The sequence below is a fragment of the Neorhizobium galegae genome, assembly GCF_017877135.1.
In the GTDB taxonomy this organism is placed as follows: Bacteria; Pseudomonadota; Alphaproteobacteria; order Rhizobiales; family Rhizobiaceae; genus Neorhizobium; species Neorhizobium galegae_A.
This window is the reverse complement of record NZ_JAGIPH010000011.1, coordinates 1-57,671: the sequence shown is the minus strand read 5'-3', so window position 1 is coordinate 57,671 and position 57,671 is coordinate 1. Positions and strand designations below refer to the sequence as shown.

Genomic DNA, 57,671 nt, shown 5'->3' with positions numbered 1-57,671 from the left:
GCTGGACTGTCCGATGAAGCCGCCAACATTGGATTTTCCAGACACGTTACCTGTTGCATAGCTATTGGTGATGACGCCTGACCCGATGCCGGCAAGTCCGCCGGCAGACTGGCCATTGCTGGTGACATTGCCCGTCGCATAAGACTGAAGGACCAGGCCACCCACGAAGCCGACCAGACCTCCCGTGCCGAAGCTACCGCTGACATCGCCGGTCGCATGGGAATTACTGATCACCGGCGACCCGCTGCTTCCACCGACCAATCCACCGTGGTAGCTTGAAGTGCCCGTCACTTTAGCGGAGGAATGAGAACCGGTTATCGTTGCAGAGTTGAGGCCTGCCAGTCCACCCACATTCGAAGCTCCCGATACCGAGCCTGCGGATGATGAGTTTGCGATGGTGCCCGAATTGGAGCCGACGAGCCCGCCAAGCTCCGATGCGTAGGTCACGCCCGGCCCGGCGATGACGGATCCGGAAAATGACGAACCCTGTATGATGTTCTGGTTGTTGCCCACCAGTCCGCCAACACTCGCCTTGCCGGCGACGGTCTGAGTGGAACTGATAGAGCTGATTGAACCATAGTTGTAGCCAGCCAGGCTGCCGACATTATCACCTGTCGATGTTACGCTTCCACCGGACAGATCGAGATCGCGAACGGCTCCGCCAGCACCGATCGTGCTGAACAGGCCGACATAACTCTTGGTGCTGTTGATCGTGAGGCTGGAGATCGTATTGCCCAGGCCGGCAAAGACCCCCGTAAACCCATTCGTGCCGGTTGAGATAAGAGAATCGTTGAAGGTCCGGTCGGAAAGATCGAGGTCGTTAGCGAGTGCATATCGACCGGAAAGGCCGAGATAGTTTACTGAGTCGAGGTCGAGGAACGTATGAATCAGCGTATAGGCATTGCCGCCGATGGAGAGCGTGGCATTGGCGCCCGACAGGGTGACGCTGCCGCCATCGGCGATCGTGTAGCTCGCATTGGTCAGAACGAGCCCGGCGCTCGTGCCGGTTGCTTTCAGCGCAGCGGCGATCGAGACGGAGCCGGCGGCAGAGAGCGTCAGCAGCGTGTTGGCCGACCAGGAGAGGTCACTTGCGAGCGTGATATTGCCCGTCTGGCTGCCGTCATTACCGGTCGTGACTGTCACGTTGGCGCCCGCGAGCGCCGTCTCCAGCGTCTTGACGTTGATGATGCTGTCATTGCCGGTGGCGGTGAGCCCGCTGGAATTGGAGGCTGATGCCGAGGAAATGGTGATGTTGTAGGGATCGAGCAGCAACGTGCCGAACGTGCCGCTTGCTGCGGAAAGATCGGCATAGCCGGTATAGGCGAGCACCGCCTTGCTGGAAACTTCCGCTTCGCCGCCATTGCCGGCGCCGGCGCCGCGCGCGGTGATCAGGCCGGCAAAATCGGTCTTCTGATCGGACCAGACGACGATATCGCCGCCCTTGCCGGCTTCGGTTGCATCGGCGCGGATGACGGTTGCGGCATCCACACTTGTCGTTTCGGCGCGCTGTGTGTCGCCCGATCCCTGCCGGTCGCCGCCGATCTTCACCGAGCCGCCGCCGGCCCCGCCGGAGGCATCGATTTCGGCACCCGCCAGCGCAATTGCCTTGCCGGTGACCTTGACCTTGCCGCCCTTGCCCGCGGCAGCCGTCGCCTTCACCTTGCCGGACACGGCAACCCTGCCGCCCTCGCCGCCGCCCAGCACGATCTCGCCCTCGCGCCCCGCCACGGTACGCGCTTCCACGACGCCGGACATGTTGATGGCGTTGCGTGCCGCTTCACGGGCTGTGGCTGCCGCAATCACCACCGTGCCGCCATCGGCGGAAACCGTGCCCTGGTTTTCCACCAGCGCGCCCTTGCCCTCTGCACCGGCCTTCGTCGGCAGCGCCACCTGCAGGAAGCCATCGCTGGAGAGGTCAAGCGTGGCCTGTTCGCCGGAGCCTAAGCCCACCTTGCCGAGCGGGACGGCAATCACGCCGTCATTGCTAACCGTGCCGCCGATCAGTGCCGCATAGCCGCCGCGCCCGACCGTGATCACCCCCTGGTTGGAGACGGCGGCCGAGGCGCCGTTGCCCTCAAGCGACAGCTTTCCGGAGAGGAAATCCTCATCCTTCATGTCAAGCGTGGAGGCCACGAAGCCGCCACCGACCTTGACGCTGCCGCCGGATGTGATCGCGATGCCGTTCGGATTGATCAGGTAGACCTGTCCATTGCCGGTCACGCTACCGGCAATCGTCGAGGTCGTCGTGCCCGTGACGCGGTTGAGGATCGCCGAGGTCTGGTCCGGCTGGACGAAATTGACCGAATAGCCATTGCCGACCGAGAAGCTGTTCCAGTTGACGATCGCCTTGTCGGACGACTGTGTCACCGTCATCGCAGCACCGGAGGAGCCGACCGCAACCTGTCCGGCCGCGACGCTGGCACCTGTCGGCAAGGAGCCTGCGTGCGCCTGCGAAATCGGGGCAAATCCCAGCTGCAATACAAGCGACAGAGCTGTGGAGGACGAGAGAACGCGGGTAATGCTACGGTGCTGGGTCATCATGATCTATCGCAATGGGCAGTGCCGTTGTAGCGATAATCAATATCCAGGCGCTCACCAGCGGCATTGGAATATTGGTCAAAGCAAACAGCAGATAAAATGAATACCTTGAGCCAGCACCATTAATATCTAAAATTTAGAATAATAAGATGCGGGTGTTGTTTTATAATATGCATGAAGAAGATCTACGCAATCAACAAATGTATTATGCGAAATTTATATATATTAATTTATACACGATTTTGTATAATGCATATGCAGTTTTGCAAATAAGCGAAACGCGAAGAACCGAAGCGATTTAAATGTTTCAGGCGATGACGGAGCCGCGCGACGGAAGGTCACCGTCTCAAAGACGCAGCTGCGGTCGAACGACGCGCAACGGTCCGAGGCTGGCGTTCTGCTTGATGACGGCTTCGTTCGGGTGATGGTCGCCGCCGGATCAACACCTGACGAGTCAACGCCCGCGATTTCCGCTAGAGTTGATAACTTTGAGCCAACTCAGTAGCCAGCGCCATCGGCGTATCGACGCCTGCACATGGACGGGCATGGGCCAGCAAAGCGCAAGAAGGACACACCTTCGTTCTCGTTCGAAACCGAAGCCGTCCAAGGGATGAAGCGATCGTCGGGCCGGCCGCGTTCGTCACGCAAGACAAGCCCATATATCCTGGAAGTTTTACACTCTCGAGGGGCGTATCCCGCAATCGCGGATCTGCCGACCCCGCTTTTTTCTAGACGCTCCCCCAGCCTCCGCCTCCGGCCGTTTCCATTTTGACTGTGGTACCAGCCTTGATGCGGGTTGTGCTCTTTCCAGGGAGGTGCCGCTCGCCTGCCTCGGCCGCGATCGTGATGCGGGAACCTGCAGCCGGCGATCCGCCCATGACGCCCCAGGGTCGGTGCCGTGTGCGGTCGAGATGAACCGTGAGAACCGAATCCGCATTGACCAGAATGGTTCTTCGAAGACCGAGGCCGCCGCAGAATTCGCCGGCGCCACCGCTACCGTCGATCAAGCCGTAGTCGAGGACCGTCAGCGGATATGCCCGCTCGATCAGTTCCACGGGTGAATTGGCGGTATTGGTCATGTGGCAGTGGACGCCGCTGGCGCCCGCCTTGCCAGGAAGGCCGCCCTGGCCGCCGGCATAGGTTTCCACGTAGGAGTAGGAGCGGCCGGTGGCCGGATCTGTTCCACCGAGGATGAGCGCATTCATGCTGCCGGTCGATGCGGCCATGGGCGTGTCCGGCCGGATCTGGTTGAACGCGCCGATCAGGGCATCGGTGATGCGCTGGCTGGTGATCGAGGTGCAGAGCGCGACGGGCGAGGGCGCGGCGGCATCGACGATCGATCGTTCCGGGGTCTTCAGCACGATCCGGCGAAACAGTCCGGCATTCGAGGGGATGTCGGGATCGAGCATGGCCTTGACCACGTAAAGCACACAGCTTGCCGTCAGGAAGACCGGCGCGTTGACCGGTCCCGCCACCTGTCCGGACGTGCCGGTAAAGTCGGCATGCAGGGTGCCATCGGCGATCGTGAGATTGACCGCGACCGTGAGATCCACATCTGTCCCGGCCTCATGCCATTCGAGCGTATCGGAAAACTGACCTTTGCGCCCTTCCAGGGCACGAAACGCGTTTTCCAGTCGCTTTTCGGTGGTCGCGAGCAAGGTCGTCACGGCCGTGTGAAACCGCTCCTCTCCTGTGCGTTCGATGAGGGCGGCGAGACGACGCGCACCGGTCGTGTTGGCGGCGGCCTGGGCCAGAAGATCACCCGCCACCATGTCGGGCGTGCGGCTCGCCAGCTTGAACAGCGCAAGCGTCGAATGCTCCACCGTTCCATTGCGCATCAGCACCATCGGCGGTACGCGCAGGCCTTCCTGCGTGATGTCAACGGTGCCGAGCGCCAGGCTTCCCGGCGCGAAGCCGCCGAGGTCGACCTGATGCGCCATGTTGGCGACGTAGCCAAGGCGGCGGCCGTCTTCGGCATCGACAGGCGCTATGACGACGACGTCGGGCAGGTGCGAACCGGTGAGCCAAGGATCATTGGTGACGACCATCGTTGCGGCGGCGATGTCTTCGCCGAGGTTTTCGATCGTGCGACTGACGACGCCGGCAATCAGGCCGAGATGGACGGGAATGTGCTCGGCCTGCGCGATGAGCTGGCCCTTTGCATCGAACACGCCGCAGGAAAAGTCGCGACGGTCGCGGATGTTGATCGAATGGGCAGTGCGGATCAGGGCCGCCCCCATTTCCTCCGCAACCGCCTGCAGACCGTGGCGGACGACTTCGGCCAGAATGGTGTCGTTCTTCATTTCTGCATCCTGATGATGAGATTGCCATGGCTATCGACGACGAGCGTCTGGGCGCTGACGATCAACGTCGTGTCATGCTGCTCGACGATCAGCGGTCCTTGAAGTTCTGTTCCGATCGCGAGCTTGGCGCGGTCGTAGACCGGAACCTCGACCATGGCGCCCTCGACCCACAGCGGTGAGCGAGCGATCACCGGGTCGTCGCTGGCGGTGATGGTGGGAACCGGCAGTCGGTCGGATGGTGGTGGGGCGCTGGCGCTGAGACGCAGCATGGAGATCTCGATGCTCTCCCCGCGCCGGGCATAACCGAAGCTACGCTGGTGGGCCTGGTGAAAGGCCTCCACCGCAGCGTCAAGCCCATCCGGGGTCCAGTGGATCGGCAACTGGTGACCCTGGCCTCGATAGCGCATTTCCAGGACGGGAGCCAGCGTCACCGACTTGAAGTCGATCCTGTCGTTGTTCGCCTGGTCGATGATCTTGCTGACCAGTATCTCGATCGCCGTGCGGATATCGGAGTTGGACATGCCATCGGTCAGGCCGGAGATCATCGATGTCTCGTCGTGCTTCCACGGCGCAAGCAGGAGACCGATCCCGCAGAGCAGGCCCGGCGAGGGCGGCACGATGACGGTCTCGACATCCAATTCGGCGCAGAGATCGACCGCATGCAACGGACCGGCGCCGCCGAAGGCCATGACGGCAAAATCCCGCGGCTCAAGCCCGCGTTCCACGGTAATGCGCCGCATGCCGCGCACCATGGCGGCGTTGACCACCTGCAGGATGCCGACCGCCGCCTCTTCAACGGAGATGCCGAGCGGACCGGCAACGTGGGTTTCCACGGCCCTTGCGGCCCTCTGCCTGTCGATGACGATCCCGCCGCCGATCTCGCGGCCCGGTCGCAGGCGACCGAGAATGACATTGGCGTCGGTCACGGTCGGGCGCTCACCGCCCTTGCCGTAGGCGGCGGGGCCTGGTCTTGCGCCTGCGCTTTCCGGACCGACCTTCAGGAGGCCGCCGGCGTCGACATGGGCGATCGATCCGCCACCGGCGCCGAGCGTGATGATGTCGAACATCGGCACGCGCAGCGGAAAGCCCTCGATCTCGCTCTCGTAGCGGGTGAGGATCTGGCCATTCTCGATCAGGCCGACATCGAAGCTGGTGCCGCCCATGTCGATCGTCACGACATTCTTGTAGCCGGCGGCTTCGGCGAAGCGGCGGGCACCGATCATCCCGGCCGCCGGACCGGACAGGCAGGTATGAACAGCCTTGACGCCGCTTGCGGTTTCGATCGGCATGACGCCGCCGCCCGATTGCATGATCGCGGGTTCCACCGTCACGCCGTCGGAAACCAGCGTATTGGCGATGCGCTCGAGATAGTCCTTCAGGGGCGGCATCAGATAGGCGTTCATGACCGTCGTCGAGGTGCGCTCGAACTCGCCAGGCTCCGCCAGAACGTCGGAGGAGATCGAGATCTTCAGGTCTGGCGCCATGGCGCGGACGATTTCGGCCGCACGCTGTTCGTGCGCCGGATTCGCGTAGGAATGCAGGAAAGAGATCGCGACGGTCTCGATGCCGGCGGTGAGCATCGCGCTGATGGCGCCACGGACCGTCTCCTCGTCGAGAGCTTGCGCGACTGTGCCGTCAGGCGCGAGCCGCTCGCCAATCTCGTAGACGAATTCGCGGGGCACGAGCGGCTCCGGTTTGCGTGCATACTGATCGTAGAGATGGGCACGCGTCTGGCGGCCGATGGCCAGGACATCGCGAAAGCCGCGGGTGATGAGAAGCGCGGTCCGGGCGCCGCGCCGCTCCAGGATCGCATTGGTGGCAACGGTCGTGCCATGGGCAAAACCGGACAGTTCATCCGCGGCGATGCCAGCCATGCCAAGCGCCGTGCGGGCGGCATGGACCACGGCCGTTGCCTGATGGCCGGTCGTCGTCGGCGTCTTCACGAAGAAGGTCTTGCCGGTTTCCTCTTCGAAGAGGCAAAGGTCGGTGAAAGTGCCGCCTACGTCACATCCAATGCGGTAGACCATGGTTCAGCCTGCCGTTGCGGTGGTGAGATCGCTGGTCAACTGACCGGCGAAGGGATAGAGCGCGGGCGAGCCGCCGCAATGGATGAAGAGAACCGAACTCCCCCTGGCGATGCTCCCTGCCTCGACGCAGCCCATGATGCCGGCGAAGGCCTTGCCGGTATAGACGGGGTCAAGCAGCACGCCTTCCTTGTTGCCGGCGAGCTTGATCGCTGCATTGCCGGCCTCGGAGGGAATGGAATAGCCGGGGCCGATATAGTCATTCTCGATGCGGATCTCGTCCGCCGTCCAGCGCCGGTCATAGTCGAGAAGCTCGGCTGCCGCATTGGCCATCACGGCGATACGCTCGCTGAAGGGAACGGCACTCCCGGTCACGGCGATACCGATCACTTCCGTCTTCGGCATGAACATGGCGCAACCGACATGGAGGCCAGCCAGCGTGCCGCCCGAACCGACCGGCGCCACGATATAATCGGGCGTCGCGGTGCCAGCGGCGGCATATTGCTCGGCAAGTTCCTTCACGGCGTTCACATAGCCCATGGCGCCCAGTGCGGACGCGCCGCCGAGCGGGATGATATAGGCCTTCTCGCCCCGCGCCTCGGCTTCCGCTGCGTGATGATCCATGCGCGGATTGATCTCAGTAAAATAGGCGTCCGGATCGAGGAAATCGATCTCGGCCCCGAACAGGTGATCGAGAAGCAGATTGCCCTGGTACAGATCCGGGCGGTTGCCACGCAGGACGAGGATCGGCTTCATGCCGAATTTGCGGGCGGCGGCCGCGGTCATGCGGGCATGGTTGGACTGATGTCCCCCGGTGGTGATCAACACGTTCACGCCCTGCGCAACCGCATCCGCCATCAGATATTCGAGCTTGCGCACCTTGTTGCCGCCGCCACCGAAGCCCGTGAAATCGTCGCGCTTTACAGAGAGAGAGATGCCGAACTCGCTGCTCAGGCGCTCCATCTTTTCGATCGGTGTCGGCAAAAAGCCGAGGGAGAGGCGGGGGATGTCTTCAAGTTTCATGGAATGCTCCTCGTGTCTCGACCACTGCCTGTCGGCGTGTCAGCGCATGCAATCAAAATATATCATATATCCTGTATCCTGACTGGCAAGGTGCTTTTATTTGTGGCATGCAACAGATTGAGGCAGATGAACCGACCGACCGTCTGACGACCTCGAAAGGAGTTGATATGGCAGAGCCCGTCATCCGCGTGTCCAGCCTGAAAACCTCGTTCCGGCGCAAGGGCGTCTGGCTGCCGGTTGTTCGCGACGTGTCCTTCGATGTCGCTGCCGGAGAGACGGTGGCGCTGGTTGGCGAAAGCGGGTCGGGCAAAAGCGTGACGGCAATGTCGCTCATGCGTCTCTATCAGCCCGCGACCTGCCGCATCGACGGGGAGGTCAGGCTGGAGGGGCAGGACCTGCTGAAGCTTCCCGAAGGCAGGATGCGCGACATTCGGGGCAATCGCATCGCGATGATCTTTCAGGAGCCGATGACCAGCCTCAATCCGTCGCTGACAATCAGCGACCAGATCTCCGAAGTGCTTGTCGCCCATCGCGGCCTGTCCCTGAAGGCGGCCGTGAAGGAAACGCTCGCGCTGATGGAGAAGGTTCGCATCCCGTCTGCGGCAAAGCGCATGGAGGAATATCCGCACCAGCTGTCCGGCGGCATGCGTCAGCGCATCATGATTGCGATGGCACTGGCCTGCCGTCCGCGCCTCCTGATCGCCGACGAGCCGACGACGGCGCTCGACGTGACGATCCAGGCGCAGATCCTCGAACTCATCAAGCTCTTGCAGGAAGAGGAGGGCATGGGCGTTCTCTTCATTACCCATGACATGGGCGTTGTCGCCGAAATCGCCGACCGCACGATCGTCATGTACAAGGGCGAAGCGATCGAGCGCGGGGCGACGGAAGACATTTTTGCCGATCCGCAGCGCGCCTATACCAGGGCACTCCTGTCCGCGGTGCCGAAGCTCGGTTCAATGACCGGCGAGCCCGGCCCGGCCCGGTTCCCGCTGATCGATGTGGAAAGCGGTGATCCTGTCGAGATGCCTGCTGTTGCAGATACGGTATCGGCAGAACCGGTTCCGCTGCTTGAGGTCCGCGATCTTACCGCCCGGTTTGATATCGGTGGTGGCTTTCTGGGCGCCGTTTCGGGCCGGGTGCATGCGGTCGAGAACGTCTCCTTCGATCTGAGGGCGGGCGAAACACTGGCGCTGGTCGGCGAGAGCGGCTGCGGCAAATCGACGACGGGCCGCGCGATCATGCGCCTGCTCGATGCCAATTCCGGATCGGTCAAGCTTGAGGGCAGGGAGATCCTTGATCTCTCCGGCAAGCAACTGCGCGACATGCGCCGCCATATCCAGATGATTTTTCAGGATCCCTTCGCGTCGCTCAATCCGCGCATCGAGGTGGGGGATGCGATTGCAGAGCCGCTGCTTGCCCATCATATTGCCTCGGACAAGAAGGACGCCGGCGAACAGGTGGCCGACCTGATGGTCAAGGTCGGGCTGCAGCCGGACATGGCCGGTCGCTTCCCGCACGAGTTTTCCGGCGGCCAGCGGCAGCGCCTGTGTATCGCCCGGGCGCTTGCCATGGCGCCGCAGGTCATCGTTGCGGACGAGGCCGTGTCGGCGCTCGATGTTTCGATCAAGGCGCAGGTCATCAACCTGATGCTCGACCTCCAGGAAAGCATGGGCCTTGCCTATCTGTTCATCTCGCATGACATGGCGGTGGTCGAGCGGATGAGCCACCGCGTCGCGGTCATGTATCTGGGTGAGATCGTCGAGATCGGACCGCGCCGCTCGATCTTCGAAAATCCTCAGCACCCCTATACGCGGCGCCTTCTGGAAGCGGTGCCGATCCCCGACCCAAGCCGACGTGGCATCCGTCGCGGCCTCAGCAATGACGAGATCAAGAGCCCCGTCAGACCCTTGTCCTATGTCGTGCCGAAGCGGGTTTATCGCGAGGTGTCGCCCGGGCATCTGGTGCAGGTCTTTGGCGATGATTGGGGCAGTGCGGCAGCCGCGGCCTGATGCTTGGGAAAAGGGAATAGAGATATGTCGACGCCAAACCGGGTTGCGATGATCAGCGGCGCTTCGCGCGGGATCGGCGCTGCCATCGCCGAAAAGCTTCTTGCCGAAGGCTGGGCCGTGAGCCTTGGCGTGCGTGCGCCCGAATCCTCCGTCTTTGCCGGCAATCCGAATGCCTTGGTCTGCCGTTTCGATGCGCTCGATCCGCAAAGCGAGCGGACCTGGGTGGATCAGACGATCAGCCATTTCGGCAGGCTGGATGGACTGGTGCACAATGCGGGCATGATGATCCCGAAATCCGTGCTGGAAGCGGAAGACGCCGACTTCGACCTGATCTTCAACGTCAATGTCAAATCGCCGATGCGGCTTTCTCAACGCGCCTGGCCGCATCTGGAAAAGGCAGCCGCCGGCCGCGTGGTGACGGTCGCGTCTCTCTCCGGCAAGCGGGTCAAATCCGCGGGCTCCGGCCTGTATGCCATGTCGAAATTTGCAGCGGTCGCCTTGGGGCATGGCCTTCGCCAGTGCGGCAAGGATAGCGGTGTTCGTTCGACGATCATCTGTCCGAGCTTTGTCGCGACCGACATGGGAAATGCCCTCGCCAATCGCGATAGCACGGAATTGACCCAACCGGAGGATATTGCCCGGATCGTCCATATGGTTCTCGAACTTCCCAGGACAGCGAGCATTGCCGAGATTCCGGTGCATTTCAGCGTGGAAGACTGCTACTGACATGAACGCTCCCCTCCTTCATCGCGGCCCGGCCATGACCCCGGTCGCTGATTCCGAAACGCACCCCAATGCGGTCGATGTGGCGATCGTCGGTGGCGGCATCATCGGCGTTTCCGCCGCCTTCTTTCTCGCCCGGCAAGGAATTCGCGTTGCCCTTCTCGAAAAGGGCGAGATCGGCGGCGAACAGTCCGGCCGCAATTGGGGCTGGGTGAGGCTTGCCGGCCGCGATCTGCGCGAGCTGCCGCTGATGCTGCAGTCCCACGCCATCTGGGACACGTTGCGCCAGGAAACCGGCGTGGATGTGGGCTATCGCAGGCGCGGAATTGTCTACGCCGCAAAGACGCCCGAGGCGCGCGACCGCCATCAGCGCTGGGCGCTGGCTGCGCGCGAATTCGGCATTGATGCCCGAATCCTCGATCCTGCGCAGATCGTGAGTTTCGTGCCGGATCTCAACCGCACGGTGTTGGGCGGCCTCCACGTGCCGGAAGATGCAGGGGCCGAGCCACAGCTTGCCGCACCCGCCATCGCCTCCGCAGCACAGGCGGCGGGCGCCATCCTTCTTCAGCAATGCGCCGTGCGTGGCCTCGATATCGAAGCGGGCAGGGTTTCCGGCGTTGTGACCGAGAAGGGCCGCATACGGGCCCCGACGGTGATCGTTGCCGGCGGTGCCTGGTCTTCGCATTTCCTCTCGCGGCATGGGGTGCGCCTGCCGCAGTTGAAAGTTCTTTCTTCCGTCTTGCGGACGGCACCTGTCGATGCCGCGATCGAGACGACAATGGGCTTTTCGGATTTTGCCCTCCGCAAGCGGCTCGATGGCGGTTTCACCGTCGCGTCCTCGGCCATCAGCCTCGCCGATATCGTGCCGGACAGTTTTCGCTTCTTGAGGGAGTTCATGCCGGCCTTCCGGCTGGAGCGGAAATCGCTGAAACTGCGCTTCGGCAGGCCGTTTTTCGACGAACTGGTCGCATACCGCCATCGCGGGTTGGACGAAAAGAGCATTTACGAGACGATCCGGGTGCTCGATCCGATGCCGGATCTGGACCTGCTGGCACGGGTCGAAGCCCATCTGAAGGTCGGCATCCCGGCCTTTCGCGACGTGCCAATCCTGCAGAAATGGGGCGGCATGATCGATACCATGCCGGATGTGATCCCTGTGATCTCGAAGGTTGAGGCGCTGCCGGGCCTTGTGATCGGCACCGGCTTCTCCGGTCATGGTTTCGGTATTGGTCCGGGGGCGGGGCGCCTATTGTCCGAGATCGCGACGGACCGGACGCCCTGCGTCGACCCGACGCCGTTCCGCTTCTCACGTTTCAGCGATGGCAGCCCGATCGAGATCCAAAGCTGGCTTTAGCTAGACTTCCTCGGCCGGGCCGATTTCCAGTGGCAGGGCCGCATTGCCGGCCCATTCGTGCCAGGAGCCGACATAGATCTTCACCTTGTCGAAGCCTGCCAGCTTCAGGCCGTAGAGTGCCGTCGCCGCGCGGGCACCGCGGTGGCAATAGGTGATGATCTCGCGATCCGGTGAGAGGCCGGCCTTTTCGGCGATCTCGCGGATCTCGTCGGCGGGACGGTATTTCCCGTCCCGCAGCATGTCCTCGTAGAAGGCGAAATGCGAATGCGGGATACGGCCGGCACGGGCGCAGCAGGGATGCAGGAAGGTGCCTTCGAATTCCGTGCGGCGGCGCACGTCGAAGATGTCGGCTTCATGCCGCAGAACCTCATCGGTTGAGGCGGCCAGTTCACGATGAAACGCAACATTGCCGTCCGATTGCCGGATGGCATCCGGTGTGCCCGCACCCGGAGCGATATCGCCACCCGCCGCTTTCCAGGCCTCGATGCCGCCATCCAGGATGAGACCGCCTTCGAGCCCGACCAGTTCGTAGAACCACAGGCCGCGCGGCGAGATCATTCCCGTCTGTTCCTCGAAAAAGACCGGCACGCGATCCTTGCCCAGACCGAGACGATCAAAAGCCTTGCGCGCGCCAGCGGCCATGCCGGCAATGCCCGCCTCGTCGCTTTCGGGAATGAAATAGTCATAGACATTGATGCTTACCGCGCCGGGAATGCTGGCGTCGCGCCAGGCGGTTTCCGGGCGGACATCGACAGGAACGAGCCGGCCTTCCGGCAGCTTGCTGATGAGTTCGGCGGCAGTGATGAGCATGGCCGTTTCCTTGTATGGGCATTGATCAAATGGAGGGCAGCAGCGTTCCGATGCGCAGGGCCTGCGCATTTTTGAGGATGCGGGCGGCAAAGGCGATGTCGAAGACGTTGAGCCCGAAGCTCGAAAAATAGAGCGATGCGTCAGCCGGTGGCTTCCAGCCATCCAGGAGGATGGCTGGAAGGTCCGCCGCCACGCGTTCGGCCGGAAATTGGCCGGCGCGATACATCTGGAAAAGGCTCTTGGCGCTCTTTTCGGCATAATCACCCCAGAGATCGACGGTGACGATATCGGTCGCCGCGATCGTTTCGAACATCACCTCGTGGAAGCCAATCTGCATGATCAGCCTGCCGGGCTGCACCATGGACGGGCCGATGAACGGCTGAGGCGCCGATGTGCAGCAGATGATGACATCGGCGTCTGCGACGGCCTCGGCGAGATCGGCGTGGGGCAAGAGCCGGGTTGCTGAGGAGGAACTGGCCTCGCCGAACAACCTGTCGAGATGCGCCGGCGTGCGGTTCCAGAGGTGGATCGTCTCGATCGTCGGAAACAGCGACAGCAGCATGTCGAGATGCGTCTGCGCGTGAGCGCCAGCCCCGAGAAGCGCAGCGGAGCGTAGGCCGCCGGGTTTCAGCGCCCGTATTGCCGCGGCCGACACGGCGGCTGTGCGCATGCGGGTGAGCAAGGCGCTCTCGACGCTCCCGATTGGTGACCCATCGGCAAGACGGTTGATGATGGTCGTGCTGCTGATACTCGGCAGATCGCCGATCGGTTCGGCCCGGTGCACGGTCCATTTGAGGCCCGCGGCGTCATACTCGCCGCCGACGAAGGCGGGCAGGCCATAGGCCTTGTTGCGCGGGTCGGCCCCGAGCGGCATGACGCTTTCGGCAACCATGCCCGCCTTGCCGTCGCGCAGGAGCCGGGTCGTCGCGCGCACGTCATCGAGTGCCGCCGCCCAATCGAGAGCGCCGGCCTTGATGGCATCGTCGCGAGACAGATGACGGATCGTGCTCATGCGGCCTCAGCCTTTCGGCCCATCAGGTCGAGCCAAGTCGCGATCGATTGGATGAAGCGGCGAAACCCTTCGAGCGTCATGAATTCATCGATCCCATGCGCATTGCCGCCGCGGCCGGCACCTGCGAGCAGGAAGGATTGGGCGTGCGGCGCAAAGGCATAGGCAGGCGCAGCACCGATCGCCCAGGGCCAGATCTGCGGCACGGAATTCGCGGTCGTCTCGTAGCTTTTCAGAAGCGCCGCAACCCCCGGTGCATCGGCGGCAAAGCGAAAGCCCGCATAGCTGTCGGCGACATTGAGAACCGCGCCAGGGACGGCACCCAGCATCCGGCGGTAGTCGGCGAGAAAATCGGCGGGGTCCAGCGATGGTGGCGTGCGCAGTTCGAAGCTTGCGCGGGCGCCATGGGGGATGACGCCGTCTGTCCACAGCGGCAGGCTTTCCAGGCTCGACAGGTTGAAGGATGCCGTAGACAGCACATGCTCGAGCAGCACTTGCGCATTGCCATCCAGCGAAAAGGCTTCCGTGTTGCGGAAGCGCAGTTCTGCCGCCGGATCAAAGTTCCTCGCCAGTGTGCTGACGATGCCGATCGCTTCGTCATTGAGGACAATTTTCGCCAGTTCCCCGGTCGGCGGCTTGCCGATCAGGGACAAGGCCTCGAGCAGGCGGCTCACGGGGTTGGCGATCCAGGGTGCATTGCTGGAATGGATGGCTGCCTTCGGCCCGCCCCACGGACCGCCATCGACACGCACTTCACCCTTGGCAATGCCCGAAAAGCCGAGATAAACGCGCGGCGCCCCGCCGCCATATTCGCAGAAGGACGGGAAGATGGCGGAGGCGCTTGTGCGCACGGCGCAGTCGGGATCGGCGAGATAGTCACGCATCGCGCCGCTGCCGCTTTCTTCCTCGCCATCGACAAGGATCTCGACATTGACGCGCAGCTTGCCTCTATCCAGCAGTGCCTTGATGGCATGCAGCATGCCGGCAAGCGGTCCTTTATTGTTTTCCGCGCCACGCGCGACGAAACTTTCGCCGATGCCGTCGAGAGCGACGATGCCGCCTTGGAATGGATCGACGGACCAGCCCTCCGCCGTGGCCGGCATTACATCATACATGTTGTACAGGATGACAGTCAGCGGTGACCCGACATCCAGGCGGGCGTGAAGCACCGGCGGGCGACCGCGCGAGGATGCTGCGGAGACAATCGATGCGCCGAGCTCCGTCTTCAACCAGTCGGTGACGGCGTCGGCCTGACGGCGCAGCTGCTTTTCATCCCCCCTGACCGACGGAATGGCACACCATTGGCTTGTCAGGTCGAGGGCGGCCTCGAATGTCGCGTCTGAAATCACAGCCTGATCCTCGGGTTCAGCCAGACATAGGCGAGATCAACGAGAAAGTTGACGATGACGAAGACGGCGGCAGCAAACAAGACGACGGCCTGCACGACGGGGAAGTCACGGTTCTGGATCGCTTCGACGGCAAGACGCCCGATGCCCGGCCATGCAAAAATGATCTCGGTGACCAGCGCGCCTCCCAGCAGCGAGGCAAAATACATGCCCTGGACGGTAATGACCGGGATCAGCGCGTTGCGCAGCGCATGGTGCACGATGATCCGCCACGAGGAAATGCCCTTGGCGCGCGCGGTGCGGATGTAATTTTCTCCCAGAACCTCGATCAGGCTTGCCCTGACCAGGCGGGTGATGGCGCTGAGATAATAGGCGCCGAGCGCGATCGACGGCATGATCAGGTGGGCGGCCGAGCCGATGCCGCTTGAGGGCAACCAGCGCAGTTTCAGCGAGAAGAAGATGATCAACAGCAATGCCAGCCAGAAGACGGGAATGGCCTGGCCGAGCAGCGAGATGATGCGGATGGCAAAATCAATGGCGCTGTTCTTGCGAATGGCCGCGATGGTGCCGAGCACGAACCCCAGCAGCGAGCTCCACAGCAGCGCCGTCATGGCCAGAAGGGCTGTCGCCGGCAGGCGTTCGATCAAAAGGCCGAGCGCCGGACGCTGGAAGCGCAAGGAGGTTCCCAGTTCGCCGGTTAAAGCGCTTGCGAGAAAGCGGCCATACTGGACCCAGATCGGATCGTTGAATCCCATCGCCTGACGGAAGGCTTCGAGTTCTGCGCGCGAAGCGTCCGGCGACATCATCATCGCCGCCGGATCGCCGGTCAGAAACAGGGCGAAGAAGACGATGGCCGAGACGCCAAACATGACGACGAGGCCTTGCAGTGCGCGTCCGGTGATGAAGCTCAGTGTCTTCATGGGTTACGTATTCCTGCTGTCGGCACGCCGCACGAGCCAGTCGCCGATGAGGTTGCAGCCAATCACCAGCGCGCCGATGACGAGGCCCGGGTAGAGAACCAGCCAGTTGGCGAGCAGGATAAAGGCGCGGCCTTCACCGATAAGGTTGCCAAGCGTCGGGGTCGGCGGCCGCACGCCCAGCCCGAGAAAGCCGACGGAGGCTTCCAGAATGATCAGCCGCGGCAGGTCGAGTGTCATGAGTACTGTGATCGGCCCGACGATGTTCGGCAGGACATGGCGAAAGATGATGACCATGTCCGACAGGCCGATGGAGCGTGAGGCGTCGATATATTCCAGCTCGCGGATTTCCAGCGTCTTTGCCCGCGCGACACGGGCAAATACCGCCCAGCCGGTGACGCCGAGCACGACAACCAGATTTCCCATGCTGGGGCCGATGACAGCAACGATCAGCAGGATGAGGAGAATGAACGGAATGGCAAGCTGGACGTCGACGGCGCGCATGATGATGATGTCGAACCAGCCGCGGTAATAACCGGCGATCATGCCGAGTGTCGTGCCGAGCACCACCGAGATGGCAGAGGCGGCGAGAACGATGGACAGCGATATCGCCGTGCCAAGTCCCAGCCGGGCGAAAAGATCTCGCCCGAGCTGGTCAGTCCCCAGCGGATGCCACTCTCCGCCGATGATGGAGAGTGGTGGCTTGAATGTCGCGGTAAGGGTGCCGCGCACCGGATCGATCGGCCACAGCAGTGGCACGAGGACGCAGAGCGCCAGAACCGTTACCAGCAGGAACCCGGCGAACAGGGCGTCCGCGTTTTCCCTGACATTCCAGAACCGTGTCATGCTGACCTTACTGCTTCTTGATGTCGAAGATCGGGATACGCGCGTCCGGACGGCCCTCGAAAGTCACCGATTTCGCCTTGGCGTAAAGCGCATCTTCCTGGTAGAGCGGGATGACGGGCACCTGTTCGACGGCCAGATCCTGGATCTGGTTGAAAACTGCCGCCCGCTTGGTCGGGTCCACGATCGAGCGGCTTTCATCGAGCAGCTTGTCCAATGCCGGAATGGAGGCCGTGGAGTAGGGTTCGCCGGTCTTGAAGATGGCATAGACCGCAGCGTCGGCATCCAGCGTCTGGGTGGAGCCCCAGCCGAGCATGAAGATCGGTCCCTTGCGCGGAACCTGCTGGGTATAGACGGACCAGTCGAGGACTTCCTGATCGACCTTGACGCCGATATCGCCGAATTGCTGGGCAATCGCCTGGGCCACCTCACTATCCTTCATGTAGCGGTGGGTCGACTGCACCTTGATCGAGAAGCCGTTCGGGAAGCCTGCTTCTGCAAGCAGCGCCTTTGCCTTCTTCGGATCATACGGGGTGACCGGCACATCCTTGTATCCGAAGTCGGCGGCACCGACCTGCGTGCCGCGCGGCGAGGCCATGCCCTGCAGGATGTTGGTCACGATCGACTGGCGGTCGATCGCCATGTTGAGCGCCTGGCGGACCTTGACGTTATCTAGCGGCTTCTCGCTCATCACCAGGCCGAGATAGATAGTGAGGCCACCGTTCTTGACCTGCACGAGATCGGCATCCGGGCTCGCCTTGACCATCGGTGCGATATCGACCGGCACGTTCTCGATCAGATCGACTTCGCCGGTCAGAAGCGCCGTGATACGAGCGGTGCCGTCTGGAATTGCACGCCAGGTGACCTTGTCGATCGAAGGGGCGCCGCGCCAGTAGTCCTTGTTGGCTTCCAGGATGACATGCTGATCCGGGATGAATTCGACGAACTTGTAGGGGCCCGTGCCGACCGGCTTGCGGGCGAAGACGTCATTGCCGACGTCCTTTACGTATTTTGGCGGAACGATATAGGCGGGATAGCGGCTCATGCGGGTTGGCAGGAGCGGATCGGGACCCTTCGTCTTGATGCGGACCGTCAGCGGATCGACGATGGAGACGCTGTCGATCGTGCGGATATAGGAGACGGTCGGTGACTTTGCGGCCGGATCGAGAACGCGATCGATGGTGAACTTGACGGCCTCTGCATCCATCGCCTCGCCATTGTGGAACTTCACGTTGGGACGCAGCTTGAATTCCCAGGTCGTGTCGTCGATGGCGGTCCAGGACGTGGCGAGGCCCGGAACAAGTTTCATATCCTTGTCGCGCATGACGAGTGTATCGAAGATGTTGTCGACGATCGTCGCGCTTTCCTTGAGGAAGCCGGGATCCATGGCGGTGGTGGAGGCGCCGCGCCCGACAGTCAGGTTGGCAGCCTCTGCAATTGCAGCGGTGATGGGCAGTAGCATTGACGCTGCAAGAGCGAGAGCGGCAAATTTTCTCATCGGGCCTTCACTTCCTCTGGGTTTTGTATCTCATATCCACGTGGCGCCCTCCGGCCTCGTGCTGGCGGGCTGTTGATGACATGACGATATATGATATATTCTCTCTGAGCAAGATATGGGCAATTTTGAATCCGTGTTAAAAAACGGGCAAATTTTCCAAAAGTGAGGAAGATGTGAGTACAGCTTTGTTCAACGCAGCCCCCAGAAAGAGCCTCGTCACCCATGTTGAAGAGGAAATTCGCGCGGCTCTGATCGAAGGGCGACTGGAGCCCGGAACGCGGCTGGTCACGAAGGATCTGGCTGAATCGCTTGGCATGAGCATTACGCCCGTGCGGGAGGCGCTTGTTCGCTTTGCAGCCTCCGGTGTCCTGACGGCGGAGCCCGCACAGTCCTTCCGTGTGCCGACAATGACTGTCGCCCAGTATTCAGAGATTTCCGAGATCCGCAAATCGGTCGAGGGTCTTGCCGCATTCAAGGCGGCCACCCAGATCGGTGCGCAGGACATCGGGCAGATGCAGGCGCTGTTGAAGAAATATCTCTCGGCCAAGGCCGACAAGGATCAGCATCTGGCGCTCACGCTGAACAAGGAGTTTCGCTTCGTACTCTATGCGGCCGCCCGCATGCCGACGCTGCTCGGGGTCATTGAGATGCTGTGGCTGAAGGCTGGCCCCGGCTTCAATTACCTTTATCCGGAAGCCCAGTCGGCATCGAATGAGCACCACAACTACGACGATCTGATGCAGGCCCTTCAGAAGGGGCAGGCCGAGGAGGCGCGCGCGGCGATCGAGCACGCGATAGAAGACGGCGCACGTATCGTCCTTGAAGCCCTTGGCCGGCGCGAAGCGCAGTTGGTGGCCGTGAAGTGAAGCTCCCCCACGGGTTACCCAACAGCAAGATCCACACTGCCAGCCATTGGGGCGTTTACGACATTGCCCGAATCGGCAATGGTGACCTGTCCATAACGGCGACCGCGGAAGATCCGGATCCGTCACCGATCGGCCTCTACATGGCGTCCAACGACCTCAGGCAGGTCCGGATCGCAAAGCCTTCCATCCGCAAGAGCTGGCTGGAGAACGGTCCGGGTTCCAACCCTCATCTTCGCGGGCGCGAGCCTTTCGTCGAGGTTGAATGGGATGTCGCGCTTGATCTTCTGGCCGGTGAGTTCCAGCGGATCCGCGAAGACTTCGGCAACAATGCGATCTTCGGCGGATCTTACGGCTGGGCAAGCGCCGGTCGCTTTCATCACGCACAAAGCCAGGTCCACCGCTTCCTGAACCTGATCGGCGGCTATGTCAGCCATGTCGACAGTTACAGTCTGGGGGCGGGCAAGGTCATCCTGCCGCATGTGATCGACGGTTTCAGCAGCCTTTTCAATCAGCATACGTCCTGGGACGTGATGGCAAAGGAGACGGAGTTGTTCGTTACCTTTGGTGGCGTGCCCGTCAAAAACGCCCAGATATCGCAAGGCGGCCCCGGCCGTCATCGCGTTGTCGCAGGAATGCGGCGCATGGCGCAGGCCGGCACGCGCTTCGTCAACATCAGCCCCGTCTCCGACAATATGCCGGTGGAAAGCGAATGGCTGGCAATCCGCCCCAATACCGATGTGGCGCTGATGCTGGCCCTGGCTTACGTGCTGGACACCGAGGGTCTTGCCGATGTTGAATTCCTGAAGAGCCACTGTGTCGGCTACGACCGGTTCAGGCCCTATCTCCTGGGGCAGGAGGACGGCGTCCCCAAGACACCCGCATGGGCATCGTCAATCTGTGGCGTGCCGGCAGACCGCATCGTGATGCTCGCCAGGGAAATGGCCGCAAGACGGACGATGCTCAACGTCTCCTGGTCTCTGCAACGGGCGGTGCATGGCGAGCAGCCCTTCTGGATGCTGATTACCCTTGCGGCCATGCTCGGCCAGATCGGTCTGCCCGGTGGTGGTTTCGGCCTCGGCTATGGCGCGATGAACTCCGTCGGCCATGGCAATGTTTGCTTCAAGTTCGGAGATTTTCCGCAAGGCCGAAACCCCGTCAAGACCTTCATTCCGGTGGCGCGCATTGCCGATATGCTGCTCAATCCGGGCAAAAATTTCACCTATAACGGCAAGGTATACGGCTATCCCGATATCAGGCTGGTCTACTGGGCGGGCGGCAATCCCTTCCATCATCACCAGGATCTCAACCGGCTGCTGAAGGCTTGGGAAAAGCCGGAGACGATCGTCGTCAACGAGCCGTACTGGACGTCGACCGCAAAGCTTGCCGATATTGTCCTTCCTGTGACGACGCCGCTGGAACGCAACGACATCGCCGCCTCAAGCGGTGAGGACTTCATCGTGGCGATGAAAAAGGTGGAGGATCCGTTCGGCCAGTCGCGCAGTGATTTCGACATCTTCGATGCCTTGGCGAAGCGGCTTGGCGTCGACTTTTCCGAAGGTCTCGACGAGGCGGCGTGGCTGCGGCGCATTTACGCCGTCAGCCGCGAAAACGCTGCGGCCCTGAATGTCGACCTGCCCGATTTCGATGAGTTCTGGCATGCAGGCCTGCTGGATCTAAGCTCGCACACGGCACCCGTCGTGATGCTGGAGGACTTTCGTGCGGCTCCCGACCAATATCCCCTGTCTACGCCATCGGGGCGCATCGAGATCTTTTCCGAGACGATCGACGGGTTTTCGTTGGCAGATTGTCCAGGCCATCCCACGTGGTTTGAACCGCCGGAGTGGCTTGGTCTCTCTGGCAGACGGGCATCCACCCTGCATCTCATCTCTGATCAACCCATGCGACGGCTGCACAGCCAGCTGGATGCCAGCCCGCACAGCAAGGCTGGCAAGGTTTCCGGCCGCGAACCGATCCACATTCACCCCACGGACGCCGCCGCACTCGGTATCGAGGCCGGCGATCTGGTCGAGGTCTTCAATGCCCGCGGCCGCCTGATTTCGGCGGTAATCGTCTCAGATGCGATCATGCCGGGCGTCGCACGCCTGTCCACCGGGGCCTGGTTCGATCTGGACCATGACAGGAAGATCGAGCGTCATGGCAATCCCAACGCTGTGACCATGGATGTGCCTGCCTCGTCGCTTTCTCAGGGCTGTGGCGCCCAGACCTGCCTCGTCGAGATCCGCAAGTTGGACAAAGAGCAACCGATCCCTGTTTGCGCGTTTGAGCGGCCCGAATTTGACAAGACAGGCGGAGCGTGATTCCAGACTGCCTTTTAGGAAGGCGGTTTTGACGCGCGGCCACTATTGCGGCCCTATTGCCTGATCGTGTCCCGGATCTTGTCCACCGAGGCCTTGATGGCTTTGACTGTGTCTGCGTCCATTCCGACAGCCTCCTCGATACAGCGCATCACATCCCTTGCCGAGGCTTTCAGCGCTTGTCCCTTTGTCGTTAGATGAATGAGGACCTCGCGCTCGTCTTTGGGATTGCGGGTCCTGGTGATCAGGCCCGCCGCATCCAGTCGCTTCAACAGGGGCGTCAGCGTGCTGGAATCCAGAAACAGGGCCTGGCCGAGTTCCTTGACGTTCTGGCCGTCACGGTTCCACAGCGTCACCATCACCAGGTATTGCGGATAGGTAAGGCCGAGCTCGTCCAGCAAGGGTCTGTAGAGCTGGGTGAAGGCGTGGCCTGCGGAGTAGAGCGAAAAGCAGAGCATTCCGGTCACGTCTGGCAGGCTTGCGTCGTCGTCGGATAGAGTGTCGGTCATGGTTGTCTCCTTTCCTGTAAAATAATTTGTAGGCGATCTAATTGCAAGCGATTGACAGGCGGAAAAGCATCAGGCATATAGATCGCACACAAATCAATCGCCAACAAAACATCGCACAGGAGAACGACATGTCCACTTTCACCACCACCGATGGAACCCGCCTTTTCTACAAGGACTGGGGCGCAGGTCAGCCCATCCTGTTTGCCCACGGCTGGCCGCTCTCGTCGGACGCCTGGGACCAGCAGATGCTGTTCTTCAGCCAGAACGGCTTCAGGGTCATCGCCCATGACCGCCGCAGCCACGGTCGCTCGGATCAGACCTTCAACGGCAATCACATGGACCAGTATGCCGATGATCTTGCCGAATTGATCGAGGCGCTCGACCTGTCCGACCTGATCCTGGTTGGCCATTCCACCGGCGGTGGCGAGGTCTCGCATTATATCGGCCGCCACGGCACGGCGCGTGTCGCCAAGGTGGTTCTGGTGGGCGCAGTCCCGCCGCTGATGCTGAAGACCGCCGACAACCCGAAGGGGACGCCGATGGAGGTCTTTGACAGCATCCGTGAGAACACGGCGAAGAACCGCTCGCAGTTCTTCTTCGATCTGACGATCCCCTTCTACGGCTTTAACCGGGATGGCGTCGCCACGAATGAGGGCTTGCGTGAGAACTTCCGGCGTATCGGCCTGCAGGGCGGCATCAAGGGCCAGTATGATTGCATCCGCGAATTCTCCGAGGTGGATTATACGCAGGACCTGAAGAGCATCGACCGTCCGACGCTGATCATCCATGGCGATGACGACCAGATCGTGCCGATCGAGGCCTCGGCTCACCGGGCTGCGGAACTCGTCGCCGGAGCAACGCTCAAGGTCTACCCGGGCGGCTCCCATGGGCTGGCAGAGACCGAGGCCGACCAATTCAACGCCGACGTTCTCGCCTTCATCCGCGGCTGAACAGCCGCAGCTTCACCAGCCAGATATTTCTTCGTCCAACATCACCCTGCTTTCCTAAGAAAGGAACCATCATGTCCAAGTTTGTTGCAAGCCTTGCGGTTGTCGGCGCTCTGCTGTCGGGGAACGCGGTGGCTGAGCCTGCCAAGCCTACCGTCGTGCTCGTTCATGGCGCCTTTGCCGATTCCTCAAGCTGGAACGGCGTCACCCGGATCCTGCAGAAGGATGGCTACCCTGTCGTTGCCGCGGCCAATCCGTTGCGCAGCGTCTCGTCCGATGCGGCCTATGTCTCGGACATTGTCGCAAGCATCGAAGGGCCCGTCGTTCTCGTCGGCCATTCTTATGGCGGCCAGGTGATCACGACCGCTGCCAATGGCAAGGATAACGTCAAGGCGCTGGTTTATGTGGCGGCCTTTGCGCCAGAAGAAGGCGAAGCGGCCGCCGATCTTGCCGGCAAGTTTCCGGGCGGCACGCTTGCGCAGGCGCTTGCCGCACCTGTCAAGCTCGCCGATGGCGGCATCGATCTCTCCATCGATCAGGAGAAGTTCCACGATCAGTTTGCCCATGACGTGAGCGTCGGGGAGGCTGCGCTCATGGCGGCCGGTCAGCGGCCGATCACGCAGGCGGCGCTCACGGAAAAGTCAGGCAAGCCGGCCTGGAAGGCGCTGCCGTCCTATTTTGTCTACGGCGATGGCGACAAGAACATCCCCGCACGGGCTCTGGGCTTCATGGCCGAGCGCGCAGCATCGAAGCGAACGGTTGTCGTTGAAGGAGCGTCCCATGTGGTGATGGTCTCGCAGCCAAAGGCAGTGGCAGATCTCATCGAGGAAGCGGCGCAACACGCGCGATGATCTCGCGGAAGACCGGTCGTCGTGTGGCCGGTCTTCCATCGCCCGTCCCGCCAGGACCGCGGGACGTTGCGGTCGATAGACAGCGGACGGCCGCGGCTCGGCGGGTCTTCTCCTGCCATTTGCAACACGAATGGTCAGCCACGGGTTTCGCTTGTCGGCTGAAGCCGACGGGCGTCTCAAACGGGACTATCGGCCCTCAAGGTCTTTGCCGCGTGGCTGCGGGCCAGGTTGAGAAACTCCCTGACGCCGACGGGGAGGTTTCGGCGGCCGGGATAATAGAGGCACAGGCCCGGAAAGGCGGGTGTCCAATCATCCAGGATCCGGACCAGGCGACCCGCCCTGATATCCTCGATGACATTCTGCTCCATGAAGTAGCCGATGCCGACATTCTCCATCACGGCTGTCCGCGCAAGGTTCGCCTCATCGAGAATGATGGGGCCCTGAACATCGAGTTGGATCGTCTGCCCGTCCTTTTCAAAGCGCCATCTGAAGAGGGCGCCATCTGGAAGGCGCACCCGGATGCAGTGATGCTTGAGGAGATCCGGAGGCGCCATCGGCATCGGATGCGATGCAACGTAGGAGGGGGAGGCGACAACGGCATATCGCTGCGGCTGGCCGAGCGATACCGAGATCATGTCGCTTGGAACCAGTCCCGCCACGCGGACACCGAGGTCGAAACCGTCGGCCACGATATCCATCAGGCGCCCTTCGGTGACCAGATCGACCGTCATATCGGGAAAGCGCCGAAGATATTCAATCACGAGCGGTGCCATGATGGCCTGTGCCGCAAAAGGGGCGGCGTTGATGCGCAATGTGCCGGACGGCGTGTCACGTTCGGACCGGACCGCATCGAGCGCACCGCGGATGTCTTGCAGCGCAGGCCCGACCTCGTCAACAAAAATCCTGCCGGCACCGGTCAGGGAAAGGCTCCGCGTCGTTCGGTTGAACAGGCGCACTCCAAGGTTTGCCTCAAGCCGTGCGATCGCATGGCTGAGCGCCGTCGTCGACATGTTGAGCTCCACGGCTGCCGCGCGAAAGGTGCCCTTTCGGGCGATCGCCAGAACCGCGTGCAGGTCCTCGAGTGCGCCTCGTTCCATTGTCCCGACTTTCTCAATTCCTCATCCCGATTTGTCCCGATTATGTTCATAATCGTCAAGTGCTAACCTTCAGCCATCATCGGAACAAGGATAGCCCCAATGATTTTGCCAGATGTCTTGAAGACCTACTTCGATGCCGACCGGACCGGCGACGAGAATGCGCTGTTTAGCGCATTCTGCGATACAGCCATCGTGAAGGATGAGGGAGCCACCCACCGCGGTCTTCCCGCCATCCGCAGCTGGTGGCGGAATGCCAAGGCAAAGTACCAGCACGCGGCACAGCCACTCAGCGCGGACCAGAATGGCGAGACCATCGAGGTGCTTGCGAGCGTGAGCGGAAACTTCGCGGGCAGCCCCGCGCAACTGCATTTCCGCTTCGTTCTCGAGACAGGCAAAATCCGGGAACTGGAGATCGGCCAATGACCAGCTTTCTTGCTCTCGAAGGAAAACGCGCGCTTATCACCGCCGGCACCAAGGGCGCGGGCGGGGCAACGACAGGCCTCTTTCGAAGCCTCGGTGCGCGCGTTCTTGCAACGGCTCGCTCCCGGCCCGATAGCTTGCCGGAGGATCTGTTCGTTGCCGCCGACCTCAAAACGGCGGAAGGCTGTGCCATCGTGGCGCAAGCAGTGCGCGAACGGTTGGGCGGGGTCGATATCATCGTCCATATGCTGGGCGGCTCATCGGCACCGGGTGGCGGTTTTGCAGCGCTTGGCGAGGGGGATTGGCAAGAGGAGCTGAACTCGAACCTGTTTCCAGCCGTTCGCCTGGACAAGCTGCTTGTGCCGCAGATGGTGGCGCAGCGGCGAGGCGTCGTGATCCACGTCACCTCCATCCAGCGCACCCTGCCTTTGCCGGAATCCACGACGGCCTATGCCGCTGCAAAGGCTGCATTGTCGACCTACAGCAAGGCCCTGTCCAAAGAGGTGGCGCCGCAGGGCGTCCGTGTCGTGCGCGTTTCGCCGGGCTGGATCGAAACCGAAGCCTCGGTACGCCTTGCCGAACGGCTGGCTGCACAGGCCAATACCGATTACGAAGGCGGCAAGAAGATCATCATGGACAGTCTCGGCGGCATCCCGCTCGGCCGGCCGAGCAAGCCTGAAGAGGTCGCCAATCTCATCGCGTTCCTCGCATCGGATCGCGCCGCCTCGATCACCGGAACCGAACATGTCATCGACGGCGGAACCATCCCGACGGTTTGAAGATTTTGGACGGCACGCGATAGTACCGAACTCGACCTATGCCGCCGCGACGAAAGGGCGGCGTAGGTTCAAGGTGCTTTGGTCTCTGCCATTGCCCTTATTCAGGCTCCAGATGGCTGATTGCCTGATGGATCGCATCGATCAAGACCTGCCCCTGGAAAGGTTTTTGCAGCAGGATCAATCCGCCGCATTCCTTCACCTTGCGTGGCAAGGTCGGATCGATCCGGGCCGAGACAAAGATCACGGCGACGGTGGACCCTTCCGCATTCAGCCGTTCCTTGAGTTCAATTCCGGTCATGCCGGGCATCTGGATGTCTGAGATGATGCAGTCGGCATCCCAAACCGCTCTCATATCCAGGAAGGCTTCTGCAGAGGCGTGGCCCGACACGTCATATCCGAGCGATCTGATCAGGCCCTCCGTCGCGGTGCGGAAGGAGTCATCATCATCGATCACTGCGATATGCACATTCCTGGACGCGGGCATCAAGTTGGGCCTTTTCGGCAAAGGGATGTCAAGCGCCCTCAATCGCACACTTCGCCCGCCACGGATATCATACGCTAGTGTTACCTGCTTCTTTTATGTCCCTGAGCTTGAGGGCATCCGCCATGCGCACGAGGTCCGGGAGGGTTCGGGCACCCATCTTTTTCATCGCCGAGCCCCGGTGGATCTTTACGGTAACTTCGCTGATGCCGAGATCACCGGCCACCTGCTTGTTGAGAAGGCCCCTGGTCACCATCAGCATGACCTGCTGCTCGCGCAAGGTAAGCGATTGATATCTTTGCTCGATACTGGCAAATTCCTCGCGACTGACGCGCCGTGCGCGGTCGAGCTTCAGTGCCGCGCCCACCGCGTCGAGCATATCCTGATCGCGGAAGGGTTTTGTCAGGAAATCTACGGCGCCTGCCTTCATACCCCGCACGGACATCGGGATATCCCCATGTCCCGTCATCAGAACAACCGGGATTTCGATGCCGGACTGCGCCAGTTGCTGTTGGAAATCCAGCCCGCTCGTTCCCTGAAGGCGGATATCGAGAACCAGGCAAGCGTCTGCATCGGGGCGCTCGGCTGCCAGAAATTCCTGGGTCGAAACAAAGGTGTGCGTCGCAAAGCCAACCGAGCGGAAAAGGTGGTCGAGAGAGCGCCGAATAGATTCATCATCATCGATAATGTAGATGAACGGTGCGTTTTTCTTCACCGGTGGCCCCTTGCGTGGACGAAGGAATCTGTAACTTCAAGTCCAAGGTCATGCCAAGAAAACAATTCGATGGGAAGCGTTTTGATTGCACCGCGGTCGGGGAGCCCGAAGCGTCGGCGCGACCTTGGTTTTCGACCTTGCGTACCGTCAGGAAGAGGCATCCGTTCGGCTTCCATTGCCAACAACGTCGTGATTGAACAAGATCTTCAATCTGGATTGCGCTAGGCTAGTCATGCTTGCCCAAGCTTTTGCGGCGCATTGGCGCATTTGCCTCGACAGCTTTACCCCGAATTTTTGGTCTTCCAAGACGCTGCGATGATTTCAGGAGACAGATGCCGTCATGAGTTCCGGTCGAGATTGCAGCGAGATCATCGATCTTATGGATGATTGCATCATCATTCGGGAGCTTGCCGGTCGCGTCACAGGCTGGAACCGCGCAGCAGAGAAGATCTATGGCATCTCGCGCGAGCAAGCACTCGGCGCGCCCCTGGACGCCCTGTTCGAACCCGTGTCAGATGATGTGCGACAGCAGGCGTGCGACAACCCCGTGATTGCCTCTGACTGGTCCGGCACGGTCAATCGCGTGACGAGAGGAACGCCCACGTCGGTGACTGTCTCCGTAACGGTGAAGGTGCAGCGAGATGCGGATGGGCAACCCGTCGCTCTCTTCGAGACGTCGCGTCCTCTTGTCAGTGCCGAAGGGCCGGTTCGCAACGACAGTCTGGTCCGTCTGCTGGATGCCGCCGGCGTCGTTGTCGTGCCGATTGACGTCACAGCGGTGGCCAAGAGCCTTGCCGCTCTTGGCGCCGACCAGAGAATGAGCTTGCGCGACAGTCTGAAATCCGAGCCACACCTCGTTCGCCAGATGATGCGATCCGCAAGGGTTGCGGAGGTGGACCCGTCAGGGCACGCGCTTTCGCGTGCAGCCAAGGCAGTATTCGGCCCTGTCGGTCGGGACCTGGCCTCCTTCTGGCCCGAAGAGAGTGCCGATATCTTTGTCGATACGATCCTGTCGGTCCTTCTGGGTGCAAGCCATGCACGCGGCTCCTGCCAACTGACGCGGAGGGATGGCGGAACCTTCGACGCGGAATTGGCCGTCGTTCCGGCGTCTGCGGACGCAGACCATATTTATGTGCTGTTGTCCGTCCGGGACGTTTCGCCTGAGCGGCAGGCGTTTGATGAACTGAAGTCCAGCGAGCTGCGTTACAAGCACGTCTTCGATCACTTGCCGATCGCCCTCGCCGAGATTGATGCCAGCGGGCTTGCCGAGATGTTTCGCGAGCTTCGCCAGCAGGGCGTGACCGATCTGTCACCATACCTTGACGAGCATCCCGAGTTCATGGAGGCCGCATTGCGCGCCATGAAGGTCGTGCAGTCCAATCCGACGCATGTCCATATGATGGCTGGTGAACGGGAGGAGGACATTCTTGGGGATCTCACGCCCTATTGGGACCTTGGGATGCCGGTGCTCAGAAAATCCTTCGAGGCCCGTTATCGGGGTGAGGAATTTTTCCAGTCCGAGGTGACATTGAGGTGTCTCGATGGCAGTACCATCCAGGTCCTGTTTGCGACGGCACGGCACGGTTATCTTCAGGATCGGGCTGTCTGCAGTTTCATCGATTTCACCGAGCGCAATTTGGCAGAGCAGGCGCTGCGCCGCAGCGAGCGGCGGTATCAAGACCTTTTCCAGGCGATGACCGTGTCGTTCTGGGAGCTCGACCTCACGATCATCAACGATCTCCTTGAAGAAAATGGCCTCTCAGCGGACGGCGATATCGTTGATTACCTGCGCAATTATCCCGATTGCGTTGCACGTATCCTCAGCGCGACGACGATCGTCGATGTCAATGATCAGACGCTGATCTTGTTCGGAGGAAATCAGAAGTCAGACCTTCTCGGCACGCTCGATCATTTCTGGTCGCCGGACCGCTGGTTGGATGGTGCCGCGGCTGTTCTGAACGTCCTGGTGAATGACGCCAGCGTGACGATCGAGACCCGCCTGAGGCGTCTTGATGGAACCGAATTCGATGCGCAGTTCACGCTCTGGTTTTCAGCAGATGATCGTCGCCGGGGGCTTGCCGCCGTCACCGACATCAGCGAACGCGTAAACGCCTTTAACGAGCTTGAACACAGCGAGCAGCGGTTCCGCGACCTCTTCCAGCATCTGCCTCTTCCTGTTTTTCAGATCAGGTCCGCTGCACTTCTGGGGGTTCTCCAGGATCTCAAGGAGCAGGGTGTCCCGGATTTGGGCGCGCATCTCGCCAAGCATCCGGATTTCCTGCGGCACGCGATGGAAAATACTGTCGTCGAGCAGGCGAATGACGCAGCGCTCAAACTCCTGGGTGCCGCACATCACGATGAGCTGAAGGGGGGATCGGTGGTCCCGTTCTTCGGTAACCACCCGGAAAATTATGCTCGCCTTTTGCAAAACCGGTACAAAAGCCTTGAGAATTATGCGGAAGAAATCTCTCTGACCACGCTCGACGGCAGGGTGCGGGAGGGGACGCTGACGGTAACCTTCCCTCCCGCCATGGCAAAGCTTGGCGTAACCATCAGCGCGTTCATCGACACGACGGAAAAAAAGCAGGCGGAGCGCAGGCTGCGGCATATCGAGGCGGAGTATGCTCATGCGGCGCGGATCTCGATGCTGGGAGAGTTGACGGCATCCATCGCCCACGAGGTCAATCAGCCGCTTGCCGCCATCACCACCTATGGGGAGGCTGGCCTGCGGTGGTTGAACCGCCCCAATCCCGAACTTTCCGAGGTCCGGGATATCGTGATGCGTATCGTTGCCGACGCGCAGCGCGCCGCCAGCGTCATCGCGCGCGTTCGCAGCATGGCAAGCCATCGAATGCAGGACGAGGAAATCGTCTCGCTGGACGAACTGGTGGCCGAAGCCGTGCTTTTCCTGCGCCACGAGTTCCAGGCGCACAAGGTGAATGTCGTTCATTTGCCTTCGCCTGGCTCGGCACGTGTCACAGTCGACCGCATTCAACTTCAGCAAGTCATCGTAAACATGGCGGTCAACGCGATCCAGGCCATTTCCGCGGCCCCTTGCGAGCGCCGCGAGGTCGTTCTGTGCACGACGGATGAAGGGGCGCAGGTTTGCTGTTCGGTGGAGGATTCAGGTCCGGGAATTCCCGTGGAGGGAACGGGCCGGATCTTCGAGAGCTTCTTTACCACAAAGGATGGCGGCATGGGGATGGGGCTGCCAATCTCGCGCTCCATCATCGAGGCGCATGGCGGGAAAATGAGCGCCGACAATGGCAGTCGTCTGGGTGGTGCGCGGTTCTCCTTTGTCCTGCCTGCCTTGCAATGAGAGTGTGCGCGGAAAGCCTTAGGTCCTCCTCACCGGAGCACGGAACTTTCGCTGTCCGTTTCATCCGTAAGCAATTTTTGTGTCCCTGAAATTCTGGTGCGTCACGCATCCTGGAAAACCGTGTCCAGTTCAATGGCACCAGCCGAACCTCATCGGCCGAAGGTGCGCTTACAAGGACGGTGACACGGATGATCAACAATCTGCGACAGTTGCTTATCGCGCGAGCGGTGCGCCCGCACGACACCAACGCTATGGAAGGCATCTATCGGCGCTTTCGCCGCTGGCAAGGACGGCGCAAGGATATCGAGACGCTACGAAACATGCCGGACTCCCTGCTCAAGGATATCGGTCTGACCAGGTCCCATCTCGATTATCCCGCCAGAGCTTTGAAGTCTCGGCAGTCTGAACGTTAAGGCACCTCCAGCCTGCCGGCTCGCATGTCGCGTAATGTAAGAAAACTCTAACGTATTGCGCGCCGGTTCAGCGATCCCGTGCCTGCGTGTGCGGCCCCGATCAATGTAACGTCTAGTCAGATCATACCATGGGATACCTTGGCGAGACGGATAGCTGATAGGCCCGGTGGGCATCCCCTGCAATTCTACAGGTGCTGATCGACGGACCCATGTCCCCTCCAGATGGGTCGGTTCAGCAACCTCCAGCTGGGCAACGTTTCCCAGTCCGTTGCCCGGCGCGGAGGTGGTTTCAACGCTTCACAAGCAAACTCCAAAGAAGGAACACGACAATGGAAATGACCCAGCTCACCGTCAGCCTGGCGACCGCGGCGACCCTTGCGCTCGCGATGTTTACCCCGGTTTTGGCCAACGCCGCTCCCGTGAAGAACGTCGTTCTCGTTCACGGTGCCTTTGCCGATGGAGCCGGATGGCGAGGCGTCTACGATGAACTGACGAAGCGCGGCTATCACGTCCAGATCGTCCAGAATCCGCTCACATCACTCGAAGATGATGTCGCCTCCACCACCCGCTTGCTCGACCAGCAGGACGGCCCGACCATCCTCGTCGGTCACTCCTGGGGCGGCACGGTGATCACGGAAGCTGGCGTCCATCCCAAAGTTGCGGGGCTGGTCTTTGTATCGGCCCTGTCGCCGGATGCCGGTGAAACGACGGCGCAGCAGTATGAAGGTTTTGCTCCGACGCCGGATTTCGTCATCGAGATCGGTGCCGACGGGTTCGGTTTCGTCAAGCCGGCAATGTTCAAGCAGGGTTTTGCCCATGACGTCAGCGACGAGCAGGCGGCCTTCATGCGCGACTCCCAGGTGCCGATCAACATGTCGTCCTTCGGTACAAAGTTGAAGAATGCCGCCTGGCGCAGCAAGCCGAGTTGGGCTGTGATCGCAACGGAAGACAAGGCCTTCGATCAGGCCATGCTGGTTCATATGGCAGAGCGCATGAAGGCCAAGATCACCAAGGTCTCCGGCAGCCACGCCCTGTTCATCACCCGCGCCAAGGAGATCGCAGACACGATCGACGAGGCTGCAAAAACAACTGCGGCCATGTAAACTGTCTTGGAATGGGATCGCCGAAGGCGATCCCACTTTTTTTAAGCTTGAATTTTCAGTCCTCCGGCAAGGCGGCTCCCTAGCCAGTTTTGGCGGTGAACGCAGGCGTATCTTTTCCGCTTCTTGCAAATTTTCTAAATTTTACTAGATTTCATCTCACAGACGTGAGTTGAATGATGAAAGATATTCTGACGACGGCAAAAGCCGCAGAGCTGCTTGGCGTTTCGGTGCGCACGGCGCAGCTATGGGTCGAGAGCGGGCAGCTCCCTTCCTGGAAAACGCCCGGCGGGCATCGTCGCATCCCGCGCCAGGCCGTGATGGATCTGATCGAGGATTCGACGCTGGAGCCCGTTGATCTTGCAGCCCATGCCGTCATCTTTGCCGGCAAGGGCAGGGGGGCGGAGTGGAGCCGGGCCGGGCTTCCCGGATCCGGCCTGTTGATCGACGTTGCGGAAGATTTCGACACACTGCAAAAGCTGCTTGAACCGGCGCCGCCCACTGTGCTGATCGTTGAACAGGCCGAAGACGGTGAGCGTAAGAAGCTTGCCGCGACGCTGGGCAACGATGCCCGTTACAGGCAAACCATCATTATCACGATGACTGAAAAGGGCGCGGCTTCGCCTTTCGCCCGCAGTGCAAAACGCATCCACTTGCAGATGTTGCCGGATGTATCGGCGGCAAGCGCCGCCGTGATGGACTATCTGCGCTCCAGCCTGCAGGACAAGACCGATCCTGCCGCCTTCGATCTGCCGTGGAACGAGAAGGCCCGGCTCGACGCCGTCAAGAGATCCGCCCTCATCGGCTCTGGTGCGGACGGTCGGTTTGACCGACTCGTGCGGCTGGCTGCCTATGCCTTGCGGGCGCCGATTGCGATGTTCACGCTGATCACGCAGGATCAGCAATGGTTCAAGTCGAGGGTCGGCTTCGATGGCGAGAGCACCTCACGGGACTGGGCCTTCTGCAACGAGACGCTTGTCGCAAACGACTTTACCGTCATCGAGGATCTTACCCGAAGTGAAGCCTTCAAGGAAAACCCGACTTTGAACGAACCTTTCGGGTTCCGGTTTTACGCCGGCGCCCCGGTGCGGGATCCGCTGGGTTTTGCGCTTGGCTCCATCTGCGTCATCGATGTGGTGCCGCGATCGCTCGAGCGTGAGGAGCGCGATGCGCTTGCCACGATTGCCGAAGCCATCTCGAACCTGATCCGTCTGACGATGTTTGAGGGTGGGCAGGACCGCGTGCTGCCTTCCACCATGGAGCTTGCACCGCTTTAAGGCCGCACCAATCTTGTCCCAATGCGAGCACCGGCGCTGCGCCGTGGCCGTTGCGCGGCCCTGATGCCTTGCCTCCGTTTATTCTGTAACGGAGAGCCTCCGCTTTGAAATCCTACAGCGATCCGAACACGATAGCAGGGAGATGTCACCCGTAAGCCAGAGGGTTCCATCATGACATCTATCCCCCCGCGGTTGCTGAGCGATATTCCTGTCCCCGGTTCATTCCACCAGCGCCTCTTCGGCCACCTCCTCCACATCTCGGCTATCGCTGCGGCAGTGATGTATCTCGCCTTTGGAGCCATTGCCGCCCACGCAGCCGAGATCGGCACGATGGTCGAAAAGCCCTGCCCCCTCTGCGTTTGCAAGGCTGGCATTGCCCTTGCCTGCCTCGGTGAGCGGCGACCGGCCGACTTGCCGCACTGAGTGGCGATCACGCGGCACACCTGTCGCCGATGTGAGTGCAGATGGCCTGCGCGGTTTCTCGGTGCTCACGCACATGCCCTTCGATCGGGACGGGCTGGGTAAACGGTTTCGACTTTTATCTGGAACGGCAGCAACCCAAACTGTTGCTGCCGCTCCCGCAGGGGATTTCAGGGCATTGGCCGCGCTGACAAGACGGAATAGATGTCATCGAAAGGCGGCGGCCCGACAATCGTTGAGCCATCACTTTCGGCTGATTGAGAAATCGCGGTGAGATCTTTGCCTTTCATCGAGCCGATGCGCCTGAACGTTCTCTCCATATGTCCGGGCGCGAAGACAATCAGAATCCGCACGCTCTTCTCCGAGATATTGCACCATGCGTGCGGCGTCCCCCTCTTGACGGTCGCCACATCACCGGCCGACAGGTTCAGCCTCTGATCGCCGTTGACGAGATGAAGGCTGCCTTCAAGCACGATGAAGCATTCCTCCTCATTGGCGTGGACATGCATGGGCACGCCATTCCGAGGATCGGCAATGATCTCCAGGGTCATGTAGAGGCCATCCGTTTCCACGACGGATGTCCGGATCCTGAAACGTTCGCCGGGTGTGATTTCGTGCCACTCGCTCTCGCCGCCATGGTCGCCGGGGATCTTCAATTCTACCCTATTCATTCAAGATTTCCTTTCCGCACGCCTGACACTGCGTCAGGCCAAATCTCGTTTGGAGGGTTGCTGCTGCAACGCCATTTCAAGCGCCTGCAGATGCGGTTGCAGTTGTAATGTTTCTTGCAAGAGCAGAGGTGCGAGGGGAGGGCGGCGTCGCTGCGCTGAAGCGGCCGTGTTTCAAACGCAATCGTTACGAGGTCCTTCGCAATCCGGGGGAAACGCCTCTTCGACATTCATGACCCGAACCCACTGGTGCGATGACGACGGGGAGTGATGCAATGGATTGCGAAGACGGGTTCTCCACCAAAATTTTGCGGCACGCGCATAAAAAGCCGCAGCCTGAAGGCGTTGTCGTCTGTCTCTCGGCGTTCCGGCTCCGGCAGTCCACCGGTCTTCCACTTTGCAGCGATGATGCGGTCTATGAGGACGGCTCCTTCGTCAGCGGGCAGGAGATGCCGGCGCCTGCGCGAGCCGCGCCGATAAAGGAGCCGGGTCTATGGCTGCCGGCCCTCATCGCCTTCCTATCGTGCGGCTCGATCATCGGCATCTATTGGGCGCTGCTGGCCATGATCAAGACAGTCGTCCTTTTTCCCGGATGATCTTGCCTCGCGGTTGCCAAGGATCGCGGGTCGAAATGGGCAGCATGCCGGCCATTGTGCCCCGTATCCCGACGCCTGCGAATGAAGTACATCATGAATTGATAAATATGATATTTATGATATAACGTGTAGAAATGCGATTAATCCAAGATCTGTGATCGCGTCCATTCATACCGGCAACACTCTTTCGGAGAGCGGCATTTCATGAGCAAGAGGCGATGCGCCTTCACCGCGATTTGCTATTGTCTCGGTCTTGCCGCGTCGGCTCTTGCTGTTTCGGGAAGTGTCTCTCTTGGTGGCCCCGCACCGGTTACAGGTGAGCACTTGCCTGAACACGCAGTTCAGCCGAGTGCCCTGTCGCCGCTGCCGCTGCCGGCGAGCCTCGATCCCGGCAAGGTCCTGCTTGGCGAGCGGCTTTTCCATGATCCGGTTTTATCGGGCGAAGGCAGGCTGTCCTGCAGCACCTGCCACAACCTGAAGACGGGTGGAACGGTTCGGGTGCCGAGAACCATCGGCTATAAAGGCAAGGTCCACGCCTTCAATGCCCCCACCATTTTCAATGTCGGCACCAATTATCGACTGGGATGGCGGGGACGTTTTACCTCGCTTAGGGTCCAGAACGAAGCGGTGCTGGCTGATCCGAACCTGATGGCTGCGGATTGGAGCACAGTGCTGTCCCGCCTGACGCAGGACGAGACTTATCTGTCCGCATTCCGCCAGCGATATGGAGCATTGCCCAGTCGGGACAATGTTCTGGATGCGCTGGTGACATTCCAGATGTCGCTTGCAACACCGAATGCCCCCTTCGACCGCTTCCTGACCGGTGATCAGGGCGCGCTTGCTCCTGACGCCCGGCGTGGTTTCAAACTGTTCGAGGATTACGGGTGTGTCTCCTGCCACCAGGGGGCGAATGTCGGCGGCAACATGTTCCAGATCTTCGGGGTGTTCGGCCCTCCCGACGCCAAGCTTGTGCAGCCGCCATCCGATCTCGACCGGCGGCTGTCGATGCCGGATGAGGGCGCAGATATCTTTCGCGTCCCCAGCCTGCGCAATGTCGAAGTGACCGCGCCCTATTTTCATGACGGAAGCGTTGCGACGCTTGTCGAAGCGATTGCGGTGATGGGCAGAAGCCAGCTCGGCCGTCAGCTCTCTCAGAACGATATTGCCGATCTCGAAGCCTTCCTGAAAAGTCTGACCGGGGAATATGATGGGAAACGTCTTTCGACGGTTGTCACCGAACCGGCTCGGTGAAACTCTTCCGCTTTCGATCCTGATCGTCACGGTCATCGTGGTGGCATTGGTCGCCGCGGGCAAGCATCCCGACAGATCCGTCCACGAAGCCATCATGATGAACCTGCGGGCGGTCGATGTGAACCACGCCGCCCTGCAGCGGGACGTGCTGAGGGCAAGGGCAGGGCTGTTGCCGTCCTATGACGGCCTCGTTACGTCGGTCGTCAATCTGCGCCGCGCCGTCAATGGCTTGCGGGACCTGTTCGGTGGTACTCAGTTCGGCGCCGAAGAAAAGCTGAGCAGCCTCGTCTCAGGTCTCACGCAGGATATCGATCGCGACGAGATGCTGGTGGAAGGTTTCAAGACACGCAATGCCCTGCTGCAGAACTCGCTTGGGGTCTTTGGCCAGACACTGACATCGCTCAACGAGGCCGAGGATGAAGGTGTGGCCGGGGTGCTGGCGCACATGGGTGACCTCAGCAACATGATGATGCGGTTTTCGACCAGCCACAACGGGGATCTCAAGCGCCGGATCACCGACAAGCTCGCACAGCTTGAACGGTACGGCGCGCAAGCGCCGCGGTTTGAGAATTTCGCCACGGTCATCGTGCATGCGAAGATGATCCTGGCCGTCATGCCGCGGGTCGACGCGCAAATTGCCGCCATTCAGGCGTCAGCGACGCCGATCCGGGCCGGTGAGCTGCAGACGGAATATCTGAGAATTGCAGCGGATGCTGCCTCTCTTGCCCATGTGAGCCGCATCGTCCTCGGTATCACCGCGGCCCTGCTTTTGCTCTACATCTGCATCCTGATCTATCGCCTTCGCGAACAGACGCGGCAATTGAAGCGGAGGCTGCATTACGAGCAGGTCGTGGCAGACATCAAGGCGGATCTCACCCAATCCGGGCACGAGAATTTCCCGATTTTCATGGGCAAGGCCCTGCACACCATGGCCTGCTTCTTCGGCGCCCTGGGCAGCAGCTACGTCGTTTATGATCCTGATGGCGCGGAGGTGAAAGATGCGTATGAGTTTGACGATGGGCCACGAACACGCCAGCACCTGATGGCATTTGCCCAGGATCTGGATCATGGCGGGGAGATGCCATCGATCCGCCTGCACAACAGGTCGGGCTGCTGTCCGCTGATCCGGCTCTGTCACGTGATGCAACCCGATGGCATTTCTCAAAGCCTGCTGGTCGGCGCCAGACTGCCCGACAAGGACGTCGCCGCCCTCATCTTTCTGTTCAAGCCGGGGCAGCCCCGGTTAACCCTCGACGAGAGGCAGTTGTTTCACTCCACGCTGAAGACATTCATGGAGTTTATCGATGCTGATAAAAGCCGGCAGGAAAAGCAGGGGCTTGAACATCGGCTGGAGCATGCCCAACGCCTTGAGGCTATTGGAACCCTTGCCGGTGGTATCGCGCACGAATTCAACAACGTCCTCGGGGCGATCCTCGGTTATGGCGAAATGGCGGTCCAATTGCTTCGAAAGTCATCGCCGACGCGCCATTATGTCGAGGAAATCCTGAAGAGCGGTGCACGGGCCAAGCAGATCGTCGACCAGATCCTGACCTTCAGCCGCAAGCGCGAACGGATCGTCAAGCCGTTCGATGTCGCAGATGCCGTTGCCGACATCCTCCCGCTGCTGCAGGTCACACTCGGAAACCATGTGGTCATTCATTCCACGCTGTGCAAAGAGCCGGTCGTCATCGAGGGCAATCCGGTCGAGGTGCACCAGCTGGCGATGAACCTGTGCAAAAATGCCAGCCAGGCTTCGGCACGGGGAAAAACGGTCACCATCGATGTCCATCCCGTCCAGCTGCAGCGCAGGCGGCTTCTTACGCATGGCGATATTGCACCTGGATCCTACGTGCGCCTCTCGGTCGCCGACGAAGGGCCGGGCATTGCGCCGCATGTCATGCCCCACATCTTCGAGCCGTTCTTCACCACGAATTCCCAGTCCGGCGGATCGGGCCTGGGCCTTTCGGCGGTTCACGGTATCGTCTCGTCCTTGTGCGGCGGCATCCATGTCTCAGCCACGCCGGGAGGGGGAACCACGTTCGAACTTTTCCTTCCGGCGACCGATCTCGCACCCTTGCCGATCGACAGTTTCTTCAACGAACGCGCGGTGCCGATGGGCAACGGCGAATGCATCATGATCGTCGAGAACGACAAGACCCTGCGCGATCTCTACGAGGAAAAGACAGCGGCACTTGGCTACGAGCCGATCGGTTGCCGGAGCATTGGATGCCTTGCGGAATTGCTGGGCTCGGGGATTGAAGCCGACATGGTGATCCTCAACCAGACGTGCCTTACATCCGCAGCCGAACTGACTGTCGTGGAGACGGCATACGGCTGCGGGAAAATCCTCCTTCTGACGGACCAGACGTCTGAACTGCGCGCGGGGTTCCAGCCTTTGCAGGCGCGTGTGTTGCGAACGCCATTCAGTTCAGCGGCGCTGGCGAATGCAATTTTCGACACGCTGGCACGTGTCGTGGAGAATGCCTGAGTTTTATTCCAGGTTGTCCAGTCGCTGGGCGGACAGCCGCAAGCCGACCGCGTCTGACTGAGCGCAACCCTTTCGTCCCTTAAAAACTCCTGCCCGGTGCTGCCGGATGAAGCGTCCGCCCGGGCGCTGCCGGTGCGCGCATCACAGACGCCTCACGCTCAAGTTACAAATGAAAAATGATAAATTTGATAAAAACATTGAAAAATGAAAGTTTAAACGGTAGGCAGGATTACCCGACATATTGGTCAACGAGGTGACTCCAATGCTCCCCACTGCGCAAGAACCAGAGAACTGCGAAGACGAAATGCCCTCGGTCCATGAGCCCGAGGCCTTTGATTTTATCGTGTGCGGCGCCGGATCCAGTGGCTCGGTTGTTGCTGCACGCCTTGCCGAATGCGGCGGCCCGAAGGTCCTGCTTCTGGAAGCGGGCGGCGATGATCGTGCCGACAGCGTGCGCGATCCTGCGCAGTGGCCGGTTAATCTCGGCTCGTCCCGCGATTGGGGCTTTGTCGGCCAGCCGACGCCCGGCCTTGAGGGGCGCCAGCTTCCCTTGAGCATGGGCAAGGGGCTCGGCGGCGGGTCGAGCATCAATGTCATGGTCTGGTCGAGAGGCCATAAGGCCGACTGGGATTACTTCGCCGCCGAAGCCGGTGACGACGCATGGGGTTATGAAGCCGCCCTTGGCTATTACCGCCGCATCGAAGACTGGCGCGGGGCGCCCGATCCGGTTCGTCGTGGCACTGGAGGCCCTGCCTTCGTCGCGCAACCCGAAGCCCCGCAGCCGGTTGCCCATGCCCTGCTGCGGTCTGCCGAGGCACTCGGAATTCCCGTCTACGATACCCCGAACGGCGCGATGATGGAGAGCGAGGGCGGCGCGTCGATTGCGGAGCTGCGTATCCGGGACGGCAAGCGTCAATCCGTCTACCAGTCCTATGTCGCGCCGCACTTGGCCAAGAAAAACCTGACCATCATGACCGGGGCACTGGTGTCGCACCTGCTGTTCGACGGCAAGAGAGTGGTTGGTGTCGAGGCTATCGTGAGCGGCCAGCGCCGGCGCTTCAAGGCGCATTACGAAACGATATTGTCGCTGGGCGCTGTCAACACGCCCAAGGTCCTGATGCAATCCGGTATCGGACCACGGGATCAGCTGACCGCCCATGGGATCCCGGTCGTTCAGGCGCTTCCGGGCGTCGGGCAAAATCACCAGGACCATATCGCGTTCGGATGCACCTGGGCCTATCGCAAGCCCGAGGGTGTCGGCGGTGGCGGATGCGAGGCGACGCTCTACTGGAAGAGCGATTCCCGCCTGACGCAGCCGGATCTGCTGCAGTGCCAGCTGGAATTCCCCGTTCCGTCTCCGGCGGAAACGGGATTGGAAACCCCTGACCATGGCTGGACCATGTTTGCGGGGCTGGCACAGCCGAAAAGTCGCGGCTGGCTGCGGCTCTCAGGTGCCGGCGTCAATGATCCGATGCTGATCGAACCCAATTGCTTGAGCGAGCCAGAGGACATGGCCGCGGCGATAGCTGCAGTCGAACTCTGCCTGGAACTCGGAAATGGCGCCGCCTTTCAGCCGCTGGTGACGGGCGAGACAGCGCCAGGCGCGCGTGACCGGAAAGGCCTTGTCGACTTTATCCGCCGGTCGGCGGTCACCTATTGGCACCAGTCCTGCACGGCCAAAATGGGCCGCGACAGCATGTCGGTGGTTGACCACCAGTTGAAGGTCTACGGCATCAAGGGCCTGCGCATCGCGGATGCCTCCGTCATGCCGCGGATCATGACCGGCAACATCATGGCGCCGTGCGTGGTCATCGGCGAAAGGGCGGCTGATCTCATCCGCACCCAGCACGAGCTGTAAGGCCGGCAGCTTTGAGACCATTGCGTGTCGGCGCGTGTGCGCGCCGACACGTCATTCGCTTCATTTGAGGTTTCGCTGCCTAGGGCCTTCCCGCAAGTCCCGCCCGTCGGGTGCCCGCCGTCCTGACATCCAGGCCTTGATCGATATCGCGTCTCTGAAAAGGCAGACACACATCATGCTGGACACTCTCCACACCGCTCCTGTCGTTGCGTCATCCGATCTGGAAACGGACGTTCATGGCACCTTTGCCAGATACCGCCCGGCCTATCCCTTTATTGCGCTCGATACCGGCGGCTACGTCATCCTGCGGCATGAGGATGTCAGCCGTCTTCTGCTGGACCCGAGATTGCAGTCCACGGGAACGGCCATACCCGCCCAGGCCGGAATGAGCGAGGGCGCGCTGTTCGACATCTTCGAACAGGGCATGCTCACGGCCAATGGCGATGCGCATGCCCGCCGGCGTTCGGGGCTGTCGAGAGCGCTTGCACAGCAGGTGTCGGAAGAGTTTCGACAGCATGTCCGACGCTCGGCGGCCGCCTTGATCGATGCTTATCGGGACGGCGCGAGCCTCGATCTTGCCGCCGACTATGCGGCAAAGCTGCCGATCCTTGCCCTTGCCGGCCTTCTTGGCGTTCCCGAGCCGGACGTGCCGACGTTCATGCAGAATATCCACGCCATGGACGAGTTCTTTCGGCCGCATCCGACCGAGCAGGCCGTCGCCGATGCCGAGCAGGCGGCACGTCGGCTGCGGAACTATCTCGAGGACCTCATCCAGGACGCCGAGAATAATCCGTCAGAGGGTTTCCTGTCCCGGTATATCCGGCTTTCGCGGGAGGATGACGTGACGAGACTGGAACTGCTTGTCCAGATTGTCCAGCTGATCATTGGAGGCACGGAGTCCGTGCGAACCGGGCTCGTCGCGCAAGCCGTTCACCTGCTGTCGGAGCCGGAGCAATGGCAAGCTGTCTGCGAAGACCTCACGCTGGTGCCGAATGCTGTGGCAGAGGGCCTGCGTTTCGAGCCGGGCATAGCGGGTGTCGTGCGGGTGTCCGTCGAAGACATCGAGATCGACGGTTGGGTCTTGCCGGCCGGGCAACTGGTGCTGCTGTCGTTCCTGTCCGCCCTGCGGGACGAGCGCGTTTTCGAGCGGCCTCATGCATTCGACATTTCGCGGTCCAACCTGAAACTGGCACGGCTGGCCTTCGGGGGCGGGGCACACAGATGTGTTGCCGATGCTCTGGGGCGGGCTGAACTGGAGGAGGGGCTTTCTGCGCTTGTCGAACGACTGCCAAACCTTCGGCTTGAGGGGAGGTCAGACTTTCAGGGGCACATGTTCGTGCGCAAGACGACGGAGTGCCGGGTCAGTTGGCAACCGTAAAACGAGCGATCCGCTGCACCGCTCCTGCAAACCGGTGAAAAAATCCTGCCGAAACCGCGTCTCGTCCTACAGCTGAAACCACAATGCCCGGTCCTGAAAACATTAGGCATTGCGGATGGCCGAGAACGGGACAGTCAACAAAAGAGGCCTGCGTTCCCGATGTCGCTATCGTCCCCGACCACCGCCGCCCCGCCCGTTCTAAGCTTTGCCGCTCTCAATTCGGCGCCGCACGAATTCTATAGGGAGTTGCGGCCGGCTTTTCCCTTTGTGCAACGGGAGGACGGTGCCTACCTCGTGCTGCGCGCGCACGACGTCGAAAAACTCGTGAGCGATCCCCGCACGCGGCAGATCGAAACGGAGCTTTTGAGGGCAAGGGGTATCGCGAGCGGCCCGGTCATGGAGTTGGTGTCCAATAGCCTGCTGTTTTCGAACGGTGACGCCCACCACCGTCGCCGGCGCCCGCTTTCCCGCAGCTTTGCCTTTCGGATGATGGAAGGATTGCGCCCGAATGTCCGACGTCTGGCCGAGGAACTTTTCGCGTCAAAGCGCGACGCCGGAGAGATGCGCCTGCGCGATGAGTATGCGGCCGTGATCCCTGCCGTGACCATTGCTGCGATCCTCGGCATTCCGCGCGATGATGTTCCCCTCTTTACCGCCATGGCCTACAGGGTATCGAAGATCCTCACCACCTCGTGGACGCAGGAGGACCTGCCCGATATCGAAGCGGCCACACGCGATCTCTCCTCCTATGTGGCAGGGCTGATCGATGATCGCCGCAAGCGGCCAAGGGGCGACTTTCTGTCGGACTATGTTGCAAGCGTCGATCAGGCGGCCGAGATGTCACCCGTCGAGGCTGTCATGCAGATCGTCTCGGTCGTGCTGGGTGGCTCCGATACAACGCGGGCGGCCATCGTCATCATGGTTGGACTGCTTCTGGAGCGGCAAGACGGTTTATGGCGGGCGTTGCGCTATCGACCGGCCATGGTGGCGGCTGCCGTGGCGGAAGCCTTGCGGTTCGAGCCGCCCGTCGCATCGATCCCGCGCCTGGCGATCGAAGACATCAACCTTGACGGCCATGTCATCCCAAGGGGTAGCCCGGTCCTGTTGTCGACGATGTCCGGTCTTCGAGATCCTGCCGTCTTCATCGATCCCGATCAGTTCAACCTCACGCGACCGCTGGGCAAATGGCACCCCGTTTTCGGCGGCGGAGAACACAGGTGCTTGGGTGAAGCGCTGGCACGGATCGAGATGGAGGAGGCGCTTACGGCACTCCTCCATGCGGATCTTGACCTCGATACGGGGGAAGAGCGCCTGCGTATCCACGGCCATGCAGGCATCCGCCAGGTGGACGACCTTGTTGTCCGATGGCGCTAGAGGGGCTGCACCGACGCTGTCGGCGCCAACGCCAAGCTCGCCTTAGCCTGATCAGGGGCGTCAGGCGTTTGGCGATTAGACGGGCGCTGACTCAGCTATCCCCTGGATGACGGAGTCCATGCATGCGTCGTGCACTGATTGCGGTCGGCCGCATTCCAAGCATCCTTTATCAAAAAGCAAAAGGGATCGATCATCGGCGGATCGTTCCCGCCCTTGTCGAGGCATTCGGTTCTGCGGCGGCAGCGTCCCTCTATTGCGCAACCTCTTATACTGGCCCGGAAGAACTTGCCGCGATGGACAGCGACAAAACGGAGAAGGGACTTGAATGTGGTGCCTGCGCCGAAGACCTTTCCCTGACGGAAGAGGTGCTACAATCAACACAAAAACGCAAAAATGAATAATTTGATATAAATGAATATTGTGATATACCGTAATCGCGATTATTGTGAGCCTTCTCAGAAAAGGCAAGGGCGCGATGAGCAATGCACTCAACGGGGCGGCTCGCAGATCCGGCTTCTGCATAAAAATGCGGGATAGTGAGCGGCACGATGACCGAATGATCAGGAGGCGAAGGTCCGGGAGGGAACGTCGTGCAGTCTCCTTAGGCGACGGCTCTCTGCTGCGCCTGAGGCCCCGGCTTTTATTCGACTGCCGCACAGGGGTGCAGTCGTGAAGCACGTTCTGGTAATTGACGACGATATCGCCATTCGAAGTCTGCTCATGGATTACCTTTCCCAGCATGCCTTGAGGGTCACCGGCCTCAGTGGCAGCCAGGATCTGCAGCGGGTCCTCAGCACGGACGAAGTCGATCTGCTGATCGTGGATCTCAACCTCGGGGCCGAGGACGGTCTGGATATCGTTCGAAAGCTTTCCAGCACCTCGGATTGCCCGATCATCATCATCAGCGGTGATCGGCTGGAAGAGGCCGACAAGGTCGTCGGCCTGGAACTCGGTGCTGTCGACTACATCACCAAGCCCTTTGGCACGCGTGAATTGCTGGCGCGCGTGCGCTCGTCCTTGCGCGAGCGTCCTGTCGTCCGGTCGAAAAAAGACAGGACAATCTACGAATTCAACGGCTGGCAGCTGAACATCAAGCTGCGCAGGCTGGTTCACGAGGGCGAGGAGGTAAAGCTCACCGCCGGTGAATTCAACCTGTTGACCGCATTCCTGCGGTCTCCGCGCCAGATCCTGTCACGAGAGCAACTGTTGTCTGCAAGTCGTGTCCACAATGAGGAGGTTTTTGATCGCAGCATCGACGTGCTGATCCTGCGACTGCGCCGAAAGCTTGAGGTCGACCCTTCCAAACCTGGTCTGATCAAGACGGAAAGGGGTGCGGGTTACCTCTTCGATGCCGAAGTGAAGACAATCCATCGAGCCAAGGGGTGAGACGGGTAGCAGCCGGCGACGATGGCGTGGCGCCAGCACGTTCTGCGTTTCACCGGCGCGCTGGCTGTCGGTTTAAGCCTCGAAGATCATTTCAAACGCAATCCAATCGGCCCTCTTCGACATACGCGCATAAGACGCCGGCTCTACCTCAAGGCAACAGCTATTGATCCTGCTGCGCTCTTGGAGATCCGCTTTGGCAAAACTTGTCGCGACGCTCGCGTCCACCCACCATCCATTCTACCTCAAGGCAACCACCGCCGCTTCCGAAGACCAGATACCGCAAGCTGCGGAATGGAAGCGCAAAATCGAAGCCTATCGGGAAACCCTGACGCGCGCCGAGCCGGATATCCTGGTGATGATCGGCTCAGATCATTTCCACCAGATCTTTCTGGACAACTATCCGCAGTTCCTGATCGGGAAGGCGCCGGCCTATGATGCGACCTTCTATAACGAGGAACGCGAGTTCGGTCTCCCGCGCTACAGGCTTTCAGGCGATGAGGACCTGCCGCGTTTCCTCCACCAGTCGCTGCTCGACCAGAATTTCGATTTTGCGTTTTCCAACGAGTTGAAAATCGATCATTCGATCGTCTGCCCGATCATCACTCTGCGTCCGCAAAACGATCTGCCGATCGTCCCCATCTACACCAATATTTTCGCCCCTCCGCTGCCTGCGCCGCGCCGCTTCTTCGACCTCGGCCGCGCCATCCGTCGAGCCATCGAAGCCTATCCCTCCGACAAGAAGATTGCCGCCATCGGCACCGGCCATCTCTCGCTCGAACTGGGAGGCCCGCGGCAGTTCATGGAGACGGGGCCGGATCCGGCCTTTGATAGGCAGGCCATCGAATGGCTGCGGACCGGGGATGCAGATGCCATTCTGGGCAGCGTCACCCATGCCAGCCTGGACCGCAGCGGCAACGCCACCCACGGCTTCCTGAACTTCATCCTGATGCTCGGCGTGGCCGGGCCCGAAGAGGCAGATTACGCCGATCATCTCGACCTCTTCCACACGATGGAAGCCTATTTCACCTGGTATCCCGAGGGCTTTGCGCAATGAGCAAGTACTATGTGAACAAGTTTCTGTTCTCTGTCGAGCGCGACCCTCAGCTACTTCGGCGCTACACCGAAAACCCTGACGCCTGCGTGTCCACCTGGGAACAATCGATCGGCCCCCGGCTCTTGAACAACGAGGTGGAATTTTCGACGGTGCATGGCCTGACCGATGAGGAGCGCAGAGCTCTTGTCGATCATGATTTTGTTGCGCTTTTCGAAATGGGCGCACATTTCTTCCTCAACCTGACGATCTTTATCGGCATCTACGACGAGCCCTACGCGGCCAAACAAGGTCCGCTGGCATTTCAGCGGCTGTTTGCAGAGAAACTGCAGCATTGGCGGGGCAGCGATTACCCGTCCGTCGAGACATAGGTTTTTGAAGGAGTGACCTGCCAGCCTGGGTGTCTCCAGTGGCCTTGGACAGAAAGCGCAGACCTCGCCGGCAGGTACTGTGAGGTTCCCGTGCCGGTTTATCGCGGCAACGGGCTCATTCGATCGGATTGTCTTCATACGGGCTCGCCGCATCGATGTGACAGGACAAATGTTCCAGAAATCGGCCCAGCCGACAAGATCGAGTGGCGCTCAGGTTCTACGGTTTGTCCATCCAAACAGTGAGAACCAAGCCAATGGATAAAAGCTACGACATCCTGTTGTCCCGCAGGCAGGCCATGCTCGCGGGAGCCACTCTTTCGCTGGCAATGACGGTCCCGGTCTTTGCCTCGGAAACCTCAACCGAACTCCAAACGGAAGGAATGATACCCATGACCGAGAACTTCATTACAACCAAGGACGGCGTCGAAATCTTCTACAGGGACTGGGCCCGCTCTGCTGGTCCCACGCCGGGGCACGTGACTGAACTATTCTGGAGTTATGTCTCTGCCGCAGGCATTAAGAATTCAATGGCCTGCGTGTCAGTAGAGCGTAGGGTCGTGGGTCCGTATCCGCCTAAGGGCCGCGTAGCCCGGAGGCAGGCCATTGGCATGCCCAGATTGTAAGGATCGGAAAAGTATCGTACTGCGATGAACGCCGTACACCCTCTTTTCCCATTGGATTACCATGGTCAAGGCCTTTGTCACGTCCGTCGACGTCGCTCAAAGAGCAGGCGTTTCGCGTTCTGCCGTCTCCCGGACATTCACGGAAGGCGCCAGCGTCTCGCCTGAAGTGCGCCGCAAGGTGCTTCAGGCCGCTCAGGAACTGGGCTATCGCGTCAACAGACTCGCTCAAGGCCTCAATAATTCCTCGTCCAATCTCGTTGGCGTGGTTGGGGCGAACCTTTCCTTGCCCTTCATGGCAAAGCAGTTGGATATGCTCAGCATCGGATTGCTTCGGCGCGGACTGCAATGCCTGCTTCTGAATGCTGCGGATGCACGCAGTGACATTGCACCTCTCATCGAACTGATTTTCGAGTTTCGGGCCCGGGCGATTGTCGTCCTCTCGGGCGAGCCACCGATGTCGATCGTGGATGAATGTCTTGCCAATGGCGTCAAGCTCATCGTCATCAACAGACAGCTCGCCCGGTCCGACACCGATATCATCCTCAGCGACGACATTGCCGGCGCAACGCTTGCGGCAGAACGCCTGAAGGCGGCGGGATGTCAAAAGGTCGCCGTCGTGACAAGTGGATCCGGAACGCCGACCCAGTTGCGCCGGTGCGAGGCATTTTCCGACGTCATGACCGCCGCCGGCACGGATATCGTCGTCTGGCATGATGGCCCGACAACCTATGAGACGGGACTGAAGGCGGCCCGTGAGCTCCTGTCTGACCGACAGATAGACGGTGCGTTTTGCGTGACCGATATCATGGCCATCGGCTTTCTCGATGGCGCTCGAAACGACATGGGGCGCCGCGTGCCCGAAGACCTGTCCGTCATCGGCTTTGACGACATTCCGCAGGCCTCCTGGCGAAGCTACGAACTGACGACCATCGCGCAGTCGTTCGAAGTCCTCACAGAGGCCGTTCTGGCCGCGCTCGATCATGAGCTTGGTCAGTCGGTCATCACCAATGTCCCTGTGGCCCTTATCGAACGCGGCACCGTCCGACGCTGACGACATCCACGTCCTGACCAGAGTTTTTTCAAACCAGTGCCAGATACGCGCTTGCACCGAGTGAACACGTGTGCAATGTTGCACACGTGTTCAAGGGAGAGGAATGCGCATGCCTTCAGCAATGTCCTATACAAACGATCTGGATGGTCGCGCGCAGTTGTGCCGTGATGTCATTCTCTCTGCCGGAGCCCTGGTCCTTGAGGGCTTTGAAAATGGCAGGGCGGCTGACTTTTCGATGAAGGGACCGCAGGATTACCTCACGGAAACCGACGCGGCCTCCGAAGCGCATATTCGCCAGCGCATTGCAGCAGCCTTTCCGGAAGATAGCTTCTTTGGCGAGGAGGGTGGCGGAGACATCCGCGAGCGGGTCTGGGTGGTCGATCCGATTGACGGGACTGCCAATTTTGCCCGGGGCATTCCGCATTTCTGCATTTCCATCGGCTATGTGGAGGGAAATGTCGCAAAGCTTGCGGCGATCTACAATCCGGCGCTGGACGAGCTGTATTTTTGCCGGGCCGGCGAGGGGGCAACCCGCAACGGCCAGCCGATTTCGGCCGCGCGGACGACCCGCTTCGACATGGCATCCGTTGAGCTGGGCTGGTCGACTCGCATCCCCAACACCCGATATCTTGAAGCAATGACACGGCTTCTGGATAAGGGCGCCAACGTGCGGCGGGCAGGCTCCGGTGCCATGGCGCTCGCCTATGTCGCGGATGGCCGGTCGGATGCCTATGTCGAGCTGCATATGAATTCCTGGGATTGCGTGCCGGGCCTGCTGCTGGTGGCCGAAGCGGGCGGACGCGTCTGCCCCTTCTTCGAAATCGGGTCTTTGCAGGCGGGTGCCGCAGTCCTTGCAAGCGCGCCCGCGATTGCCGATGGCGTCAGCGACGCAGTCGGCATCGTGCTGGCTGAGCCGCTAAACAGGCGTGAGAGGAACGCCGCCTAAAGGGGAAGGGTCGCGCCAAAATCGCGATCTGCGGAGTAAACGGCTTGGAGCGCCGTCGGGGAGGAGAGACAGAGTGACCTTATTTTCAGAAACAGCCAGTCGCGATAACTGGCGCTGGATGCGCCGTGCAGCGCATTTCGTCTCGGCGCCGGAGCGGCTGATTGCCTTGGGACTTGCCATCCTGCTGGGGCTCCTCGTCATCGTGCCGCTGTTCCAGCTGGTGCGGGAGACAATTACCGTCCAGCCTTATGATTCCGCCTATCTGCCAGGGCGCCAGCCGGGAGAACTGACGCTTTTCCACTATGAGCGCGTCTTTGGCAGCCGGCTTTCCTGGGCGCTGTTCTACAAGCCGTTCATGAACTCGCTGGTCACGGCGTTCGGGGCAACGATCATCTGCCTGGCGCTGGGCGCCCTTCTTGCGTGGATCGTCGTGCGCACCAATGTGCCCTATCGCGAGTTCGTCAACACGGCGGTCGTCCTGCCCTATATGCTGCCATCCTGGGTAATGGCGCTCGCCTGGGTCACCTTTTTCAAGAATGATCGGGTGGGTGGAGCGTCCGGCGTCTTTGCCTATCTCTTCGGCGTGCAGCCCCCCGACTGGATCGCCTTTGGCGGCATTCCCATCATCATCTGCCTGTCCCTGCATTATTATGTCTACGGCTTCCTGATCATTTCCGGCTCGCTTGCCACGGTGGACAGTCAGCTGGAAGAGGCAGGCGCCATTGCCGGCATGTCCCGGCTGCGGCAGTTCGTGTCGATCACCGCACCGCTCGTTCTTCCAGCCGTCGGCTCGGCCGTCGTCATGACCTTCATCCGGGTTATCGGATCCTTCGGGACGCCCGCGGTTCTCGGCATGCCCATCCGGTATTTCGTACTGCCCACGCAGATCTACGCCGCAATCGGATCGCGCAATGTCGGAGATGGCTATCTTCTGGCGCTCGTGCTGGTGCTGATGGCCATTCTCTTCATCTGGATCAACCAGCGCATGATCGGTGTGCGCAAGAGTTTCGTGACCATGTCCGGCAAGGGATTTCGCCGGCGCGAAATCGATCTCGGCCGTGCACGGTGGCTGGTCTTCGCCTTTGTCGTGGCGCTCATGTGCCTGACGGTCGTCCTGCCGCTCGGTCTGCTGGTCCTGCAGTCCCTGTCGCGCACCGCCGGGAATTACGATCTGTCCAATCTGACACTGCATTACTGGATCGGTGCGCGCGGCGGCGTCAACGCACTGTATGCGGGCGTCTTCCAGAACCCGCAGATCCTGCATGCCGCCTGGAACAGCCTTCGCCTGGCATTCTTCACAGCTCTCGCCACCGGCGTTCTCGGTTTTCTGATCGGTTACGTGGTGGTGAAGACACGCGGAAGCCTGTCGTCGCGGGCGCTGGAGCTGGCAGCCTTCCTACCTTACATCTTTCCGGCCGTGGCGTTTGGCGCCATCTATATCGGCATGTTCTCGCGACCGGTCGGGCCGATCCCGGCACTTTATGGGACATTTGCCCTGCTGGTGTTGATCGCGGCGGTCAAGAACCTGCCCTATACATCGCGCACCGGCATTGCCGCGATGCTGCAGATCGACAAGTCCCTCGAAGAATCAGCCCGCGTACAAGGTATCGGCTGGGTAGGCCGTGTGCGCCACATCGTGGCACCCCTTGCCGCCTCGGGGCTGGTATCGGGCATGCTGCTGAGCTTCATCGGCACGATGCGCGAGCTTTCGCTGATCATCCTGCTGGTCACGCCGTCGACGGCTGTGCTGGCAAGTGTGATCTACACCTATCAGACGGATGATGTTCCCCAGCTGATCGGAGCGGCAACCCTGCTGCTCGTAGCATTGGTCGTGGGCTGCAACATCCTGTTCCGGCTGGTTTTCCGCAATACGAAGATGGGGTTTGCTTGAGGAGGCGACCTTGCAACAGGGAGGAAGAGATCACATGGGAATGCTCACGAAACGGGTGGTGATTGCCGCAGTTGCATGCCTTATCGGCACCGCAGCCTATTCTGACGATGCTGCATTCGATGCCTGGCTGAAGACTGCAGAGCTTGGTGCGCACCAGCCGAAGGAAGAAAACTGGGAGGAGATCGTCAAGAAGGCCAAGGCCGAAGGCGAGGTGACCGTCTATTCCTCCTCCTCGACCGTCAATGCGCTGGCCGAGGATTTCATGAAGCTTTATCCGGAGATCAAGGTCAACGCCTATGATCTCGGCTCGGAAAAGACGATCGAGAAGGTGGTGCGCGAACAGCAGGCGGGTATCTTTGCCGTGGATGTGGTCAACACCGCCGGCACCGCCCAGATGTTCTACGACCTCCTGCCCAATCACCGCATCGTCAATTATGTGCCGCGTTACCTGGAGGCGAAGATCCCGACCGAGTTGCGCGAGCCGCTGCTGACGCAGGTGATCGAAGCCACCGTGCTCATGTACAACGCCGACACCTACAAGGACGCACCGCCGGTTACCAATGTGTGGCAGTTGACCGAACCGGCCTGGAACAAGCGTTTTGCGATGAAAAGCCCTCTCGGCTCGCTGACATCGCTTGCGCTTTTGACCTCCATCGTCGAACACGCCGATGATTTTGCCAAATCCTACGAAAAATATGCCGGAAAGCCGCTCGTCCTGTCCGATGGGATTGAAAATGCCGGCTATGAATTCTTGCATCGGCTCTTGAAGAATGACCTTGTCATCTACGATTCCGGCTCAAAGCTTGCGACGGCCTCCGGTCTCAAGGGACAGGCAAAGCCGCCGGTCACCTTTTCCAGCATGCATTACATCAACAAGAACGGCAGCGACGATTATGCCAATGCCATTCTTTACGACATCGATCCGGCCGGGGTCTTTGCCTATTCGACCTATGTGGCGATTGCCGGTCAGTCGACCCATCCCAATGCGGCGAAACTGTTCATCGCCTTCCAGATGGGGTCAAAGGATCTGACCCCCGATACCAAGCTTGAAAAGCCGTATCGAGACGGGGAAAGCCTGAAGAAGCTGCAAGGCATGGCCGCCTATTTCAAGGTCGGTACGTTCTCGCCGCGCACGGATGTACCGCTGCCGAAGGGCGGAGAGAACTGGCCGAAAGTTCGCAAGATTTTCGGATCGGCTGAATATCAGCGCGACCATGTCGCTGAAGTCAACGATTTCTGGGTGGTCGAAACCAGCAACTGAGGAAAACCGGAGCGCCGGGTTGCCGTGATGCAACCCGGAAAGCCTGGGGAGGAAACCTGATGAACGAAGTGTCCCTGAAAGGCATTACCAAATATTACGGCTCGCACCTGGCCATACCGCCACTCGATCTCGAAATTCCGAAGGGCAAGTTCGTGACGCTCCTTGGGCCATCGGGCTGCGGCAAGACCACGACGCTGCGCATCATCGCGGGACTGGAACAGCCGTCCGGCGGCGAGCTGACTCTTGCTGGCAAAACGGTTTATTCCGGACGCGACAGCAGTTTCGTGCCGCCGGAAAAGCGTGGTCTCGGCTTCATCTTCCAGAGTTATGCGCTCTGGCCGAACATGAAGGTAGGCAAGAACATCACGCTGGCGCTGCATCAGGCAAAGCGGCCGAAAGACGAGATTGCCGCGCGACTGGCCGAGGCACTGAAGAAAGTGCAACTGGAACAATATGAAGAACGCTTCCCGTCGGAGCTTTCCGGCGGCCAGCAGCAGCGTGTTGCCGTTGCCAGATTGATTGCCGCCCGCAACTCCATCCTGCTGATGGACGAGCCGCTGTCCAATCTCGATGCGGTATTGAGAACGGAAATGCGAACGGAACTGAAGCGCCTGTCTCGGGATCTTGGCGCGACCACGGTCTACGTGACGCATGACCAGGTCGAGGCGCTGACCATGTCCGATATCATCGTGGTGATGAAGGACGGCGTCATCCAGCAGATCGGCAGCCCTTACGAAATCTACCATGAACCGGCCAACCTGTTGGTGGCCGAATTCATCGGCGACCCCCGGATCAACGTCTTTGATGGCATTCTCGAGCAAAGAGGCGGCAGAAGCGTACTGAAGCTTCACGGGATTGAGGTCGTGCTCGAACAGGTCATCGCTCGTGAAGCCGGGCCTGTAACCTGCGCGATCCGGCCGGAGCATTTCAATCTGCATGAGGCTGCCCTGGACCAGGGGCTTGCCGCAGACGTCGACGTCGTCCAGCCGACCGGTTCGCAGACCATCCTCTCGCTCTCGGCCAATGGCACACCGATGACCGCGCTCATTCCGCGCTTTGTCGAAAGCTGGCCGAACCGCAAGGTTTGGCTGGAATTTGCCGCGCGCAACATGATGGTCTTCGATCCGAAGACGGGAAAATTGATAACCGCGACGACGGCAGCCAGGGCACGCTCTAACGCCGCCTGAGATCAAGACAGACAGCCGAACCGGCTGCCGGCATGATGAAGCCCACCCTTCTGAAAGGGTGGTGTTTCCGAAGGATTGGTATTTTGACAGGGAATGAACACGCATGAAAGCCCCGGTATATTCGCGACCGGCAATCAGCCTGATCACGCAAGGGCTCCAGCCGCACAATTCCGCGCTCTATATCGGCGGGCTTGAAGGCGCACGCGATCTGGATCTCTTGAAGAAGCACGGCGTTACGATCGTCGTGAACTGTGCCATCAATCTCGACATCAACTTCGTGCGCAGTCCAAGCCTTGCCGAAGACGGCGCACTGTGCGCGAGCGGTTATTCCGATATACGCTATTACAAGCTCGGCATGATCGATGGCGGCGGCAGCCCCGATACCATGATGCTCGGTGGCTACTACATCCTGCAGGGCGCCTTGAACCAGACGCTTCCCCGGCGTGAAACCTATCCGTTCAAGGACGGCGGCAATGTTCTGGTCAATTGTCGCAGCGGACGCAGCCGTTCCGTTTCGCTGGTTGGACTGTTTCTGCACAAGCAGCAGCCGCACCTGTTTCCAACGCTGGACGCGGCAATCGCGCATATCCGCGACAAGCGGGAATTGCGTGAGGACGAGTGGTTCGAAACGCCCAAGCCCATGCTCTACGAGGCGGCAAGGCGGGCGTCCGACTGGATCGATCTCGTCGAGGCCAGGAAGGCGGCCGATGCGACATCGTGATCTGCCCGCGGTCGCCGTCATTGCCGATGCTCATTACCATGATCTCGAAGGCGATTATGGTTTTGACGGTGTAGAGGTGAATGGACAGCGGCTTGCCGTGCGCAGCTGGGCTGAAACGCGTGCGTCGACGCGCGTTTTCAATGAAAGCTTTCAGGCTCTTCCAGCCGCATTGGACGAGATCGCGGGCCGCGGCATTCGCCATGTCGTGCTTCTCGGCGATTATACCGACGATGGCCAAAGACAGACGACGGATGCCGTTGGGCGTCTGCTGCAGGAGTATCGCGGGAAACACCGGCTGTCATTTTATGCGATCCCCGGAAATCACGATGTCTTCGCGGCCAATGGCAGGCATCATTCAAAGGGGTTTCTCAGTGGATCCGGCAGTTCCGTTACCGTCACCAGCGATGCGCAGGTGGCGGGCGCGAACCCGCAGGCCTGCCTCAGCGCGCGGATGTACTGCGAAGGGTACCCGCTTGGCCTGTTGCCGATGGCCGCGTTCGGTCTTTTTGCGCAAGCCGAATACCTTCATTGGGAAAGCCCATTCGGCCGCTCCGACAGCATTGAGGATCGGCAATATCTGGTTTCCTCGGCGGATGGCCGTTCGACCTTCAGTCTGATGGATGCGTCATACCTCGTCGAGCCCGCAGAGGGGCTCTGGCTTTTGATGATCGATGCCAATGTGTTCGAGCCGCGCGACGGCTATCATGATCCCTGTGACGATGAGACGTTCATCGACAGCACGGCCGCCGGATGGAACGCGGTTCTGCGTCTCAAACCCTTCCTGATAGACTGGATCAGGGATGTTCATGAACGGGCGAGAGCGCTCGGCAAGACCGTCCTGTCGTTTTCCCATTATCCGGTGATCGACCCCTTCGACGACACGACCGGATCGGAGGCGGCGCTCTTCGGCAACACCAATGTCGTGCGGCGCACGCCGGTCGGAGCGGTTGCCGATACTTTGCTGGGGACCGGTATGAGGGTTCACTTCAGCGGGCATCTCCATGTGGAAGGGACCACGCGCCGTCACCTTGACGGCTGCGAACTGGTCAACATCGCCGTTCCTTCTCTCGTTGCGTTTCCCCCGGCCTTCGAGGTCGTGCAACCCGGCAAAAGCCTGCCGGACGTGGAGACCGTGGGGCTTTCGCACCTCCCGCTCGATCCGCGCCTGATGGCGTTCTATCGTCTGGAAAGCGCGTTCAAGGGGGAGGTGCCCGATCCTGCCTTTGACACGCCCTCCTATGGCGACTTCCTCTTTGCCCATACGAGGGCACTGGTCACGCACCGGTATTTTCGAAGGGAATGGCCACCGGAAATCGTCGAATATGTTGCCATGTCCAATCTTGCCGAGATCGGCCTGCTGATGCTGGCCGGGGAGAGGCGGGAGGGCGAGGAACCCCTTTCGGCCATCTCCTGTCGCAACATGGGCCTTCTCGAAGACGAATGCGCCCGCTTCGGCCTGACCATGGAGGCATTGAGAGCAACATCGATGATGGATCTGGTGACGGACTGGTATTGTCTGCGCCAGGCGGGTCCACTGGCGCTGCCGTTCATCTCCGCCGAGCGGTTGACGATCTACCGCATGCTGACCGGTCGTCTCCTGGACCATAGCCCACCCGCTCCGCCGCAATCTCCGGGTGGGTTCCTGCATGCCTTTCTGCATTGTCTTCGGCGCTGGCTGGAAAGGGCAGGGGCTGGGCCGGATGATACGCCGCTGTCGCCAAGGGCGTCGCTGTAACCTGGACGGAAGAAAGACCGATGGCCTCGACAATCGTCATGATAAACCTGTTCGGCGCGGTTGCCTTGCTGCTGTTCGGCCTGGCGCAGGTCAAGGATGGTGTGACGCGGGCCTTCGGAGCGCGGTTGCGGGCGGGCCTTGCGAGCGGCACGCGCGGCAGCCTGCGCTCGTTTGCGTCGGGCTTCGTGGCCACGGTGGCGCTGCAGAGTTCCACAGCAACCGCGCTTATGGTGGCCTCGTTTGTCGAACGGGAACTGGTCCAGCCGCGTATGGCCCAGCTCGTTCTGCTCGGGGCCAATGTGGGAACCGCCGTCACGGCCTGGATCGTTGCAGCCGGCGTTGAATGGCTTTCGCCGCTGATCATTGTAACCGGCCTGATGCTTTATCGCGGTGCCTCGACGGGGCGAAAGGGCGCAGGATTGGCGCTGGTCGGCATCGGGCTGATGCTTCTGTCGCTACACCTGCTCAGCAGCGCGACGGAACCGATGCGGGCATCAGCGGCGCTGGCCGCCTTTATCGGCTTGCTGGACAATGCCTGGCCGGTGGCCATGATTTTTTCGGCGGTCATTGCCTTTATTTCGTCCTCCAGCCTTGCGGCCATCGTCCTGATCCTCTCCCTGGCATCGGCAGGCATCCTGTCACCCGGATTGATCATCGCCCTTGTTCTCGGGGCAAACTTTGGCGGCGCCATCCCGCCTGTCATGGCCTCTTTACGGGGAGCGGCGGCGGCCAGGCGGGTGACGCTTGGAAATCTGATCGTGCGGGCCATCGGTTGCCTGGTGGCCTTGCCGCTGGCGGGCTTTGGTGCTGATCTCCTCATGACGCTGCCGTTTGGACCGGCCAATTTGCCGGTCGATGCGCATCTGGCGTTCAACATCGGACTTGCCGTCGTCGCCTGGCCATTCTCGCGCCTGCTTGCCCGCCTGATGCAGCAACTGGTTCCCGACGATGCGCAGGAAGACACCGGGCCGAAATATCTCGACATCCACGAACTGTCGACGCCGACCGTGGCTCTCGCCAGTGCCACGCGCGAGGTTTTAGGCATAGGGGACCTCATCGAGCGCATGCTGATGCGCGCGTCCGATTCCTTCGAGCGGGACAATCTGGCCAAGCTGATGGACATCCCGCCATTGGAAGCGCGTGTGGACAGGCTTCAGCAAGAGGTGAAGGTCTATCTCTCCAAACTCGGCCGTATGGGTCTCTCCCCGGAAGACAGCCGTCGTTCCATCGATATCATCGACTACGCGATCAATCTCGAACATATCGGCGATATTATCGAAAAGGGTCTGCTGGCGCAGGTCACAAAGAAGGCGACGCTCGGCCTCAGATTCTCCGAAGACGGTCACCGCGAGCTCCGCACGCTGTTTGAGTTGACGCTTGATAATGTGCGCATCGCGCAGACCATTTTCGTCACGCGCGACTTCCGCCTAGCCCGCCGGATGATGGAAATAAAGGTCGACGTGCGCCGCATGGAAAAGGAATCCGCCGAGCGCCATATCGAACGACTGCGTGACGGACGGCTCGAAAGCCTTCAGACGAGTTCGCTGCATCTGGACATCCTGCGCGATCTCAAGCGGATCAATGCCCACATCGTCTCGGTCGCCCATCCGATCCTGGATGACAGCGGTCTTCTTATCGAAAGCCGCCTTCGCTCCGTTGCCGAGTTGGAGTTAAATCCGTCGGATCATTGTGAGCGTCAGTCGTAACACGTGCTTGAGGCTCCAGAATCAATTGATCCACCATGTGACGATAGCTTCGAAGTTTATCATAAGCTTGTCCGTATTGCGTCGCGACATCTCCCCAGTCCTTGAGACCGCAGACTATTCGCTCACTGAACCGCGCCGGGTTTGCCGGAGGCTCCAACTTCTGAGAAAGTGGAGCCGATATGAGCAAGACAACGAACAAGTTTTCACCTGAAGTCCGCGA

47 protein-coding genes (1 of these 47 running past the window's edge) are annotated in these 57,671 nt (G+C 60.6%); 31 read left to right on the top strand and 16 right to left on the bottom strand.

The genetic code is table 11. From position 1 onward, the window contains the following. The 4 genes from J2858_RS22540 to J2858_RS22525 all read right to left on the bottom strand — a co-directional run. On the bottom strand, positions 1–2,541 hold the 5' end (the start) of the coding sequence (locus J2858_RS22540; RefSeq protein ID WP_210107123.1) for an MBG domain-containing protein. The gene continues 3,909 nt to the left of window position 1, outside the view; 2,541 of the gene's 6,450 nt are visible here — the first part of the coding sequence; it begins with the start codon at positions 2,539–2,541; its stop codon lies off the left edge, out of view. 725 nt (positions 2,542–3,266) lie between these two features. Next, entirely contained in the window at positions 3,267–4,841 is a 1,575-nt protein-coding gene (locus J2858_RS22535; RefSeq protein WP_210107122.1) for a hydantoinase B/oxoprolinase family protein, read from the bottom strand. Beyond that, positions 4,838–6,868 (bottom strand): hydantoinase/oxoprolinase family protein, encoded by a 2,031-nt coding sequence (locus J2858_RS22530; protein ID WP_210107121.1) that lies wholly within the window; start codon positions 6,866–6,868, stop codon positions 4,838–4,840. Before J2858_RS22530 ends, J2858_RS22535 begins: the two co-directional genes overlap by 4 nt. Before the next feature lie 3 nt (positions 6,869–6,871). Then, on the bottom strand, positions 6,872–7,888 hold the full coding sequence (locus tag J2858_RS22525; RefSeq protein WP_210107120.1) for a 1-aminocyclopropane-1-carboxylate deaminase/D-cysteine desulfhydrase: 1,017 nt from the start codon (positions 7,886–7,888) through the stop codon (positions 6,872–6,874). Between the two features lie 167 nt (positions 7,889–8,055). On the opposite strand from J2858_RS22525, the gene J2858_RS22520 reads away from it, so the two are divergent. Genes J2858_RS22520 through J2858_RS22510 form a run of 3 tightly spaced genes read left to right on the top strand, consistent with a single transcriptional unit; the run spans position 8,056 to position 11,977 of the window. After that, a complete protein-coding gene (locus J2858_RS22520) occupies positions 8,056–9,900 on the top strand; it encodes an ABC transporter ATP-binding protein (RefSeq protein ID WP_210107119.1) in 1,845 nt (614 codons plus the stop codon). Between the two features lie 24 nt (positions 9,901–9,924). Then, entirely contained in the window at positions 9,925–10,626 is a 702-nt protein-coding gene (locus tag J2858_RS22515) for an SDR family NAD(P)-dependent oxidoreductase (protein ID WP_210107118.1), read from the top strand. A gap of 1 nt (position 10,627) precedes the next feature. Beyond that, positions 10,628–11,977, top strand: a complete 1,350-nt coding sequence (locus tag J2858_RS22510) for an NAD(P)/FAD-dependent oxidoreductase (protein WP_432443393.1) — start codon at positions 10,628–10,630, stop codon at positions 11,975–11,977. Here J2858_RS22510 and J2858_RS22505 read toward each other — a convergent pair whose 3' ends face one another. Genes J2858_RS22505 through J2858_RS22480 form a run of 6 tightly spaced genes read right to left on the bottom strand, consistent with a single transcriptional unit; the run spans position 11,978 to position 18,364 of the window. Beyond that, positions 11,978–12,787 (bottom strand): sulfurtransferase, encoded by an 810-nt coding sequence (locus J2858_RS22505; RefSeq protein WP_210107117.1) that lies wholly within the window; start codon positions 12,785–12,787, stop codon positions 11,978–11,980. Between the two features lie 25 nt (positions 12,788–12,812). Continuing rightward, a complete protein-coding gene (locus J2858_RS22500) occupies positions 12,813–13,799 on the bottom strand; it encodes a hypothetical protein (protein WP_210107116.1) in 987 nt (328 codons plus the stop codon). Beyond that, entirely contained in the window at positions 13,796–15,145 is a 1,350-nt protein-coding gene (locus J2858_RS22495) for a M20 family metallopeptidase (protein ID WP_210107115.1), read from the bottom strand. The genes J2858_RS22500 and J2858_RS22495 overlap by 4 nt, the downstream gene beginning before the upstream one ends. Continuing rightward, a complete protein-coding gene (locus tag J2858_RS22490; RefSeq protein ID WP_210107114.1) occupies positions 15,142–16,062 on the bottom strand; it encodes an ABC transporter permease in 921 nt (306 codons plus the stop codon). Before J2858_RS22490 ends, J2858_RS22495 begins: the two co-directional genes overlap by 4 nt. Before the next feature lie 3 nt (positions 16,063–16,065). Then, positions 16,066–16,905, bottom strand: coding sequence for an ABC transporter permease (locus J2858_RS22485; RefSeq protein WP_210107113.1), 840 nt, complete (start codon positions 16,903–16,905; stop codon positions 16,066–16,068). Between the two features lie 7 nt (positions 16,906–16,912). Beyond that, the gene (locus J2858_RS22480) at positions 16,913–18,364 is read right to left on the bottom strand and encodes an ABC transporter substrate-binding protein (protein ID WP_245367052.1); all 1,452 of its coding nucleotides are present in this window, start codon (positions 18,362–18,364) and stop codon (positions 16,913–16,915) included. 209 nt (positions 18,365–18,573) lie between these two features. Here J2858_RS22480 and J2858_RS22475 point away from each other — a divergent pair, with 209 nt between their 5' ends. Together J2858_RS22475 and J2858_RS22470 are read left to right on the top strand one after the other, a co-directional pair. Beyond that, the gene (locus J2858_RS22475; protein ID WP_210107111.1) at positions 18,574–19,266 is read left to right on the top strand and encodes an FCD domain-containing protein; all 693 of its coding nucleotides are present in this window, start codon (positions 18,574–18,576) and stop codon (positions 19,264–19,266) included. Beyond that, entirely contained in the window at positions 19,263–21,584 is a 2,322-nt protein-coding gene (locus tag J2858_RS22470; protein ID WP_210107110.1) for a molybdopterin guanine dinucleotide-containing S/N-oxide reductase, read from the top strand. Before J2858_RS22475 ends, J2858_RS22470 begins: the two co-directional genes overlap by 4 nt. 53 nt (positions 21,585–21,637) lie before the next feature. Here the strand turns inward: J2858_RS22470 and J2858_RS22465 are convergent, their stop codons facing one another. After that, positions 21,638–22,090, bottom strand: coding sequence for a MarR family winged helix-turn-helix transcriptional regulator (locus J2858_RS22465; RefSeq protein WP_210107109.1), 453 nt, complete (start codon positions 22,088–22,090; stop codon positions 21,638–21,640). 128 nt (positions 22,091–22,218) lie between these two features. Between J2858_RS22465 and J2858_RS22460 the strand changes: the two genes are divergently transcribed. Continuing rightward, a complete protein-coding gene (locus J2858_RS22460; protein ID WP_210107108.1) occupies positions 22,219–23,040 on the top strand; it encodes an alpha/beta fold hydrolase in 822 nt (273 codons plus the stop codon). Between the two features lie 71 nt (positions 23,041–23,111). Continuing rightward, complete coding sequence (locus J2858_RS22455; protein ID WP_210107107.1) at positions 23,112–23,888, top strand: alpha/beta fold hydrolase; 777 nt, start codon at positions 23,112–23,114, stop codon at positions 23,886–23,888. A gap of 176 nt (positions 23,889–24,064) precedes the next feature. Here J2858_RS22455 and J2858_RS22450 read toward each other — a convergent pair whose 3' ends face one another. Next, complete coding sequence (locus tag J2858_RS22450; protein ID WP_210107106.1) at positions 24,065–24,985, bottom strand: LysR family transcriptional regulator; 921 nt, start codon at positions 24,983–24,985, stop codon at positions 24,065–24,067. A 99-nt stretch (positions 24,986–25,084) separates the two neighbouring features. Between J2858_RS22450 and J2858_RS22445 the strand changes: the two genes are divergently transcribed. Both J2858_RS22445 and J2858_RS22440 read left to right on the top strand, forming a co-directional pair. Further along, positions 25,085–25,408, top strand: a complete 324-nt coding sequence (locus J2858_RS22445) for a nuclear transport factor 2 family protein (RefSeq protein WP_210107105.1) — start codon at positions 25,085–25,087, stop codon at positions 25,406–25,408. Next, positions 25,405–26,184: an SDR family oxidoreductase gene (locus J2858_RS22440; RefSeq protein ID WP_210107104.1), complete on the top strand. Its 780-nt coding sequence runs from the start codon at positions 25,405–25,407 to the stop codon at positions 26,182–26,184. The genes J2858_RS22445 and J2858_RS22440 overlap by 4 nt, the downstream gene beginning before the upstream one ends. Before the next feature lie 97 nt (positions 26,185–26,281). On the opposite strand, the gene J2858_RS22435 is transcribed toward J2858_RS22440, so the two are convergent. Then, positions 26,282–26,668 (bottom strand): response regulator transcription factor, encoded by a 387-nt coding sequence (locus J2858_RS22435; protein ID WP_245367088.1) that lies wholly within the window; start codon positions 26,666–26,668, stop codon positions 26,282–26,284. A 67-nt stretch (positions 26,669–26,735) separates the two neighbouring features. Beyond that, entirely contained in the window at positions 26,736–27,380 is a 645-nt protein-coding gene (locus J2858_RS22430; RefSeq protein WP_210107102.1) for a response regulator transcription factor, read from the bottom strand. Positions 27,381–27,720: 340 nt separating this feature from the next. Between J2858_RS22430 and J2858_RS22425 the strand changes: the two genes are divergently transcribed. The 4 genes from J2858_RS22425 to J2858_RS22410 all read left to right on the top strand — a co-directional run bounded on the left by J2858_RS22425 (position 27,721) and on the right by J2858_RS22410 (position 33,489). Next, positions 27,721–30,699, top strand: coding sequence for a PAS domain S-box protein (locus J2858_RS22425; protein ID WP_210107101.1), 2,979 nt, complete (start codon positions 27,721–27,723; stop codon positions 30,697–30,699). A gap of 188 nt (positions 30,700–30,887) precedes the next feature. Continuing rightward, a complete protein-coding gene (locus J2858_RS22420) occupies positions 30,888–31,112 on the top strand; it encodes a DUF1127 domain-containing protein (protein ID WP_210107100.1) in 225 nt (74 codons plus the stop codon). Between the two features lie 335 nt (positions 31,113–31,447). Then, positions 31,448–32,215 carry an alpha/beta hydrolase gene (locus J2858_RS22415; protein ID WP_210107169.1) on the top strand — a complete coding sequence of 256 codons (768 nt, stop codon included), beginning with the start codon at positions 31,448–31,450 and terminating at the stop codon, positions 32,213–32,215. A 173-nt stretch (positions 32,216–32,388) separates the two neighbouring features. Then, positions 32,389–33,489, top strand: a complete 1,101-nt coding sequence (locus J2858_RS22410) for a helix-turn-helix domain-containing protein (protein WP_210107099.1) — start codon at positions 32,389–32,391, stop codon at positions 33,487–33,489. 219 nt (positions 33,490–33,708) lie between these two features. Here the strand turns inward: J2858_RS22410 and J2858_RS22405 are convergent, their stop codons facing one another. Beyond that, positions 33,709–33,981, bottom strand: coding sequence for a hypothetical protein (locus tag J2858_RS22405; protein WP_210107098.1), 273 nt, complete (start codon positions 33,979–33,981; stop codon positions 33,709–33,711). 98 nt (positions 33,982–34,079) lie between these two features. Beyond that, positions 34,080–34,580: a cupin domain-containing protein gene (locus J2858_RS22400; protein ID WP_210107097.1), complete on the bottom strand. Its 501-nt coding sequence runs from the start codon at positions 34,578–34,580 to the stop codon at positions 34,080–34,082. Between the two features lie 272 nt (positions 34,581–34,852). On the opposite strand from J2858_RS22400, the gene J2858_RS22395 reads away from it, so the two are divergent. The 18 genes from J2858_RS22395 to J2858_RS22310 all read left to right on the top strand — a co-directional run bounded on the left by J2858_RS22395 (position 34,853) and on the right by J2858_RS22310 (position 57,451). Further along, positions 34,853–35,173, top strand: coding sequence for a hypothetical protein (locus J2858_RS22395; protein ID WP_210107096.1), 321 nt, complete (start codon positions 34,853–34,855; stop codon positions 35,171–35,173). Positions 35,174–35,497: 324 nt separating this feature from the next. After that, on the top strand, positions 35,498–36,424 hold the full coding sequence (locus J2858_RS22390; protein ID WP_210107095.1) for a cytochrome-c peroxidase: 927 nt from the start codon (positions 35,498–35,500) through the stop codon (positions 36,422–36,424). After that, positions 36,378–38,912 (top strand): two-component system VirA-like sensor kinase, encoded by a 2,535-nt coding sequence (locus J2858_RS22385; protein WP_348635521.1) that lies wholly within the window; start codon positions 36,378–36,380, stop codon positions 38,910–38,912. The genes J2858_RS22390 and J2858_RS22385 overlap by 47 nt, the downstream gene beginning before the upstream one ends. Before the next feature lie 304 nt (positions 38,913–39,216). Beyond that, on the top strand, positions 39,217–40,770 hold the full coding sequence (locus tag J2858_RS22380; protein ID WP_245367050.1) for a GMC family oxidoreductase: 1,554 nt from the start codon (positions 39,217–39,219) through the stop codon (positions 40,768–40,770). A 175-nt stretch (positions 40,771–40,945) separates the two neighbouring features. Beyond that, on the top strand, positions 40,946–42,148 hold the full coding sequence (locus J2858_RS22375; RefSeq protein ID WP_210107092.1) for a cytochrome P450: 1,203 nt from the start codon (positions 40,946–40,948) through the stop codon (positions 42,146–42,148). A gap of 159 nt (positions 42,149–42,307) precedes the next feature. Beyond that, entirely contained in the window at positions 42,308–43,522 is a 1,215-nt protein-coding gene (locus J2858_RS22370; RefSeq protein ID WP_210107091.1) for a cytochrome P450, read from the top strand. 122 nt (positions 43,523–43,644) lie between these two features. Next, positions 43,645–43,923, top strand: a complete 279-nt coding sequence (locus tag J2858_RS22365) for a hypothetical protein (protein ID WP_210107090.1) — start codon at positions 43,645–43,647, stop codon at positions 43,921–43,923. A 268-nt stretch (positions 43,924–44,191) separates the two neighbouring features. Then, on the top strand, positions 44,192–44,908 hold the full coding sequence (locus J2858_RS22360; protein WP_210107089.1) for a winged helix-turn-helix domain-containing protein: 717 nt from the start codon (positions 44,192–44,194) through the stop codon (positions 44,906–44,908). 193 nt (positions 44,909–45,101) lie between these two features. After that, positions 45,102–45,962 carry an extradiol ring-cleavage dioxygenase gene (locus J2858_RS22355; RefSeq protein ID WP_210107088.1) on the top strand — a complete coding sequence of 287 codons (861 nt, stop codon included), beginning with the start codon at positions 45,102–45,104 and terminating at the stop codon, positions 45,960–45,962. Continuing rightward, entirely contained in the window at positions 45,959–46,330 is a 372-nt protein-coding gene (locus J2858_RS22350; RefSeq protein WP_210107087.1) for a hypothetical protein, read from the top strand. The genes J2858_RS22355 and J2858_RS22350 overlap by 4 nt, the downstream gene beginning before the upstream one ends. Before the next feature lie 684 nt (positions 46,331–47,014). After that, positions 47,015–48,004, top strand: a complete 990-nt coding sequence (locus tag J2858_RS22345; protein ID WP_210107086.1) for a LacI family DNA-binding transcriptional regulator — start codon at positions 47,015–47,017, stop codon at positions 48,002–48,004. Between the two features lie 109 nt (positions 48,005–48,113). Continuing rightward, positions 48,114–48,950, top strand: coding sequence for an inositol monophosphatase family protein (locus J2858_RS22340; protein ID WP_245367047.1), 837 nt, complete (start codon positions 48,114–48,116; stop codon positions 48,948–48,950). Between the two features lie 73 nt (positions 48,951–49,023). Beyond that, positions 49,024–50,841 (top strand): ABC transporter permease, encoded by a 1,818-nt coding sequence (locus J2858_RS22335; RefSeq protein ID WP_348635520.1) that lies wholly within the window; start codon positions 49,024–49,026, stop codon positions 50,839–50,841. Between the two features lie 34 nt (positions 50,842–50,875). Next, positions 50,876–52,102, top strand: coding sequence for an ABC transporter substrate-binding protein (locus tag J2858_RS22330; protein WP_210107085.1), 1,227 nt, complete (start codon positions 50,876–50,878; stop codon positions 52,100–52,102). 59 nt (positions 52,103–52,161) lie between these two features. Continuing rightward, a complete protein-coding gene (locus tag J2858_RS22325) occupies positions 52,162–53,289 on the top strand; it encodes an ABC transporter ATP-binding protein (protein ID WP_210107084.1) in 1,128 nt (375 codons plus the stop codon). A 103-nt stretch (positions 53,290–53,392) separates the two neighbouring features. Next, positions 53,393–54,010: a dual specificity protein phosphatase family protein gene (locus tag J2858_RS22320; protein WP_210107083.1), complete on the top strand. Its 618-nt coding sequence runs from the start codon at positions 53,393–53,395 to the stop codon at positions 54,008–54,010. Further along, positions 53,997–55,745 (top strand): metallophosphoesterase family protein, encoded by a 1,749-nt coding sequence (locus J2858_RS22315; protein WP_210107082.1) that lies wholly within the window; start codon positions 53,997–53,999, stop codon positions 55,743–55,745. The genes J2858_RS22320 and J2858_RS22315 overlap by 14 nt, the downstream gene beginning before the upstream one ends. A gap of 20 nt (positions 55,746–55,765) precedes the next feature. Next, complete coding sequence (locus tag J2858_RS22310) at positions 55,766–57,451, top strand: Na/Pi cotransporter family protein (protein ID WP_210107081.1); 1,686 nt, start codon at positions 55,766–55,768, stop codon at positions 57,449–57,451. The last annotated feature ends 220 nt before the right edge of the window (positions 57,452–57,671 follow it).

Excerpts from the sequence above, each read along its gene's own strand:
- J2858_RS22525 (WP_210107120.1), bottom strand. The coding sequence starts at position 7,888 with ATGAAACTTGAAGACATCCCCCGCCTCTCCCTCGGCTTTTTGCCGACA.
- J2858_RS22380 (WP_245367050.1), top strand. The coding sequence starts at position 39,217 with ATGCCCTCGGTCCATGAGCCCGAGGCCTTTGATTTTATCGTGTGCGGC.
- J2858_RS22410 (WP_210107099.1), top strand. The coding sequence starts at position 32,389 with ATGATGAAAGATATTCTGACGACGGCAAAAGCCGCAGAGCTGCTTGGC.
- J2858_RS22370 (WP_210107091.1), top strand. The coding sequence starts at position 42,308 with ATGTCGCTATCGTCCCCGACCACCGCCGCCCCGCCCGTTCTAAGCTTT.
- J2858_RS22515 (WP_210107118.1), top strand. The coding sequence starts at position 9,925 with ATGTCGACGCCAAACCGGGTTGCGATGATCAGCGGCGCTTCGCGCGGG.
- J2858_RS22450 (WP_210107106.1), bottom strand. The coding sequence starts at position 24,985 with ATGGAACGAGGCGCACTCGAGGACCTGCACGCGGTTCTGGCGATCGCC.
- J2858_RS22505 (WP_210107117.1), bottom strand. The coding sequence starts at position 12,787 with ATGCTCATCACTGCCGCCGAACTCATCAGCAAGCTGCCGGAAGGCCGG.
- J2858_RS22315 (WP_210107082.1), top strand. The coding sequence starts at position 53,997 with ATGCGACATCGTGATCTGCCCGCGGTCGCCGTCATTGCCGATGCTCAT.
- J2858_RS22465 (WP_210107109.1), bottom strand. The coding sequence starts at position 22,090 with ATGACCGACACTCTATCCGACGACGACGCAAGCCTGCCAGACGTGACC.
- J2858_RS22395 (WP_210107096.1), top strand. The coding sequence starts at position 34,853 with ATGGATTGCGAAGACGGGTTCTCCACCAAAATTTTGCGGCACGCGCAT.
- J2858_RS22485 (WP_210107113.1), bottom strand. The coding sequence starts at position 16,905 with ATGACACGGTTCTGGAATGTCAGGGAAAACGCGGACGCCCTGTTCGCC.
- J2858_RS22325 (WP_210107084.1), top strand. The coding sequence starts at position 52,162 with ATGAACGAAGTGTCCCTGAAAGGCATTACCAAATATTACGGCTCGCAC.
- J2858_RS22445 (WP_210107105.1), top strand. The coding sequence starts at position 25,085 with ATGATTTTGCCAGATGTCTTGAAGACCTACTTCGATGCCGACCGGACC.
- J2858_RS22460 (WP_210107108.1), top strand. The coding sequence starts at position 22,219 with ATGTCCACTTTCACCACCACCGATGGAACCCGCCTTTTCTACAAGGAC.
- J2858_RS22400 (WP_210107097.1), bottom strand. The coding sequence starts at position 34,580 with ATGAATAGGGTAGAATTGAAGATCCCCGGCGACCATGGCGGCGAGAGC.
- J2858_RS22455 (WP_210107107.1), top strand. The coding sequence starts at position 23,112 with ATGTCCAAGTTTGTTGCAAGCCTTGCGGTTGTCGGCGCTCTGCTGTCG.
- J2858_RS22340 (WP_245367047.1), top strand. The coding sequence starts at position 48,114 with ATGCCTTCAGCAATGTCCTATACAAACGATCTGGATGGTCGCGCGCAG.
- J2858_RS22530 (WP_210107121.1), bottom strand. The coding sequence starts at position 6,868 with ATGGTCTACCGCATTGGATGTGACGTAGGCGGCACTTTCACCGACCTT.
- J2858_RS22480 (WP_245367052.1), bottom strand. The coding sequence starts at position 18,364 with ATGCTACTGCCCATCACCGCTGCAATTGCAGAGGCTGCCAACCTGACT.
- J2858_RS22490 (WP_210107114.1), bottom strand. The coding sequence starts at position 16,062 with ATGAAGACACTGAGCTTCATCACCGGACGCGCACTGCAAGGCCTCGTC.
- J2858_RS22350 (WP_210107087.1), top strand. The coding sequence starts at position 45,959 with ATGAGCAAGTACTATGTGAACAAGTTTCTGTTCTCTGTCGAGCGCGAC.
- J2858_RS22435 (WP_245367088.1), bottom strand. The coding sequence starts at position 26,668 with ATGCCCGCGTCCAGGAATGTGCATATCGCAGTGATCGATGATGATGAC.
- J2858_RS22520 (WP_210107119.1), top strand. The coding sequence starts at position 8,056 with ATGGCAGAGCCCGTCATCCGCGTGTCCAGCCTGAAAACCTCGTTCCGG.
- J2858_RS22385 (WP_348635521.1), top strand. The coding sequence starts at position 36,378 with ATGATGGGAAACGTCTTTCGACGGTTGTCACCGAACCGGCTCGGTGAA.
- J2858_RS22535 (WP_210107122.1), bottom strand. The coding sequence starts at position 4,841 with ATGAAGAACGACACCATTCTGGCCGAAGTCGTCCGCCACGGTCTGCAG.
- J2858_RS22440 (WP_210107104.1), top strand. The coding sequence starts at position 25,405 with ATGACCAGCTTTCTTGCTCTCGAAGGAAAACGCGCGCTTATCACCGCC.
- J2858_RS22320 (WP_210107083.1), top strand. The coding sequence starts at position 53,393 with ATGAAAGCCCCGGTATATTCGCGACCGGCAATCAGCCTGATCACGCAA.
- J2858_RS22365 (WP_210107090.1), top strand. The coding sequence starts at position 43,645 with ATGCGTCGTGCACTGATTGCGGTCGGCCGCATTCCAAGCATCCTTTAT.
- J2858_RS22420 (WP_210107100.1), top strand. The coding sequence starts at position 30,888 with ATGATCAACAATCTGCGACAGTTGCTTATCGCGCGAGCGGTGCGCCCG.
- J2858_RS22375 (WP_210107092.1), top strand. The coding sequence starts at position 40,946 with ATGCTGGACACTCTCCACACCGCTCCTGTCGTTGCGTCATCCGATCTG.
- J2858_RS22425 (WP_210107101.1), top strand. The coding sequence starts at position 27,721 with ATGAGTTCCGGTCGAGATTGCAGCGAGATCATCGATCTTATGGATGAT.
- J2858_RS22330 (WP_210107085.1), top strand. The coding sequence starts at position 50,876 with ATGGGAATGCTCACGAAACGGGTGGTGATTGCCGCAGTTGCATGCCTT.
- J2858_RS22415 (WP_210107169.1), top strand. The coding sequence starts at position 31,448 with ATGACCCAGCTCACCGTCAGCCTGGCGACCGCGGCGACCCTTGCGCTC.
- J2858_RS22310 (WP_210107081.1), top strand. The coding sequence starts at position 55,766 with ATGGCCTCGACAATCGTCATGATAAACCTGTTCGGCGCGGTTGCCTTG.
- J2858_RS22510 (WP_432443393.1), top strand. The coding sequence starts at position 10,628 with ATGAACGCTCCCCTCCTTCATCGCGGCCCGGCCATGACCCCGGTCGCT.
- J2858_RS22500 (WP_210107116.1), bottom strand. The coding sequence starts at position 13,799 with ATGAGCACGATCCGTCATCTGTCTCGCGACGATGCCATCAAGGCCGGC.
- J2858_RS22345 (WP_210107086.1), top strand. The coding sequence starts at position 47,015 with ATGGTCAAGGCCTTTGTCACGTCCGTCGACGTCGCTCAAAGAGCAGGC.